The organism is Kitasatospora sp. NPDC101157, assembly GCF_044768255.1.
In the GTDB taxonomy this organism is placed as follows: Bacteria; Actinomycetota; Actinomycetes; order Streptomycetales; family Streptomycetaceae; genus Kitasatospora.
Window position 1 is genome coordinate 1 of sequence record NZ_JBIWPL010000042.1, and the last position, 43,341, is coordinate 43,341.

The window sequence follows — 43,341 nt, forward strand, 5'->3', positions numbered from 1 at the left end:
TCGGGGCGCGGGGGGGGGGGGGGGGGGGGGGGGGGCGCGGGGGGGGGGCGGGGGGGGGGGGGGGGGGGGGGGGGGGGGGGGGGGGGCCCCGGGGGGGGGGGGGGGGGGGGGGGGGGGGGGGGGGGGCGCCCCCCCCCCCCCGGGGGGGGGGGTCTGCCTGGGCTTCGGCGGTGCGTGCCTCTCGCCGTGGGGCGGGCGCGGGTGCGGGGGCGGAGGGGTGTGCCTGGGTGGGGGTCAGTGGGGGCCGGTGGGGAGGGGGTCGGGGATGCCGGGGAAGGGGGTGGTGGGGGCGGCCCAGTGGTGGGCTCGGAGGGTGCAGTCGCGGAGGGCGGTGGCGGCGGTTCGGCGGTGGGGGGTGGGGAGGTCGGCCACGAGGTCGGCGTAGACGGTGGTGAGCCGGGTTTCCAGGTGGGCGGCGAGTTTGGTGGCGGTGGGGGCGTCGGTGACGGGGAAGGGGAGGCGGTAGCCGCCGGCGGCGGGGGTGGGGGTGGTGCCGGGGGTGGTGAGGAGGCGCTGCCAGGTGTCGCGTTGGGCCTGGTGGGCGGCGTAGTAGGTGCGGGCGTCGGCGCGTTGTTGGTCGTCGGGGAGGTGGGCACCGACGACGCCGTAGCCGTAGACCGCGGCGTGTTCGGCGCTCAGGGCCTTCTGGAGGGCGGGTGCTGGGGGCCCGGGGGTGGTGGGGGTGGGCGTCGGGGCGGGTTGGTCGGGTGGGGCGCCGAGGGTGGTGGCGTGGAGGGCGTTGGCGGCGGCGACCGAGGCGAGCAGGCGGGCGAGGGGTGGCCGGGCGGTGTCGAGGTCGGCCAGGTGGGATTCGGCGGTCCGGCTTTCCAGGGCGGCCAGGGCGGCGGAGGTGGGAACGGCGGTGGGGCTGGTGCTCGGAGTGGGGGTGCCGGTGGCGGACGGTAGGCCCTGGGCGAGGGCGGCGCGGTGCTGGGCGGTTTCGGCGCGGAGGGGCTGGAGGAGGGCGGTCTGGGCGCCGGGGGCGGCGAGGAGGGCGTCGTAGACGGCCAGCAGGGTGTCGGTGGCGGCGACGGCGCGGAGCCGGATGGGGGCGTCCGGGTCGGGGGTGGGGGCTCTGGTGGCGGCGTCCGTTCCGCCGGTGCCGGTGCAGGCGGTGGTGAGGGTGATCAGTCCGAGGGCCAGGAAGGTCCGTCGGCTGGGCGGCTGCATCGGGGTCACTCCGGAGCGGGTAGGGAGGACGGCCTCCCCTTGTCCGCCCTCGGTGGCCCGATCTTCGCAGAATCCCCATGTTTGCGGGGGTCCGGTGCGGCGGGTGGGCCGGTGTGAGCTTGCTCGCAGTGGGTGGCGTCCGGCTGGTCGGGGGAGGTCCGGAATCGGTGGTTCGCGGCTTCACCGGCTAGGCTTTGGGCCGAGCTGCCGTGACCCGGAGTGCGCCCGAGGGGCGCGGAGGGCGCGGGGCGACCTCTGACAACAGCAGACGCGGCCGAGGAGTCCACCCGGATGAGCACCACCCACACCGACCGGCTGCGCGCGTTGCTGGAGCCGCTGGCCGCGCAGGCCGGACTGGACCTGGAGGACGTCAAGGTCACCAAGGCGGGCAACCGCCGGCAGGTGCAGATCGACGTCGACACCGACGGCGGCGTGGACATGGACACCATCGCCGAGTTCAGCCGGGTGGTCGGTGAGGCCCTGGACGCCTCGGACGTGATGGGCGAGGAGCCGTACCTGCTGGAGGTCGGCTCGCCGGGTGCGGAGCGTCCGCTGGTGCTGCCCCGGCACTGGCAGCGCGCCGAGGGCCGGCTGGCCAAGATCCACCTGGTCGACGGCGGGGAGATCGTCGCCCGGGTGCTGGAGGCGGACGAGGACGGTGCGCTGGTCGAGGTGCAGCCGGTGAAGGGGCGCGGCCGTCCGAAGGAGCGCCGTCTGGCGTACGCCGAGGTGGCCCGGGCGCGGGTCCAGGTGGAGTTCAACCGCAAGGACGACGAGCAGCTCCTGGACGAGGCCGCCGACTTCGACGAGGGGGACGACGGCGCCGAGTGAGCCGGCCGCCGTACGACCATCATGAACGTGACGAAAGACGAGGAGGCGTAGCCGTGGACATCGACATGAGTGCCCTGCGCACGCTGGTCAACGAGAAGAACATCCCCTTCGACCTGCTGGTCGAGTCCATCGAGTCCGCCCTCCTCACCGCGTACCACCGCACCGAGGGCTCGCGCCGCCGCGCCCGGGTGCACCTGGACCGCAAGAGCGGCCACGTGACCGTGTGGGCCACCGAGGACCCGGCGGAGCTGGACGAGGGCGTCGAGCCGAAGGAGTTCGACGACACCCCGAACGGCTTCGGCCGGATCGCGTCCAGCATCGGCATCCAGGTGATGATGCAGCGCCTGCGCGACGCCGCCGACGACCAGACCTTCGGCGAGTACGCGGGCAAGGAGGGCGACATCGTCACCGGTGTCGTCCAGCAGGGCAACGACCCGAAGAACGTGCTGGTCGACATCGGCAAGCTGGAGGCCATCCTGCCGCCGCAGGAGCAGGTCCCGGGCGAGGACTACCGGCACGGCACCCGGCTGAAGTGCTACGTCGTGGCGGTGCGCCGCGGTGTCCGCGGGCCGTCGGTGACGCTGTCGCGCACCCACCCCAGCCTGGTGAAGAAGCTGTTCGCGCTGGAGGTCCCGGAGATCGCGGACGGCAGCGTGGAGATCGCGGCGATCGCCCGCGAGGCCGGCCACCGCACCAAGATCGCGGTCTGGTCGCGCCGGGCCGGGCTGAACGCCAAGGGCGCCTGCATCGGTCCGATGGGCTCCCGGGTGCGCGCCGTGATGGGTGAGCTGCACGGCGAGAAGATCGACATCGTCGACTGGTCCGAGGACCCGCGCGAGATGGTCGCGGCCGCGCTGTCCCCCGCCCGGGTGACCAGCGTGGAGATCGTGGACGCCGCCCAGCGCTCCGCACGGGTGATCGTGCCGGACTACCAGCTGTCCCTGGCGATCGGCAAGGAGGGGCAGAACGCCCGTCTGGCCGCACGTCTCACCGGGTGGCGGATCGACATCCGGCCGGACACCGAGGGGCAGGCGGAGCCCCAGCACGAAAACGGCGGGGCCGCGGCGCAGTAGTCAGTGTTGTTCCTGGCGGTCCCCGCCGGTCCTCCGGGATCAGTGGGGCGGCGCCATGTCGCTTCGGAGGGGTAGACTTGCCTTCGTCTGGCCGGACGCATGTCCGAGCACGCCCGGAACGCACCTGCGTGGGCTGCCGCAAGCGAGCGGCCAAGCACCAGCTGTTGCGTGTCACGGCGGTCGAGGGCGTCTGCGTCCCCGATCCCCGTGGCGCACTGCCGGGCCGGGGCGCTCACCTGCACCTCGACCCGGCCTGCCTCGACCTCGCGGTCCGCCGTCGGGCGTTCCCCCGGGCCTTCCGGCTCCAGGGGGCGCTCGACACGGAGCGGCTCCGCGAGTTCATCGAGGAGCGGGTCGGCGGAGCCCCTGGGGCGGACCGCCTCCCGTGACGGCCGCCGCTCACCGCGGCGGAGAGAACCACCGCAACAAGCACAGCGCTCGGGCAGCCGCGCGCCGTGCCACCAGTCAGGTACCTCGCGATGTGGAAGTAGGTCGAGATTGCGATGAGCACTCGATGAGTACGCGATGAGTACGCGATGGGTACGCCCATGAAGTAGCGACAGTCCGGCGGACGAGACCCCCGGACTCATAGACAGGAGTGAAGTGGCTAAGGTCCGGGTTTACGAACTCGCCAAGGAGCTTGGCTTGGAGAGCAAGGCCGTCATGGCCAAGCTCACCGAGCTCGGTGAGTTCGTCCGTTCGGCGTCCTCGACGATCGAGGCGCCGGTCGTGCGCAAGCTGACTGACGCGCTTGGTGTGGCCCCCACCGGTGGTGGCGCTGCCAAGCCGGGCCCGCGGAAGACCGCGGCGCCCCAGCCCGCGGCAGGTGCCGCGGGTGCACCCAAGCCGGGTGCCCCGACCCCGGGTCCGCGCCCTGGCGCGACCCCTGGTCCCCGTCCGACCCCGGCCGCCGCGGCTCCCGCCGCTCCGGCCGCCCCCGCGGCTCCGGCCGCTCCCGCCGCGGCCCGTCCGGGTGCGCCGACCCCGGGCCCGCGCCCGGCCGCGCGTCCCGCCGCCCCGGCGGCCCCGGCCGCTCCCGCGGCCGAGTTCTCCTCGCCGGCTCCGGCCGGTGACGCCCCGCGTCCGGCTGCCCAGGCCCCGCGCCCGGCCGGCCAGGCCGGTGGCGGCGCCCGTCCGGGCCCGCGTCCGGCCGGCCCGCGTCCGGGCAACAACCCGTTCACCTCGGGCAGCGCGACCGGTATGGCCCGCCCCGGCGACCGCCGTCCCGGCGCGCCGGGTGCCCGTCCGGGTGCTCCGGGTGCGCAGGGCGACCGTCCGCGTCCCGGTGGCGACCGTCCGCGTCCGGCCGGTGCGCCGGGTGCCGGTGCCCCGCGTCCGGGCGGCGACCGTCCGCGTCCGGCCGGTGCGCCGGGTGCCGGTGCCCCGCGTCCCGGTGGCGACCGTCCGCGTCCGGCCGGTGCGCCGGGTGCCGGTGCCCCGCGTCCCGGTGGTGCCCCCCGTCCCGACGGCATGCCGCGTCCGGCCGCGCCGCGTCCCGGCGGGCCGACCCCGTCCGGCATGCCGCGTCCGAACCCGGGCATGATGCCGCAGCGTCCGGCCGGCCCGCGTCCGGGTCCGGGTGGCCGTGGTCCGGGTGGCCCCGGCGGTCGTCCGGGTGGTCCGGGTGCCGGCGGTGCCCGTCCCGGCTTCCAGGGCCGTCCGGCCGGTCCGGGCTCGCGCCCGGCCGGTGGCGGTGGCTTCGGCGGCCCGCGTCCCGGTGGCGGTGCCCCGGGTGGTGGCGGCGGCTTCGGCCCGCGTCCCGGTGGCTTCGGCGGTCGTCCCGGCGGCCCGGGTGCCCGTGGTGGCACGCAGGGCGCCTTCGGTCGTGGCCCGGGCGGTCGCCCGGCGCGCGGTCGCAAGTCGAAGCGGGCGAAGCGCCAGGAGTACGAGGCCATGCAGGCCCCGTCCGTCGGCGGTGTGATGCTGCCGCGCGGCAACGGCCAGACCGTTCGCCTGTCGAGCGGCGCCTCGCTGATGGACTTCGCGGAGAAGATCAACGCCAACCCGGCCGCGCTCGTCTCGGTGATGTTCAACCTCGGTGAGATGGTCACCGCGACCCAGTCGGTCTCCGACGCCACGCTGCAGCTGCTGGCCGACGAGATGGGCTTCCAGCTGGAGATCGTCAGCCGGGACGACGAGGACCGCGAGCTGCTGGAGTCGTTCGACATCGACTTCGGTGCCAACGAGGGCGACGAGGACCAGCTGGCCCCGCGTCCGCCGGTCGTCACCGTCATGGGTCACGTCGACCACGGTAAGACCCGACTGCTGGACGCGATCCGCAAGTCCAACGTGGTGGCCGGCGAGGCCGGTGGCATCACCCAGCACATCGGTGCCTACCAGGTCGTCACCGAGGTGAACGGCGAGCAGCGCCCGATCACCTTCCTCGACACCCCGGGTCACGAGGCGTTCTCCGCCATGCGTGCCCGTGGTGCCAAGTCCACCGACATCGCGATCCTGGTGGTCGCGGCCAACGACGGTGTCATGCCGCAGACGGTCGAGGCGCTTAACCACGCCAAGGCCGCCGGTGTGCCCATCGTGGTCGCCGTCAACAAGATCGACGTCGAGGGCGCCGACCCGACCAAGGTCCGCGGCCAGCTGACCGAGTTCGGCCTGGTGGCCGAGGAGTACGGCGGCGACACCATGTTCGTCGACATCTCCGCGCGCCAGGGTCTGCACATCGACCAGCTGCTGGAGGCCGTGGTCCTGACCGCGGACGCCTCGCTCGACCTGCGGGCCAACCCCGACCAGGACGCGCAGGGTATTGCGATCGAAGCCCACCTGGACAAGGGCCGCGGCGCCATGGCGACCGTCCTGGTCCAGCGCGGTACCCTCCGCGTCGGTGACTCGATCGTCGTGGGCGACGCCTACGGCCGCGTCCGCGCGATGCTGGACGAGAACGGCAACAACCTCAGCGAGGCCGGTCCGTCCCGTCCGGTCCTGCTGCTCGGTCTGACCTCGGTGCCCCGCGCCGGCGACAGCTTCATCGTCGTCGACGAGGACCGCACCGCCCGCCAGATCGCCGAGAAGCGCTCGGCCCGCGACCGCAACGCCGCCTTCGCGCAGCGTCGGGTCCGGGTGTCCCTGGAGGACCTGGACAAGGCCATCGCCGCCGGCTCCATCGAGCAGCTCAACCTCATCATCAAGGGTGACGTCTCCGGTTCGGTCGAGGCCCTTGAGGACGCCCTCGTCAAGCTGGACGTGGGCGAGGAGGTCGAGCTCCGGGTCCTGCACCGCGGTGTGGGTGCCATCACCGAGTCCGATGTGGACCTGGCGATGGGCTCGGACGCCATCATCATCGGCTTCAACGTGCGCGCCGAAGGCCGTGCGCGTGCGGCGGCCGAGAAGGAAGGCGTGGACGTCCGGTACTACTCGGTCATCTACCAGGCGATCGAGGAGATCGAGAACGCCCTCAAGGGCATGCTCAAGCCGGAGTACGAGGAGGTGCGCCTCGGCGCCGCGGAGATCCGCGAGGTCTTCCGCTCCTCCAAGTTCGGCAACATCGCCGGTGTCCTGGTCCGCGACGGTGTCATCCGCCGCAACGCCAAGGCCCGCCTGCTGCGCGACGGCAAGGTCGTGGCGGAGAACCTCTCGATCGAGGGTCTGCGCCGCTTCAAGGACGACGCGACCGAGGTCCGCGAGGGCTTCGAGGCCGGTGTCACCCTGGGGTCGTTCAACGACATCAAGGTCGAGGACATCATCGAGACCTACGAGATGCGCGAGAAGCCGCGCGCCTAGTCGGTGTCAGCCGGGGCCGGTCGACGGATGGTATTTCCGTCGACCGGCCCCGGTCTCGCTGTGTAGGGTCCGGAGTGTTCGGAAGTCAGCTTCCGACGGTCCCGGCGCGGGCCCGGTCCGGGCCGCGCCTTCCCCGAGGCCTTCCAGGTCGGCGAGACCTGTCACACATGTTCGTGGGAACACTCACCTTCGACCTGCTGCTGGGCGACGTCCACTCGCTCAAGGAGAAGCGTTCGATCGTGCGGCCCATCGTGGCCGAACTGCAGCGCAAGTACAGCGTGTGCGCTGCCGAGACCGGGAACCAGGACCTGCACCGCCGGGCCGAGATCGGCCTGGCGGTCGTCTCCGGCGAAGCCGGGTACGTCACCGAGGTCCTGGACAGCTGTGAGCGGTTGGTCGCCGGCCGCCCCGAGGTGCAGCTCCTCTCCGCGAGGAGGCGCTACCACAACGACGACGACGAATGAGAGCTGTGGAGCCGGCCGGCGGAAGTCGCCGTTCTCACACAGATCAGGACCGAGAGCGCCCGCAAGGCCGGGCGCGGGCCGGTACTTTGGGGCGTGGGCCCCGACGGGTGCGCAGCTCGCCCGGGTACCGGGCCCACTGCACGAGGAGGCAACGTGACCGACACCGCAAGGGCGCGCAAGCTCGCCGACCGCATCCAGGTGGTCGTCGCCCAGACCCTGGAACGGCGGATCAAGGACCCGCGACTGGGGTTCGTGACCATCACCGACACCAGGGTGACCGGCGACCTGCGCGAGGCCACCGTCTTCTACACCGTCTTCGGCGACGAGACCGAGCGCGAGGCCACCGCGGCCGCGCTGGAGAGCGCCAAGGGCGTGCTCCGCTCCGAGGTCGGCAAGCAGACCGGGGTGCGTTTCACCCCGTCGCTGACCTTCGTCGCGGACGCGCTGCCGGAGAACGCCCGGAACATCGACGACCTGCTCGACCGGGCCCGCACCTCCGACGCCGCCGTCCGCACCCAGGCCGCGGGGGCGACCTACGCCGGCGACGCGGACCCGTACCGGGTGCCGGCGTCCGAGCGTGACGACGAGGACGAGTAGTCATGGCGGGTGAGCCGGCGCAGGCCGCCTCGCGAGCCGGAACGACCACGGGGGCGTCCTCCACCAGCACGGTGGAGGGTGCCCTCGCGGCGCTCCCGGGGCCGCGCGCCGAGGAGAGCGGCTTCGAGCTGGTCTGGCAGCAGGTGGTGGCGGAGATCGGGCGGGCCCGTTCGATCGACCTGATCTGCCACATCTGCCCGGACGGCGACGCGCTGGGCTCCTCGCTGGCGGCCGCCCTGGCGCTGCGCGCGCTGGGCAAGCAGGTGCGGGTGTCCTTCGGCGACGACCCGCAGATCGTGCCGGAGTCGCTGGCCTTCCTGCCCGGTCAGGAGCTGATCGTGCCCGCCGCCGAGGTGCCGGACGTGCCCGAGCTGGTGCTCTGCTTCGACGTCGCCGCGCAGAGCCGGCTGGGCCTGCTGCACGACAAGGCCTTCGCCGCGCCCGTCCTGGTGGTGTTCGACCACCACGCCTCCAACCCGGGCTTCGGCACCCACCAGCTGATCGACCCGTCCGCGCCGGCCACCGCCGTGCTCGTGGACGAGCTGTTGCGCCGGCTCGGCGTCGAACTCGACCAGGCCCTGGCCACCTGTCTGTACACCGGGGTCGCCACCGACACCGGCTCCTTCAAGTACCGGGCCACCACGCCCGCGACCCACGAACTCGCCGGACGGCTGCTGGCCACCGGCATCCGGCACGACCTGATCTCCCGGCAGCTGTGGGACACCTCCTCCTTCGGCTACCTCAAGGTGCTCGCGGCCGCGCTGGACCGGGCCGTCTACGAGCCGGACGCGGCCGACGGGCTGGGCCTGGTGTGGACCTGGGTGCCGTACCAGGACCTGGCGCTGTTCAGCGTCACCGTCGAGGAGATCGAGGGGCTGATCGACGTCCTGCGCCGGCCGGCCGAGGCCGAGGTGGCGCTGGTGCTCAAGCAGGACCCGGACGGCACCCTGCGCGGTTCCTCCCGTTCCAAGGGCGCGGTCGACGTGGCCGCCGCCTGCGCCGAACTGGGCGGCGGCGGGCACGTGTTCGCGGCCGGGTTCAGTGCCCGGGAGGACGTCGACGCGGTGGTGGAGCGGTTCCGGGGTGCGTTGCGGCCCCTCCGTTGACCATGCTGTCCTGAGCACCTCCCGCACGTCCCAGAGAAAGAACTCGATGAAGCGCAAAGGCACCGGCCCGGACGGCCTGGTGATCGTCGACAAGCCCGAGGGCATCACCTCCCACGGCGTCGTCGCCAAGATGCGGTGGCTGGCCGGGACCAGGAAGGTCGGGCACGCCGGCACGCTGGACCCGATGGCCACCGGCGTGCTGGTGATCGGCGTCGAGCGGGCCACCCGGCTGCTCGGCCACCTGATGCTGACCGCCAAGACCTACGAGGCGACCATCCGGCTCGGCCAGACCACCGTGACCGACGACCGCGAGGGCGAGGTCACCGCCTCGACCCCGGCGCAGGGCGTCACCCGGGAGGCGATCGACGCCGGGATCGCCGCGCTCACCGGCGAGATCATGCAGGTGCCGTCCAAGGTCAGCGCGATCAAGATCGACGGCAAGCGGTCGTACGCCCGGGTGCGCGAGGGCGAGGACTTCGAGCTCGCGGCCCGGCCGACCACGATCCACTCCTTCACCGTGCACGAGCAGCGCGCGGTCGTCGCCGAGGACGGGACGCCGGTGATCGACCTCGACGTCACCGTCGAGTGCTCCTCCGGCACCTACATCCGGGCGCTGGCCCGCGACCTGGGCGCCGGGCTGGGCGTCGGCGGACACCTGACCGCGCTGCGGCGCACCAAGGTCGGGCCGTACGGGGTGGAGTCGGCGCACACCCTGGAGCAGCTGGAGGCCGCCGTGACGGCCGAGCCCGCCGCGCCGCTGGAGGTGCTGCCGATCGCGCAGGCCGCGGCGGCCGCCTTCCCACGCTGGGACCTGGACGAGGACTCCGCGCAGAAGCTGTCCCACGGCGCCCGGCTGAAGGCGCCCGGGCTCGGGGTGGACGGCCCGATCGCGGTGTTCGGGCCGGACGGGCGCTTCCTCGCGCTGGTCGAGGAGACGGGCGGGCAGGCGAAGCCGGTCGCGGTCTTCGTCGGCTGAGCCGGTCGTTCGTGTGTGAACCCCCGTCGGGAATCCCGCGGGGGTTCACCTTTGCGGGTCCTTCGCCCGAACGGGTGGCATCACCCGCCCGGGGGAGCGCACGAGGTGAACGACCGTGGTGAGCGGCGCGGGGGCGGTGGGGGCGCCGCCCCGGCGGGCAGGCTCCCGGCGTCGAGCGGGCGACGGGCCCGGGCGAGGTCGAGGGGGCGTTCATGCCGGGGTTTGCGGAGACCGATCCGGGGCGGTACCTGCTGCGGATCCGCGACCTCAACGGGCGGCTGCACGGCTTAGGGTTCCTCGCCGACCCGCAGGGCGGGGTGCTCACCGCGCACGAGGCCGTGGCCGGCCTGGACCGGGTGGTGCTGCACACTCCCGGCGGGCAGACCCGGGTGCTCGGCCCCGACGCGGTGCTGCCGCTGCCCGAGCACGGGCTCGCCCTGCTGCGCACCGACGCGCTCGGCGGGCTGCCGGTGCCGCCGCTGCCGGTCGCGGCGGTGGGCGCCGGGCACGAGGTGCTGCTGCCCGCGCTCACCGGGGAGGACGGCCGGGCGGTCGAGCTGCGCTGCGGGCTGCTGGGCGTCACCGGCGCCGCGTACGGCGGGCACCGGCTCGCCGGGGTGCTGGTGCTGGACGTCCCGCCGGTGGGCGGGGTCGTGGTGCCGGCCGGCTCGCCGGTGCTGGACGCCCGCAGCGGGGCCGTGGTGGCGCTGGCCGCGCCGGCCCTGCGGGGTGGGGCGCTGCCGGCGGCCACGGTCGGGGGTGGGGCGCTGCCGGCGGCCACGGTCGGGGGTGGGGCGTTGCCGGCGGTCACGGTCGGGGGCGGGGCGGTGGTCGCGGAGGCGCTGGCGGGGCTGCTGGCGCGCAACGCGGCGGCGGTGCCCGGCTACGGGCCCGCGCTGAACCTGGCCGGGGTGCTGCGGCTGGCCGCCTCCCAGCTGGCCGCCGCCGGGGCCGGCCCCGACCGGGTGGCCGGGCTGGCCGCCGACCGGGTGGACCGGCCGGACGGGCTCGCCACCGACGAGCCGGAGGCGACCGTCACCGTCCTGGTCGGCGCCCCCGGCAGCGGGCGCTCCACCGAACTGGCCGCGCTCGCCGTCCGCCGCTCCGGCGGCGCCCGGCCGCTGCCCACCCTGTGGCTGCGCGGCGCGGACCTGCGCGCCGAGGACCGCTCGCTCGCCGAACCGGTCGAACGGGCACTGGCCGCCGCCGCGGCAGAACTGGGCGTCCCGGCGCCCGCGCCGGAACCGGTGGCGGTCCTGTGCGCGGCGGCCGGACGGCCGCTGCTGGTGCTCCTGGACGGCCCCGAGGAGGCCCCGGCCGACCTGGCCCCGCGCTGGCTGCGCGGCGCCGGGCAGTGGCTGACCGGCTGCGGGGCCCGCCTGCTGACGGCCTGCGGCGAGGAGGTCTGGGAACGGCTGGCGGCCGAGCCGTGGGGCAGCGGCACTCCTGGCATCCCCCGTCCGGCGGAACCGGGACGGGACGGCGAACTGGCCGGCGCGCCCACCGTCCGGATGGACGGCGCGGGCCCCGGCGCACCGACCCTGGCCGGGCAGCGACTGGGCCCGCTGCCCGCCGAGGCGGCCGAGCGGGTGCGCCGCCGCTACGGGCTGCCGCCGGGCCGCCCGGCCGCCGCCGAGGACGCCCGGCACCCACTGGCGGTACGGCTGGCCGGGGAACTGTGGGCCGAGGGCCTGCACGACGGGCCGGCGCGGCGCGGCGACCTGTTCGGCGCCCATCTGGACCTGCGCTGCCTGCGGGTGGCCCAGCGCCTCGCCGAGGACGGCCGGCCGCGCCGCCCCGGCGCGCACCGCCGGGGCACCGCCCGGCCCGCCGGACCGCGCCGGCTGCGGGTGCGCCGGCTCGCGGCGGCGGTGGCCGGGCGGGTGCACGAGGCGGCCCGGCGGATGCTCGGCGAGGAGCCGGGCACGCTGGGCCGGGAGGCCTTCGAGGAACTGTTCCCGGTCGACGGCGGCTGGGCCACGGCCGTGCTCGCCGAAGGGCTGTTCGTCCCCGCCGGGCCCGGATTCCGCTTCGCCCACGGGGAGTTCGCCGACTGGCTGCAGGGCCGGCACCTGGACCTGGACGCGGCGCTGCGGATGCTGCTCGGCGAGGCCGAGGACACCCCGCCCGGGCCCGAGTGCTCCGGATCGGCCGTCCCCCGGCACCGGATCGGCCCGGTCGCCGCCGCGCTGCGCCGGGTCGCCGAGACCTGGGGCGCGCCCGCTCTCGACCCGTGGCTGCACCGGATCTGGCGCGCGCTCGACCTGCGCCCGCCGGGCAGCGAACCCGCCTGGTGGGCGGCCCGGTTGCTCACCGCCGGACTCGCCGCCAGCCCCGATCCGGTCGAACACCGGGCGCTGCTCGACCAGTTGGCCGGCCGGATCGCCGAACGGGCGGCCGGCGCGGGCGGCGGGCAGGCGTCGGAGGGGCAAGCGCCCGGCGGTACGGCGCTCGGCGGTGCGGCGCTCGGCGGTCCGGGCCGCTTCGGTCCGGAGTTCTGGACCGGCCTCGGCCTGCCCGTCGAGACCGAACTCGCCCTGCTGCGCCGTCTGGTGGCCGCCGACGGCCCCGAGCAGCGCTTCCTGGGCGCGGTCGCGCAGCGGCTGCGCGCCGACCCGGTCGCGGTGTTCCCGCTGCTCTGCGCCTGGTTCGACGACCCGGGCGGACTGTCAGGCCGCCCGGGCGTCACGGTCGCCGACCTCGCCCAGGACCTGCTGTACGCCCACCGGTGGCTGGCCCTGGACGAGTTGGCCGACGCACTGGCCGAGGCCGCGCACCCCAGGGCGGACGCCCTGCTCTCCGTGCTCGCCGCCGAGGAGCCGTCCGCGCTCTGCCGCGCGGTGGACCGCTGGAGCCACGACCGGCGGCCCGAACGGCACGTGGCGGCCGCCGTGCACGGGTTGCGGACCGCCCCGTACGCCGGCGGGGCCGGGGCCGAACTGCTGCGGTACAGCGCGCTGACCCTGCTCGCCCGCGAGGACGAACCGGGCCTGCACGGCGCCGCCCTGGCCCTGCTGGTCGCCGACCCGGTGACCCGGGCCGGGCACCTGGACGCCGCCCTCGCCCTCCACCGGTCGGGCGGCGACGCCTTCCTCACCCCGTACGCGCTGGCCCCGGCCCTGGAGAGCGACCCGGAGCCCGTCCTGGCCGCGCTCGCCGACCGGCTGGCGTCCCCCGGCGCGGCCCCCGCCGAGACCCTGCGGGTGCTCGCCGACGCCCGCGCCCCGGTCGCCGCCCGGCGGGGCGCCGAACTGGCCGCCCGGCTGCTGCGCGAGCAGCCGGAGCTGGCCGGGCCGGTCGCCGTCGACTACCTCGGCCGGCGCCTGCGGCAGCCCGTGACCGACGGGCCGACCGCCCGGCTGGAGCTGCGGGTGCTGCTGGGCGCCGCGCTGGCCGCCCGGACGGCGGCGGTCCGTCGGCCGTTCGCCGAGGTGCTGTCCGCCCCGGTGGCCGACCCGGCGGCGGACGCGCTGCGCTGCGAGCTGCTGGACGCCCTGCTCGCCACGGAGACCGACCGGGCGGTGCTCACCGCCGCCGTGGAAGGCCTCGCCGAGCACTGCGCGGCCGAGAACCCCGCCCGGGCCCGCGCCGTGCTGGCCCGGGCGACCCCCGGGCTGGCCGACGCCGACGACCTGCTGGTGCGCTGCGCCGGGCGCTCCGCGGCCTTCGCCCAGTTGCTCGCCCAGTGGCCGGGCGACGCCGCGCCGACCGCGCCCGACGGCCCCCGGCTGGCCCGGATGCGGGCCCTGGTGACCGCCGGACGGGACCCGCAGTACGCCGCCGCCGAGGCCGAGCGGAGCACCCCGGCGCGGACCCCGCGCGCACCGGTGCGCTCAACCCCCATTCCGGTGCCTGAGCCGGGGCAGGCGCATGGCACGCTATAGGGGTTCGGGTTTTGAGCGTCTGAGCGTACCGAGGGTACGCACCGTACGGAACGAGGAGCAGTCGGGTGCAGCGCTGGCGTGGCCTGGAGGAGATCCCCGCTGACTGGGGACGCAGCGTCGTCACCATCGGTTCGTTCGACGGGGTGCACCGCGGGCACCAGTTGATCATCGGACGGGCGGTCGAGCGGGCCCGCGAACTCGGCCTGCCGTCGGTCGTGGTGACCTTCGACCCGCACCCGCGCGAGGTGATCCGCCCGGGCAGCCACCCGCCGCTGCTCGCGCCGCACCCGCGCCGGGCCGAGCTGATCGCCGAACTCGGCGTGGACGCGGTGCTGGTGCTGCCCTTCACCACCGAGTTCTCCAAGGAGGCCCCGGAGACCTTCGTCCAGCAGGTGCTGGCGGACGCGCTGCGCGCCCGGGTCGTCATCGAGGGCCCCAACTTCCGCTTCGGGCACCGGGCGGCGGGGGACGTCGCGCTGCTCACCGAGCTGGGCCGGGCGGACGACTTCGAGGTCGAGGTGGTGGACCTCCAGGTGTGCGGCACCGCCGGGGACGGCGAGCCGTTCTCCTCCAGCCTGACCCGCCGCCTGGTCGAGACCGGGGACATGACCGGCGCCAACGAGGTGCTCGGCCGCCCGCACCGGGTCGAGGGCGTGGTGGTGCGCGGCGCGCAGCGCGGCCGCGAGCTGGGCTACCCGACCGCCAACGTGGAGACCGTGCCGCACAGCGCCGTCCCGGCCGACGGCGTGTACGCGGGCTGGCTGACCGCCCAGGGCGAGCGGATGCCGGCCGCGATCTCGGTCGGCACCAACCCGACCTTCGACGGCACCGCCCGCACCGTCGAGGCGTACGCCATCGACCGGGTCGGCCTGGACCTGTACGGGCTGCACGTGGCCGTGGACTTCCTGGCCTATCTGCGCGGGATGGAGAAGTTCGACTCCATCGAGGCGCTGCTCGACCGGATGGCCGACGACGTCAAGCGCGCGCGTGAGCTGACCGACGCCGGCTGACGGCCGACGCAGAACCGCCGAGGGCCCGCCGACTCCTGGCGGGCCCTTCGTCGTCCTACTGCTGGGGCGGCTGCTGCGGCGGGTAACCGTAGCCCGGCGGCGTCTGCTGGGACGGGTAGCCGTAGCCGGGCGGCGGCGGGGGCTGGGGGGCCTGCTGCTGCGGGTCGGCGTACGGCTGGGGCTGCGGCTGCGGCCAGCCGTAGCCGGGCGGGGGCGCGGGCTGGCCGGGCTGCGCCCCCCACGGTGCGCCGGGCGCCGGCTGGGGGGCCTGCTGCTGCGGGTCGGCGTACGGCTGGGGCGGGCCCTGCTGGTAGCCGGCCTGCGCCTGCTGCTGCCAGCCGGCCTGCTGGGCGGCCGCCTGCTGGGCCCGGACGATGTCCTCGCCGACCAGGGTGGCCAGTTCGAAGTACGCCTCGCGGACCTTGGGCCGCATCATGTCCAGGTTGACCTCGGCGCCGGCCGCCAGGCTCTCGTCGAAGGGCACCACGACGACGCCGCGGCAGCGGGTCTGGAAGTGCGCGACGATGTCCTCGATCTTGATCATCTTGCTGGTCTCGCGCACCCCGGAGACCACCGTGATGCTGCGCTGCACCAGGTCGGCGTAGCCGTGCGCGGAGAGCCAGTCCAGGGTGGTCGAGGCGCTGGAGGCACCGTCCACGCTGGGCGTGGAGACGATGATCAGCTGGTCGGCGAGGTCCAGCACCCCGCGCATCGCGCTGTACAGCAGGCCGGTGCCGGAGTCGGTCAGGATGATCGGGTACTGGCGGCCCAGCACCTCGATGACCTGGCGGTAGTCCGAGTCGTTGAAGGTGGTCGAGACCGCCGGGTCGACGTCGTTCGCCAGGATCTCCAGGCCCGAGTTCAGGTCCTGCGAGGTGAACTGACGGATGTCCATGTAGCTGCGCAGGTGCGGGATCGCCGTCACCAGGTCGCGGATGGTCGCGCCGGTCTGGCGCTTGACCCGGCGGCCCAGGGTCCCGGCGTCCGGGTTGGCGTCGATCGCGATCACCTTGTCCTGGCGCTCGCTGGCCAGGGTCGCGCCGAGCGCGGTGGTGGTCGTGGTCTTGCCGACCCCGCCCTTGAGGCTGATCACGGCGATCCGGTAGCAGCTCAGCACCGGGGTGCGGATGATCTCCAGCTTGCGGGCCTTCTCGGCCGCCGCGGCCTTGCCGCCGAACTGGAACCGCGGCTGCTGGCGCTGCTGCTTGGGCTGGCTGCGCAGCAGCCGGTCCGAGGACAGCTCGACGGCGGCGGTGTAGCCGAGCGGGGCGCCGTGCGCGGTCTGCTGCGGGGCGGCGGCCTGCTGGAACGCTGCGGGCTGCGGCGCGGCGGCGCCCTGCGGCGGCCAGGGCTGTGCGGGGCCCGGCGGCTGCGGCTGGGCCGGCTGCACGGGCTGACCGGGCTGACCGGGGTGACCTGGCTGGAGGTGCTGACCGGGCTGGGGCGCGGCCGGCGGCGGGTACGCGCCGGGCTGCGGCCAGCCGCCCTGCCGCGGGTCCACCGGGCCGGCCTGCTGCTGGACGGGCGGCGCGGCCTGCTGCTGGACGGGCGGCGCGGACTGCTGCTGGACCGGCGGCGCGGACTGCTGCTGGACCGGCGGTGCGGGCTGCTGCTGGACGGGCTGCGCGGGCTGGCCCGGCTGCGGCTGGGCGGCCCAGGCGGCCTGCGGGTCCCACCCGGGCTGCGGGTCCTGCGGCGCCGGCCGGCCGGGCTGCTGCTGGGCCGGCGGCTGTGCGAAGTTCTGCGGCGGAACGGACTGCGCCGGCTGCGGCGCGGGTGCCGGGTACGGCTGCGCCGGGGCCTCCGCGGCCGGCGGCCAGGTCGCAGCGGCGGGGGCCTGCGGCTGCTCCGGCGTCACGGCCGGGGCGGGGGCTGGGGTGGAGGCAGGAGCCGGGGCAGGGGCCGCCGACGGGAACGGCACGTGCTGCGCCTCGGCCTGGACGGGCGGGGCGGGCGGAACCGGTGCGGGCGCCGCGCCCGACTCGGCCGCCGGAGCCGGAGCCGGAGCCTGGGCGGGAACCTGGGCCGAGCCCTGCGCGGGCACCCCGGCCTGCGGCTGGGCCGCGGGCGCGGGCGCCTGCTCCGCCGCCGGAGCCGGAGCCGGAACAGGAGCTGCGGCCGGGACGTCCCCCGAACCCGCCGGCTCGCCCGCCGGCGCCGCCGCCGGATCCGACTGCACGTACCAGGACGGGGGAGTGTAATCGGGCGCGTCGGACCAGTCGTCGTCGTCCTCCGCCGCGTTGTCGCCGACGTAGACGCCGTCCCGATCGCTGCTCACTAGGGCTCCCTCGTGTTCGCCGCCGCTTGTTCAGCGGTGCCGTTGCCGCAACAAAGACTAGGCCGTTCGGCTGCCCCTGTTGAAGGCGGCTTCGGTTCCGGACCGGGATCGACCGGCCCGGACGCGCCCCTCAGTCCATCCGGCGCGGGCCTCCGAGCACCTGCTGTTCGGCCTGTCCGGCCACTGCCCGGACGTACTGACGCCGCATCCGGGTGGCCCACAGGGTCAGGTCGTCGCCGAGGGTGGGCAGCGCGGCCACGTCCTCCGGCGGCAGGGAGAGCACCCGGCCGGTCAGCTCCGCCTCCTGCGGGGAGATCCGCTGCACACCGACCAGGTCGGCCGCGTTGAGCACCCGGGAGGCGTTCGGCCCCAGGTAGGGCAGCAGGGTCAGGGTGGTCTGCCAGGGCGCGGCGGAGAGCCGGCTGCGCGGCGGTCGGGCGCCGAGGTCGCGCACCACCAGGACCGGCGAGGCCACCGAGGCGCCCTGCGGTCCGAGCCGCCCGACCTGGTGGATCGTCACACACGGCTGGCCGCCACCGGCGGCCTGCGCCATCGGGCCCCAGAGCTGCGCGCGGGCAGTCTCCACCGCGACCCGGGCGCCGATCGCGGCCGCCCGCAGCGCGATGACCTGCGCCGTCCAGATGCCACCGACCAGCACCAGGTCGTACGAGCTGGGGCGGAACAGGCCGAGTACCGCGGGCAGTCCCTGCGGGTCGACCCCGATCACCACGCCGTCGTCACCGACCGGGAAGGCCAGTGCGGAGAGGTCGGCGGCCTCCAGCACGTGCTTCTCCCGGCGCGGTCCGCGCAGGCCGAAGCCGGGCAGGATCCGCGGCCTGGTGCGCCGCTGCTCGGCGCCGGGCTGCGGGCCGGGGGCCGGATAGGTCTGGTACGCCATCAGGACGCTCCTCCCAGCGGCAGGGTCGCGAGCATGCCGGGGGCCTGTTCGAGGTCGAGCCGAACCAGGCCGAGGCCGGTGCTCTGCGCCCGGGCCTCCACCTGGCGGCCGACCTGGCCGACCTCGCTCTCGCTGCGCCCGGTCACCCGCAGGTGCCCGCTGACGGTCACCGAGCCGCCGGTGCCGTGCCCGGCGGTGAGGCTGAAGGTGCTGGCCAGCGCGGGGGAGCCGGTGATCAGGTTGACCAGGTCCGGTGCGCCGATCCGGCCGGGGGCGCCGCCGGGCCGGCCGAGCTGCGGCCAGCGGGAGATCCAGTACGTGCTGTGCCAGCGGTCGTCGATCCGCCAGAAGCGGTTGCCCTCCTGGGTGCGGCGGGTGGTGCCGCCGCCGCTGCCGGTGCCCTGGCGCCCGGCCACCGCGATCGGGTTGGCGCAGGTGGCGATGGCCAGGGCGGCGATCAGCTCGCGCTCGTCCAGCACGGTGGCGTTGAACCCGGCGCTGTTGAGCCGCCCGGCCAGCTGGTCGGTGACCCGCTGGAGCGCCTTGCGGGCGCCCTCCTCGCCGCCGCCGCGGGCCCGGACGGCGGTGGCCGCGCGCTCCGGGTCGAGCTTGAGGGCGACCCAGGTCAGCCGCAGTCCGGGGGTGGAGGTGCCGTCCGGCAGTTCGCGGTAGGCGCGGGCGGCCAGCGACTGCTCGGGCAGGTGCGGGGCCGGGGCGGGCTGGGTGTGCTGGACCAGCTGCACCGACTCCAGGGTGATGTCGTCCACGGTGAGCGCCGAGCAGATGACGTCCAGCGGCAGCGGCAGCGCGGTGCGCACCGGGCGCAGCGGCTGGTCCTTGGCCTGGACGAGCAGCACCGAGCTGAGGAAGGTGCCGTCGCCGACCATGCCGGTCTCCCGGCGGACGGGGCGGCCGCCGAAGTCGGCCTCGGTGGCGTGGGTGCAGGTGCGCAGCCCGGGTTCGAGCTCCAGCGCGGGCGCCAGGGCCGGGTCGGTTCCGGGTGGCGGAAGCAGCGTCTTCGCCTGCTTGCGGCGGGACTTGAGGGCGGATCGCACCCGCAGCAGCTCCGGGATGGTGCGGCCGCGCAGCGGGACGACCGCCAGCACCAGCAGGACCAGCGAGACCGCGCCGAAGCCGGCCGCGACCGGGCGGCTGATCGTCCAGCCGACCGCGACCAGGGCGGCCGCGACCTCGACCAGGACGATCTGCTGGAGCTTCAACCGGCCGCCGAGCAGCCCGGGTCGGGGGTTCACGCGCACCTGGACGGCACCGCCGGCGCCGCCCGCCGTCGGTGGGCGGACGGCCGCGGCCTCGGCGGGCGGGCCGCCGCGTCGGGCCCGTCCGGACCGGCGCGACCTCCCGCCGCCCGCGGTGCCGCGGCGTTCTGGAGCGGTCTGGCTTGGCATCCCCCGGTGGCCCTCTCTGATCCGTTGTCGCGGCCCGGCTGGCTGGTTCGCGGACCGTACCCGTACCGTACTCACCGTCTGCTGCCGCATCGTAGAGGGTTCGGGCCGGATCCCGCCCGGCGGGTGCGGACCACGGGGCCGGTCGGGCCGACGGGAGGCCGACCACGTCTGGCACACGTCTGACAGAGGGGGACGACGAGGATGGCATCGCGCCGGGACGAGCTGAACGCGTACACCTTCGCGCGCAAACGCACGGTGGGGGCGTTCCTGCTGCCCTCCGGCGGTGGCAGCGACGAGGACGCGCCGCGCCCGGTGAAGGCGGTGCTGCCGAGCGTGCTGGTCGGGGCGGTGGTGGTGGCCGGGTTCGGCCTCTGGGGGGTGTTCAAGCCCGCCGCGCCGCTGCAGTGGGACAACGGCAAGAACATCATCCAGGGCAAGCAGTCGACCACCCGCTACGTGGTGCTGACGGATCCGGACGGCAAGACCAAGCGGCTGCACCAGGTGCTCAACATGTCCTCGGCGCGGCTGGTGCTGCCGGCGGACGCCAAGGTCGTCGTGGTGGACGACGCCGTGCTGGACCGCTACCCCAACCACGGCCCGACCATCGGGATCCCGTACGCCCCCGACAAGTTGCCGAGCAAGGACCACGCCAGCCAGGCGATGAAGTGGGCGGTCTGCGACCGGCCGGGCTCGGACGACAAGCGGGAGACCGTCAACCAGGCGGTGTTCGTGGCGGCCGGCCCGGACGCGGCGGCGCTCTCCGCCAAGGACCGGATGCTCGGCCCGGACCAGCTGATGCTGGTGCAGCAGGCGGACGAGCAGCAGGTCTCGACCACCTCGGGCCAGTCCGCAGGGGGCGCCGCGCCGGTGTTCCTGGTCGACGCGCAGGGCCGCAAGCACGTGATCGGCCCGAAGTCGGACGACAAGGAGCGCAAGGCGCTGATCACCGCGGTCTTCGGGCCCAACGCGGTGCCGCAGCGGGTCAAGCGGGAGTGGCTGGACACCCTGGTGAACGCCAGCCCGATCGCCTTCCCGGACGTCAAGGGGATGACGGACACCCAGGGCGCCAACTCCGGGGTGAACCTGGGCAACGCGGCGGACCGCCGGATCGGCCGGCTGGTGCACTACCAGGACCGCAACTACGTGGTCGGCAAGGACAGCCTCTTCCTGATCACCCCGTTCCAGGCGGAGCTGATCCGGCAGAACCCGGCCTACCAGGTGCTCTACAAGTACGACCAGGACAAGCGGCCGCGCAGCGACGACATGACCCCGGACGACCAGTCGAGGTTCAACACCGACGTGAAGCTGCCCGACACCCCGGACGACTGGCCGCTGAAGTCCGGTGCGCCGGTGAACAACTGGCAGGACCGCCAGGACCCCAGGCTGGTCGTCTGCAGCACCTACGACGGCATGGCCGAGGACGGGCGCACGCCCAAGCGCAGCGTCTGGGCCGGGACGTCCTACCCGGCGGCGTACAACAACGGCGCGGGGGCGGCGTACGTGACGCCCGGCCACGGCCTGTTCTACCGGGCGGTGGACAACGCGGGCGGCGGCAACCAGCCCGGCGGCAACCAGCCGGGTGCCGGTGCGGCCGGGGCCAACTCCGGTGCGCCCGACGGCTCCGGCAGCGACTTCCTGATCACCGAGACCGGCCTGCGCTACTCCGTCCCGGCCAACAGCGACGGCGGCCACGGCCCCGGCCCGACGCCGGGTGCGAGCGGCGCCGCGAAGACGCCGGTCCCGCAGCAGAGCGCCCCGAACCCCGGTTCCGGAGGCCAGCCGACCCAGAACCCGGACGACCAACCCGGCGGTAACCAGGCACGATTGGGTTACCAGAACGTCCAGCCGCTGCCGGTACCGAAGGAGTGGTCGAACCTGGTCCCGGCCGGTCCGCCGCTGACCGCGAAGAGCGCCGCGCAGCCGCAGAACGCCTGACCGGGCGGGCCCTGCAAAGGAATTGGTCCCAGTGTCATGGTCTGGTAACTACTCAGCGCTCGATGTTGGGTGAGTTGCGTGTGCCGACTACAGTGCTGCTCGACATCACACGGGTGATGCGGCGGCAGGGCCCTGGGGCCCTCCGTACACACAATGTTTGTCTCATGGGGGATGGTGGAGCATGAGTGACGGCCAGTTCACGGTGACCGCACAGGAGATGATGGACTTCGCCGGCAAGATCGAGACGGCGATCGGCCAGATCGAGCAGGAGCGCTCGGCGCTCCAGACGACGGTCGACAACATCACCAGCGGCTGGAAGGGCCAGGCGGCCGACGCCTACAAGTCCCTGCAGACGCAGGTCAACGAGGACGTCAAGAAGCTGAAGGAATCGCTGACCGCGATCAAGCACGCGATCGAGCTGACCACCAAGCACTACGCGAGCGCCGAAGAGGAGCAGAAGGCGCTGTTCGGCCCGCAGGGCTGATCGCCGAGCTGATCACCACTCTGTTCCGACCGTCCGCCCGCCGGGGCGCCCGCGGCTGAGTGCCGGGTGCTCCGCATCCTCGTCAAGGAGACATTGTGTCCGACCACATTCTCGTCAACTTCCAGACCCTGCACCAGGCGTCGCAGGACGTGCAGAACTCGGCCAACAAGATCGAGAGCATGCTGTCCGACCTGCGCAAGGAGGTCGTCAAGATCTCCCAGGGCTGGCAGGGCCAGGCCCAGCAGGGTTACAACGCCCAGCAGGCCAAGTGGGACAGCTCCGCCCAGAACCTGAAGGACACCTGCGCCAAGATCTCCAGCTCGCTGGAGAGCGCCGCGCAGAGCTACCAGCAGACCGAGAAGAAGAACGCCGGTCTCTGGGGCTGATCGACCGTTCCCGGACGGGAACGACAGGGGCGGGTACCCGGGCTTCCGGGCACCCGCCCTTCGGCGCGTGGTGCGGCACGGGGTGGAGAACATGAGGGGTGGCAGGGTGTCCGGACGCGGGTTCCGTAGGACGGCCGCGGCGCTGGCCGCGCTCGTGGTGCTGGGCGGCCCGCTGACCGCCCCGGCGTACGCGGACGGGCCCGGGCTGGCCTCCGCCGGTGACTGCCCCAGGCCCGCGCCCGACGTGCAGACCGTGCCGTGGTCCCTCCAGCGGCTGCTGCTGGACGAGTTGTGGCAGGGCGGGAGGACCACCGGCAGCGGCGTGCGGGTCGCGGTCATCGACACCGGCGTGGACGACGGCAACCCGCAGCTGGCCGGCAAGGTGGACGCGGGCCCCAGCCTGCTGGTCGACAAGCAGAACAACAAGCCGGTCGAGGGCACCTCCAAGAACGACACCGTCGGTCACGGCACCAAGGTGGCCGGCATCATCGCGGCGGGCCGCAGCGACCGGACCGGCTTCGTCGGACTGGCCCCCGATGCCAGGATCTACGCGATCCGGCAGAACGACAGCGAGGGCAACGGCGACGTCTCCAGCCTCACCGCGGCCATCAACGACGTCGTCAAGAACAACAACGACGTCATCAAGAACAAGGGCCCGAAGACGTCCCTGATCAGGGTCATCAACATCTCCCAGGACGTGCGCGGCGCGGGCGACGCCCACTTCGGCGGCTACCAGGAGCTCAGGACCGCGATCCAGGCGGCCGAGGACGCCGACATCGTGGTGGTCGCCTCCAGCGGCAACGACGGCAAGGAGGGCGACACCTACCCGGGCGCCTTCCCGACCGTGCTGTCCGTGGGCGCCTCCGACCGCAACAACGAGCGCGCGCCGTTCTCGCAGTACGGCTCCTTCGTGAAGGTCGCCGCGCCCGGCGTCGAGATGCTCTCGACGGTGCCCGGCGGCGGCCAGTGCGTGGACAACGGCACCAGCTTCGCCGCCCCGTACGTCGCCGGGCTCGCCGCCCTGCTGGTCGGCGCCCACCCGGACTGGACGCCGGCCCAGGTGCGGGCCTGGATCGAGCAGAGCGCCCAGCGCACCGAGCGCGGCCCCAACGAGTTCATCGGCTGGGGCGTGGTGGACCCGGTCAAGGCCGTCACCAAGGCGCCCGAGAACCCGCCGTCCGAGGCCGTCCCGGACGCCCCGGTGCAGCTGGCCTCCGCCCCGATCGTGCCGGCGCCGGTCGGCCTCGGCGAGACCCAGGCCGACCGGGACGGCCGCACCGCCACGTACGTGGTCGGCGCGGGCGCGCTGCTGGTGGCCCTGCTGATCGGCGGGGGCGTGGTGCTGCGCGACCACCGCCGCAAGTCCGCCGACTGAGAAATCCCCGGAACGCCTGTAACGCCGGCGCCCGTTCACCGCATCCATCAGGTGTCAGGGGCACACGGACGCGGGGGAGCGGCGGGCGATGGGGTGGATGAGGGGTGGCCGCGAGGCCAAGGACGCCGAGTTCCTGGAACTCGTCTCCAGCCGCACCGGCCACCTCTACCGCTCGGCCTGTCTGCTCACCAGCGGCGACACCCACTACGCCGAGGACCTCGTGCAGGAGGCCCTCAGCCGGATGTACGTGCTCTGGCGGCGCAGCGCCTTCACCGGCGGCCGGAACCGGATCGAGAACCCGGCGGCCTACACCCACACGGTGATGGTGCGCACCTTCATCGCCCAGCAGCGCCGCCGTTCCAGCGGCGAGCGCCCGACCGAGACCCTGCCGGAGCGGGCGGGGCACGACGCGGACAGCAGTCTGCGGCTGACCCTGCTCGACGCGCTCGGGCGGATGTCGGCGAAGGACCGGGCCGTCCTGGTGCTGCGCTACTGGGAGGACCGCAGCGTCGAGGAGACCGCCGAGGTGCTGCGGCTGTCCTCCGGCGCGGTCCGGACCAGGACCACCCGGGCGCTGGCCCGGCTGCGCACCCTGCTCGGCGACTCGCTGGCCGAACTCGCCGCCCGCTGAAACGTCCGGCGCGGCGAGAACGCCCCCCTGTCCGCCCCCTTCTTTCTCTGGCCTTCCGCGACGCAAGGAGACGGTGATCCGCCATGTCCGAGCCGGACAAGTTCGAAGACGATCTTCTCTATGCCATCACCCGCACGGGTGAGGGCTTCCGCCCCGACCAGGCCGACCAGCCCGGGATGGTCGCGGGCGGGTACCAGCGCGGCCGTCGCCGCTGGCGCCGCCGCTCGGCCGCCGCGGTGGTGGGCGGTGCCGCCGCGCTGGCCCTGGTGGGCACCGGCACGGTGTACCTGACCGGCAAGGGTGCGGCGTCCGGCGGCACCGCCACGGTGGCCGCGGCGTCCGGCGGTGCGGCGTCCGGCTCGACGGCCTCCGGCCCGGCCGTGACCCCGGCCTCGGCCGGCACGCCCAGCGCCAAGGCGGTCACCGGCCCCGAGGTGCTGGCCGCCTTCCAGGCCCTGCTGCCCAAGGGCCAGGTCACCGACGGCACGGGCACCGGCACCGAGCCCGCCCCCGGCAAGCCGGGCGGCGGGGGCAACGCGGGTGCCACCCTGATCTTCGACGACGGCCAGGGCAAGGCTGCGATGGGCATCTCGCTGACCCGCCTGGCGCCGAACGACCCCAACCGGGCGCAGAACACCTGCCCGGACAAGAAGCTGGTGCCGTACGACGCCTGCACCGCGAGCAGCCTGCCGGGCGGCGGTTCGCTGACCGTCTTCCAGGGCTACGAGTACCCGGACAAGCACGTCTCCACCAAGTGGTGGGACGCCAAGCTGATCGGCAAGGACGGCCGGCAGATCGAGCTGTCCGAGTGGAACTCCCCGGCCGAGAAGGGCGCGCCGGACAGCCGGCCGACCCCGCCGCTGTCGCCGGACCAGCTCAGGGCGATCGTCACCGACAAGTCGTGGGACCAGGTCATCGCCGCGATCCCGGAGCCGAAGCCGGTGAAGCTGCCGGACACCGGCAAGGGGTACAGCGCGCGGGAGATCCTGGAGACCACCGCCGAGCTGCTGCCGAAGGGGCTGACCGAGACGGAGACCGCCGGCGACGGCTCCGGCTACGCCAACTTCGTGCTCGACGACGGCAAGGGCAAGTCCCTGGTGCAGCTCAACGTGCAGGACTGGAGCGGTGGGCGGGACTCGGGGGGTCTGTTCGGCGACGCCCGGACGCTGCCGGACGGCACCAAGGTGGTGGTCCGCAAGGAGGGCGGCAACCCGGGCATGTGGACCGTCGACACCCTGCACCCGGACGGTCTGCGGGTGGTGATCAGCTCGTTCAACAGCGGCACCCAGAAGACCCCGGCGACCCGCAAGACGCCGGTGCTGACCGACGACCAGATGCAGGCGATCGCGGCCGCCCCGGTGTGGAAGCTCAAGAAGTAGCGCTCACGGAGTGGCGGGGGGGCGCGGGGGGGGGGGGGGGCGGCCGCGCCCCCCCGCGGGGGGGGGGGGGCGGGGGGCGGGGGGGGGTCCCCGCGCCGGAGTCGCGGCGGGCCACCCCCCCCCTCGGGAGCTCGGGGGGCCCCCGGGGTGTGGGGGGGGGGGGGGGGGGGGGGGGGGGGGGGGGGGCCCGGGGGGGGGGGGGGGGCCGGGGCCCCCCGCGGTGGGGGGGGGGGGGGGGGGAGGGGGGGGTCAGTCCCGCTGGTCCTCGGGGAGGCTGATCACCCACCGGGTGGCCTGCCGGGGGCGCAGGTAGAACAGCCAGTAGAGGGTGGCGAGGGCGGTGATGCCGCCGGTCCACAGCAGCGGTTCGGCGTCCAGCTGGGTCATGACGTAGACCAGGACGACGATCAGCAGCACGGGGACGGCCGGCCACAGCGGCATCCGCCAGGCGGCGGCGTGCTTGTGGTGGCCTCGGCGGGAGAGCAGCGAGGCGACGGCGACCAGCAGGTACATCGCGGTGACGGCGACGCCGGTGATGTTGCTGAGCAGCTCGCCCTTGACGAAGCAGAGCGCGGCGCCGGGCAGGCCGACCGCCAGGGTGGCGATCCACGGGGAGCCGAAGCGGCCGAGGGTGCCGAAGGCCTTGTTGACCGGCTCGGGCCAGGCCTTGTCACGGGCGGAGGCGAACAGCACCCGGGAGTTCTGGATGACCATGACGATGCCGGCGTTGATGATGGCCAGCGCGATGCAGAGGCTGATGAAGGTGCCGACCGCGGAGTTGCTCCAGGCGGTGACCATGCCGGAGATGTCGCCGGAGGTCAGGCTCTGCAGGTCGGGGGCGCCCATGGTGATGGCGGCGACCGGGATCAGGATGATGGCGCTGGAGAGACCGAGGGTCCACAGCACGGTGCGGGACACGGTGCGGCGGGGGTTCTCCAGCTCCTCCGACAGGTAGACGGCCGTGGAGAAGCCCTGGGTGGCGAACAGGGCGATGCCCAGCGCGCCGATGATGGCGCCGATGCCCACCGGGCTGGCGGCGCCGCCGTCGGTGGAGACCAGGCCGTGCAGCAGGCTCGGGTGGTGGGCGTTGGTGTGGGCGAAGCCGAGCACCGAGACCACGCCGGCCGCGATGACCTCCAGGACCAGGAAGATCCCGGTGATCCAGGCGTTGGCGCGCAGGTCGAGCAGGCCGGCCAGAGTGGCGGCCAGCATCACGGCGGCGCCGGCGATCGGCTTGTCGACGTGCAGGACGGGCGCCAGGTAGTCGGCGGTGCCGAGGGCGATGACCGAGGGGACGATCATCACCACGATGAGCGACTGGATGAAGACCAGCCAGCCCGCGAGCCGCCCGGCCAGGGTGCCGACCATCGCGTACTCGCCGCCGGCGCTGGGGATGAGGGTGCCGAGCTCGGAGTAGCAGAAGGCGACCGCGATGCAGAGCACCGAGCCGATGGCGATGGCCAGGGCGGTGGCGCTGCCGATGCTGGAGAACAGCTCGGGCACGATCACGAAGAGCGTCGAGGCAGGGGTGACGCAGGACAGCGTGAGCAGCGTGCCGCCCACGACGCCGATCGAGCGCTTGAGCTGCTGGGGCGCGACCCCGTCCGCCGTGGCGGCTACGTTCTGTGGCGGGCGAAGCGTGTCGGTCATCTGGATTCCGATCGGCTCTGTGCGGTCCTGGGACGGGAGCGGTATCGCCTCCGCTGGCTGGTTGCTCGGGTCTTATCCGGTCGCTCCCGGGCCGCAATGGAACCTTGGGCGTATTGATTGCGTCAACGCCGGAACTGCTTCGGAATCCGTTGCGACGGACGGCATAAACATGCGATCCGATGATCACTTAGGGTCATGGCGCAGTTTGTCCGAGTTGTTACTTTGGCTACATCAGGCATGAATCAAAGGTGAACTCCGCATTGCGCGCCACCATTCAAAGGCTGTGGTTCGGGCGGGGGGTGACACGCCAGGTGCCTTTGGGTCGTACGGCAACTGCCGGGGTGGGTACGGGAACCGCAGCCCCGGCCCGGAAAGATCTAGGTAACGTTTCAGAACCTGGGACGCCGAAGGGGCCGGACTCCGTGGAGTCCGACCCCTTCGATCACGATCCGTAGCGAACGGTCCGCCGGTGCGGCCCGGTCACTGGGCCGGCAGCCAGCCCGTCTGGACCATCTGGCCGTTGGTCGCGCGGCGTGACACGTAGATCCCGCGGCCCGGCGGCAGCGCCTGCGGCTTGACCGTCCCCAGCAGCGCGCCCTCGTCCCGGTTGCCGGAGAGGATGACGCCCTGCCCGCCCAGCTCGCGCATCCGCTGCATCACCGGCTCGTACATCGAGCGCCCGGCGCCGCCCGCGCTGCGGGCCACGATCACCCGCAGGCCGATGTCCCGGGCGAACGGCAGGAACTCGGCCAGCGGCGCCAGCGGGTTGCCCGAGCTGGTCGCGACCAGCTCGTAGTCGTCGACGATCACGAACATGTCCTTGCCGCTGTACCAGCTGCGGTTGCGCAGCTGCTCGGCGGTCACGTCCGGGCCGGGCAGGCGGCGGGCGCAGGCCCCGCGCAGCATGTCCACGACGGCGGCCATGGACGGCTGGGCGGCCGCGTACTCCACCAGGTACTCCTGCGGCACGGTGCCCAGCAGCGCGCGCCGGTAGTCACCGACCACGATGCCCGCCTGGTCCGGGGTGTAGCGCTCGGTGATCTGCTTGATCAGCATGCGCAGCAGCGCAGACTTCCCGGACTCGGTGTCACCGAACACGATGAACAGCGGGTCGGTCTCGAAGTTGACGAACACCGGCGCCAGCTCGGCCTCGTCCACGCCGAAGGACAGGCCGCGCTCCGGGTGCTCGAAGCCCTTCGGCAGCGAGTTGCCGTCCAGGACGGCCGGCAGCATCCGCACCTGCGGGGCGCGCGGGCCGGTCCAGGCCCCGTCGACCGCGGTGACCAGCCCGGCCACGCCGTCCTGCAGGTCCTCCACCGAGGAGGAGCCGTCCAGCCGGGGCAGGCCGCCGAGGAAGTGCAGCCGCTCCGCGGTGATGCCGCGCCCGGCCAGCGACGGGACGTTCTGCGCCACCCGGCGGTCCACCTCGGACTCCATCGCGTCACCGAGCTTGAGCTCGACGCGGTTCTGCAGCAGGTCCTTCAGCGCCGGGCGCACCTCGGCGTACCGGGCGGCGGTGATCACCAGGTGGACGCCGTAGCCGAGGCCGCGCTGGGCGATGTCGCCGATCACCGGCTCCAGCACCTCGAACTCCTGCTTGAAGGTGTTCCAGCCGTCGATCATCAGGAAGACGTCGCCGAAGGCCTCGTCGGGCAGCTGCCCGGCCGCGCGGCGGGCCCGGTACGTCGCGATGGTGTCGATGCCGGTCGCCCGGAACAGCTCCTCGCGCCGGTTCATCACCCCGTGCACCTCGGAGACCATCCGGCGCACCTTGTCCACGTCCAGGCGCCCGGCCACCCCGCCGACGTGCGGCAGTCCGGTCAGTGACTGGAAGCTTCCCGCGCCGAAGTCCAGCAGGTAGAACTGCACCTCGCGCGGGGTGTGGGTGAGGCCGAAGGCGGCCGTCATGGTGCGCAGCACGGTCGACTTGCCCGAGCGGGGGCCGCCCACGATCAGGCCGTGGCCGGCCGCCCCGGAGAAGTCGACCTCCAGGATGTCGGTCTTCTGCTCGCGCGGCTTGTCCACGATGCCGATCGGGGCCCGGAGCCGGCCGCCCGGGTAGCCGGGCGCGGTCAGCCCGCGCTCCGGGACGACCTGCAGCGGCGGCAGCAGGTGGTCGATGCTCGGCGCCTCGTCCAGCGGCGGCAGCCACACCTGGTGCGCGGCCGGGCCCTGGCCGGCCATCCGCTGGACGAAGACGTCCAGCACGGTGTCCACCAGCGCGTCGTCCTGCTCCGCGACCTGCGGCGCCTCCTCCTCCACCGGCTCGGGCGGCAGGTCGACGAAGGCCGAGGTGAACAGGACCGGCTGGGCGTTGACCCGCCGCCCGCCGGTCGACCGCTGCTGGCCCGGCGCCCGGTACGGCCCCGAGACGTAGGCGGCCTTGAACCGGTCCATCACGTCCTCGCCGAACTTCAGGTAGCCCACGCCCGGCACCGGCGGCAGGTGGTAGGCGTCCGGCACGCCGATCGCCGCCCGCGACTCGGCCGCCGAGAAGGTGCGCAGACCGATCCGGTACGAGAGGTAGGTGTCCAGGCCGCGCAGCTTGCCCTCCTCCAGGCGCTGCGAGGCCAGCAGCAGGTGCACGCCCAGGGAGCGGCCGATCCGGCCGATCTGGATGAACATCTCGATGAAGTCGGGCTTGGCGGTGAGGAGTTCGGAGAACTCGTCGATGATCAGCACCAGCGAGGGCAGCGGGTCCAGGGCCGCACCGGCCGCCCGGGCCCGCTCGTACTCGTGGATGTTGGCGTAGTTGCCGGAGCGGTGCAGCAGCTCCTGGCGGCGGTGCAGCTCGCCCTCGATCGCGTCGCGCATGCGGTCGACCAGGGTGAGTTCGCCCTCCAGGTTGGTGATCACCGCGGAGGTGTGGGGCATGTCCGCCATGCCGAGGAAGGTCGCGCCGCCCTTGAAGTCGGCGAGCACGAAGTTCAGCGTCTCCGAGGAGTGGGTCATCGCCAGCGCGAGCACCAGCGTGCGCAGCAGCTCCGACTTGCCGGAACCGGTCGCGCCCACGCACAGGCCGTGCGGGCCCATGCCCTCCAGCGCGGCCTCCTTGATGTCCAGGTAGACGTGCTCGCCGTTGGCACCGACGCCGATCGGCACCCGCATCCGCTCGTGCTGGGCGCGCGGCCGCCAGCTGCGGGCCACGTCGAAGGAGCCCGGGTCGCCCGAGTTCATCATGTCGGTGAAGTCCAGGTTGGACAGCAGCGGCTCGTCGTCCCCGCCGGCCGAGGCCCGGTACGGTGCCAACTGCCGGGCCAGCGCCTCGGACTGCCACAGCGAGAGCAGGTCCGGCTTGCCGGCGTACGTCGCCCCCGAGGCCGAACGCAGCACCAGCTCCTGCGGGTTGACCGTCACCATCAGGTGCCCGCTCGGCTCGTCCACCTCGCCCGGGACGACCTCGATGACGGTCACCCCCTGCACGCCCTCGGGGCCGGCCAGCACCGAGTCGTGCGGCACCCCGGCGCCGTCCATGATGACCACCAGGTGCGGCTGGTCCGCCGCGGGCGCCGCGTCCCGGACGAAGCGCTGGCGGCCGGACAGCTCGTCCTGCAGCAGGTACTCCAGCTCGCCCAGGTCGTGGGCGCTCAGCCGGCGCGAACCCGCGCCGTCCGCCTCCTTGCGGTGCTGGTTGTGCGGCAGCCACTTGGTCCAGTCCCACTCCTCGGCCGCGCCGGGCGCCGCGGCGACCGCGATCAGCAGGTCGTCCGGCGAGTGGAGGGTGGTCAGTTGGGCGATCATCGCGCGCACGTTGCCGTACACCGAGTCCGGGTCCCCGCACACCGTGATGTGGTAGAACGCCCGCAGCGAGACCGCCAACGGCAGGTCCTGCAGGGTGCCGTGGGCCTTCAGGAAGGAGTGCATCGCGGCCGCCGACAGCGGCTCCAGCTCGTCCATCGGCGCGGTCTGCGGCGCCACCAGCGGGGTGGACAGCTGCACCGGCCCGAGGCCCACCCGGATCTGCGCGAAGTCGCCGTCCCCGGTCCGCCGCTCCCACAGCCGCCGGCCGTCCTCGACGATCGACCAGAGCTGGTCCGGTGCCGGGTTCAGGAACAGCAGTGCGCCGCGCTGGCTCTCCGCCGTGCGGCGCACCTGGCGGCGGGTCTGCTGCAGGTACTTGAGGTAGTCGCGCCGCTCGTCCGCCATCGCGGTCGAACCGCCCTTGCGGGCCCGGACGATCTGGGCCAGGACCATGCCGACCGTCGAGACGATCATCAGACCGCCCATGATCTTCATCGGGGCGGCCGCGCCCGGCGAGAAGAAGAACACCGCCGAACCGCCCATGCCGAGCATCGGCAGGATGCTCATCAGCCAGTCCTCGCCGCCCTGCCGGGGCAACTCGGGCGGACTGACCAGCTCCACCGGCTCGTCCGGCACCGTCGGCGGGTACGCCCTGGCCGGTCGCTTGACCATGATCACACCCATGCGTCATCCACCCCGCGGCGTCGATCGATCACTTCGGCATCAGCCCTCACGCGACTGCGCCCGCTCCGGTACGAGGTCACGAGACTGAGGACGCCCCACACAGCGCAGCCCCCGTACCACCGTGCGCAGGCGCCGATACTAACGGTCGGTCCTCGTACCGCCCGCCGGGCCCCGCCCCGCAGCGGAGCCGGGCACGAACCGAGCGGGTAGGGTAACGCCGCGCCAACTCGCGGCCCGGCCGGGCCGGTTCCACAGCCAGACCGCGCGCCGCGTGCGCGGCACCGTCAACCACAGGGGGAGCGCCAAAGTGCGTCGAAGGATCGAGGTGCGGCCGTGACTTCTGCCGCCGCCACGGGCTACTGCCGGGTGACCGTCGTCGCCCCCGACCGCCGGATCGACGTCGCCCTGCCCGAAGACGTCGCACTCGCCGACGTCTACCCTGAGGTGCTGCGGCTGGCCAACCAGAGCCAGCCCGACGGCACCCCCACCGGCTTCCACCTGGTCCGCCGAGACGGCACCGTGCTCGACAGCAGCCTCTCGCTGGCCGCCCAGCAGGTCCGCGACGGCGACCTGCTGGCGCTGCGCCCCTTCGCCGAGTCCCTGCCGCCGGCCGTCTACGACGACGTCGCCGACGCCATCGCCAGCGCCGTCGAGGCCGACCGCCGGTTCTGGACCGTCGACCTCATGCGCGGCTTCGGCCTGATCGGCACCGGGGTGCTGCTCACCCTGCTCGGCTTCGCGCTCTGGTTCTCCGACCTGCGCCACGACATGCACAGCCTGCCCGGTGTGCTGGCCGGCGTCACCGCCGTCGTGCTCACCGCGCTCGCCGGGGTCCGCGCCCGGGTCTACGGGGACGCCCCCGCCGCCGTCGCGCTCGGCCTCGGAGCCCTGCCGCATGCCATGATCGCCGGCAGCGGCGTCATCGCCGTCGCCCACCGGTGGGACGGCCCCGGCCGGCTGCAGTTCCTGACCGGCTGCGTCACCGTCCTGGTGATCGCCGTGCTGCTCGCCGGACTACTGCCGGAGAAGGACGCGGTGTTCGTCGCCGCCGCCTTCGTCGCCACCGCCGGCGCGCTCGCCACCTTCGCCGCCGTGCTGATGCCGGACACCGCGGCCGGGAACATCGCCGCCGTCACCGGAGTCGCCGCCGTCGCCGCGGTCGGCTTCCTGCCCAGCCTCTCCGCCCGCTTCGCCCGGCTGCCGGTCGGCTTCAGTGCCCCCGGCCAGACCCGCACCCGCAGCCGCGACTACGACGAGGAGGCCGAGCGCGCCGAGGCCGTCCAGTACGAGCGGATCGCCCACCAGGCCCGCCGCGGCCACGAGGTGCTGGTCGGCCTGGTCGGCGGCTGCGCCGCGGTCGTGGTCGGCGCCTGCGCCGTCCTCTCCTTCACCGACCGGACCTTCCCCGAACTGCTCGCGCTCGCCCTGGGCATCGCCACCATGCTGCGCGCCCGGCTGTTCCGCTACACCGCGCAGGTCCTCAGCCTCACCGTCGCCGGCCTGCTCGGCCTGTGCCTGCTGATCGTCGGCCTGTCGCTGCACACCCCGCAGTTCATCCTGCGCACCGCCGGCTCCGGCACCGACCTGGACCTGCGCACCATCTGGCTGGCCGCCTCCATCGCCTTCGGCGCCGCGCTGCTCACCGCGATCGCCCTGGTGGTGCCCCGGCTCGGTGTCTCCCCGTTCTGGGGGCGCATCCTGGACCTGGTCGACAGCCTCACCCTGATCTCGCTGGTCCCGCTGGCGCTCGCCGTGCTGAACATCTACCGGCTGGTCCGCGGCGCCACCGGCTGACCCCCGGGCGCCGGCCCCCCACCCGCCGACCGGCCGGGAGGTCGGCACTGGTACGCTTGGCCTCCGAGCGCAGCCGTGTGTCCGCCCCCAGGGGCAGCCGACCGCCGGCCGCACTCGCGACACCGAGTTCTCGCAGAGTCCTGTGCTGTCGACCAGGACCGCTCGGTAGACCTTGAAGGAGTTGCAGTGGCTCTCGCCTCTGACGTCAAGAAGCAGATCATCGCCGAGTTCGGCCAGAAGGAGGGCGACACCGGCTCCCCCGAGGTCCAGGTCGCCATGCTCTCCCGTCGCATCTCGGACCTGACCGAGCACCTCAAGTTCCACAAGCACGACCACCACTCGCGTCGTGGCCTGCTGATCCTGGTCGGCCAGCGCCGCCGCCTCCTGCAGTACCTGGCCAAGAAGGACATCGAGCGCTTCCGTACGCTCGTCGACCGCCTGGGCATCCGCCGCGGTGCCGCCGGCGGCGCCCGCTAAGACCGCCGCTCGGGGCGGCTCCCCACACCGGGGAGCCGCCCCTCGCGCGTATGCCGCGGCGGTTCGGCCGCGGCACCCTGGCATAACAACTCGCGCGCACCTCCCCAGGTGGCCGAGGATTGCACCGTAGGGTTGTGGGCATGCCGGGTGATGGCGCAGCAGCGCGCCACCCGGGCAGCAAGCCCGAACCCCCCGCGGGACGAAGGCTTCAAACGGAAGCCGCCCGCATCCGAGAGAGCGTCCAGACGCGGACCGCCCTTCCCGGCCCGGCAGCCGTGAGGCGCCGGTCCTCGGTAGTGGCCCCCGGAACCCCCGCAGCAGAGCGGGGCACCCCGGAGGCTTCGATCGAAGACCGGCCCGACTGCAGCCCTCCCTGACGGGAGGGCCCGGGGCCAACACCAGGCAGTGCGCGGGGACGCTCTCCCGGAGACGTACGAAAGAGGAGATCTTCCAGGTGGAAGAGAACGTGTTCTACGCCGAGGCCGTGATCGACAACGGTTCCTTCGGCACCCGTACCATCCGCTTCGAGACCGGCCGTCTGGCCCGTCAGGCCGCCGGCTCCGCCGTGGCCTACCTGGACGACGACACCATGGTGCTGTCGGCCACCAGCGCGTCCAAGCAGCCGAAGGAGCACTTCGACTTCTTCCCGCTGACCGTGGACGTCGAGGAGCGGATGTACGCCGCCGGCCGCATCCCCGGCTCGTTCTTCCGTCGTGAGGGCCGGCCCTCCGAGGACGCGATCCTCACCTGCCGCCTGATCGACCGCCCGCTGCGCCCGTCCTTCGTCAAGGGCCTGCGCAACGAGGTCCAGGTCGTCTGCACCGTCATGGCGCTCAACCCCGACCACCTGTACGACGTGGTCGCCATCAACGCCGCCTCCGCCTCCACCCAGCTGGCGGGCCTGCCGTTCTCCGGCCCGATCGGCGGCGTGCGCGTCGCCCTGATCAAGGGCCAGTGGGTCGCTTTCCCGACCCACAGCGAGCTGGAGTCGGCCGTCTTCGACATGGTCGTCGCCGGTCGCGTCCTGCCGGACGGCGACGTCGCGATCATGATGGTCGAGGCCGAGGCCACCGACAAGACCATCAAGCTGATCGAGGGCGGCGCCGAGGCCCCGACCGAGGAGGTCGTCGCCTCCGGCCTTGAGGCCGCCAAGCCGTTCATCAAGGTGCTGTGCGCCGCGCAGTCGCAGCTGGCCTCCCAGGCCGCCAAGCCGACCGCCGAGTTCCCGGTCTTCCTGGACTACCAGGACGACGTCCTCGCCGCGCTGACCGCCGCCGTCAAGGACGAGCTCGCCCAGGCCCTGACCATCCCGGGCAAGCAGGAGCGCAACAACGAGCTGGACCGCGTCAAGGCCGTCGCGGCCGAGAAGCTGCTCCCCGAGTTCGAGGGCCGCGAGAAGGAGATCAGCGCCGCCTACAACGCGCTGACCAAGAAGATCGTCCGCGAGCGCGTCATCAAGGACAAGGTCCGCATCGACGGCCGCGGCGTCACCGACATCCGCACCCTGGCCGCCGAGGTCGAGGCCATCCCGCGCGTCCACGGCTCGGCGCTGTTCGAGCGCGGCGAGACCCAGATCCTGGGTGTCACCACGCTGAACATGCTCCGGATGGAGCAGCAGCTCGACACGCTCTCCCCGGAGACGCGTCGCCGCTACATGCACAACTACAACTTCCCGCCGTACTCGGTCGGCGAGACCGGCCGCGTGGGCTCGCCCAAGCGCCGCGAGATCGGCCACGGTGCCCTGGCCGAGCGCGCCATCCTGCCGGTCCTGCCGACCCGCGAGGAGTTCCCGTACGCCATCCGCCAGGTCTCCGAGGCGCTCGGCTCCAACGGCTCCACCTCGATGGGCTCGGTCTGCGCCTCGACCATGTCGCTGCTGAACGCCGGTGTGCCGCTGAAGGCCGCCGTCGCCGGCATCGCCATGGGCCTGATCTCCCAGGAGATCGACGGTGAGACCCACTACGTCGCGCTGACCGACATCCTGGGTGCCGAGGACGCGTACGGCGACATGGACTTCAAGGTCGCCGGTACCCGCAACTTCATCACCGCGCTGCAGCTGGACACCAAGCTCAACGGCATCCCGGCCTCCGTGCTGGCCGCCGCGCTGAAGCAGGCCCGCGACGCCCGCCTGCACATCCTCGACGTGATGAACGAGGCCATCGACTCGCCCGACGAGATGTCCCCGAACGCGCCGCGCATCATCACCATCAAGATCCCGGTGGACAAGATCGGCGAGGTCATCGGCCCCAAGGGCAAGATGATCAACCAGATCCAGGAGGACACCGGCGCCGAGATCACGATCGAGGACGACGGCACCATCTACATCGGTGCCGCCGACGGCCCGGCCGCCGAGGCCGCCCGCACCACGATCAACCAGATCGCCAACCCGACCATGCCGGAGGTCGGCGAGCGCTACCTGGGCACCGTGGTCAAGACCACGACGTTCGGCGCGTTCGTCTCGCTCATGCCGGGCAAGGACGGCCTGCTGCACATCTCGCAGATCCGCAAGCTGGCCGGTGGCAAGCGCGTGGAGAACGTCGAGGACGTCCTCGGCGTCGGTGCCAAGGTGCAGGTCGAGATCGCCGAGATCGACCCGCGCGGCAAGCTCTCCCTGATCCCGGTCATCGAGGGCGAGGAAGCCGGCGAGGCCGCTTCCGAGTGAAGCGCCGCTAGCTGACCCCTTGCGGCCCGTACGCCTCCCGGCGTGCGGGCCGCACCCCGTTGTCCACGCTTTCGTCCGTACGTGCCGACGCACGTGCGTTTCCTCTGGAGGTACCCACCGTGGCCCAGGCCCCGGCGGTAAAGCAGCGTCCCGGCAGCACCCGGACCCTGCTCAAGGGCGTCGACGGCGCCGGCACGGTGCGCCGCTCCGTCCTGCCCGGCGGCCTGCGGGTCGTCACCGAGACCCTGCCGACGGTGCGCTCCGCGACCTTCGGCATCTGGGTCGGCGTCGGCTCGCGGGACGAGACCCCGCAGCTCAACGGCGCGACCCACTACCTGGAGCACCTGCTCTTCAAGGGCACCGAGCGGCGCAGCGCGCTGGACATCTCGGCGGCCCTGGACGCGGTCGGCGGCGAGATGAACGCCTTCACCGCCAAGGAGAACACCTGCTACTACGCCCGGGTCCTGGACACCGACCTGCCGCTGGCCATCGACGTGGTCTGCGACATGCTCACCGGCTCGCTGATCCGCCCCGAGGACGTCGACGCCGAACGCGGCGTCATCCTCGAAGAGATGGCGATGGCCGAGGACGACCCGGGCGACGTGGTCCACGACCTGTTCGCCAAGGTGATCTTCGGCAGCGGTCCGCTCGGCCGCCCGATCCTCGGCACCCAGGAGACCATCAAGGCGCTCACCCGGGACCAGATCGCTGGCTTCTACCACCGCCGCTACCGCCCGGAGAACCTGGTCGTCGCCGCGGCCGGCAACCTCGACCACCGCAAGGTGGTCAAGCAGGTCGAACGGGCCTTCGCCACGGTGCTGGCCCGCTCCACCGCGGCGCCCGCCGAGGCCCGCCGCGGCGTCAAGGCGCTGCGCACGGCCGGCAAGGTGGAGGTGCTCAACCGCTCCACCGAGCAGGCCCACCTGGTGCTGGGCGTGCCCGGCGTGCCCCGGCACGACGAGCGCCGCTGGGCGATGGGCGTGCTCAACGCGGCCCTGGGCGGCGGGATGAGCTCCCGGCTGTTCCAGGAGGTCCGGGAGAAGCGCGGCCTGGCGTACTCGGTCTACTCGTACTCCTCCTCCTACGCGGACAGCGGCCTGTTCGGCATCTACGCCGGCTGCCAGCCCAAGCGGGTCGAGGAGGTGCTGCGGATCTGCCGCGAGGAGCTGGCCAAGGTGGTCGCCGAGGGCATCACCGAGGAGGAGCTGCACCGCGCGATCGGGCAGATCTCCGGCTCCACCGTGCTCGGCATGGAGGACACCGGCTCGCTGATGAACCGGATCGGCAAGGCCGAACTCAGCTACGGGCACCACCTGTCGGTGGACGACATGCTGGAGCGGATCGCGGCGGTGACCCTGGAGGACGTCCACGAGGTGGCCCGTGATGTGCTGGGCGCGTACCGGCCGTCGCTGGCGCTGATCGGTCCGGTCAACGACAAGCGGGCCGCCAAGCTCGCCGATCTGCTGGTGTGAGACCCGAGACTGCTGGTGAGAGGACTTTCGCTATGACGCTGCGTGTCGCCGTGATCGGCGCCAGGGGACGGATCGGCTCCGAGGCGGTCAAGGCCGTCGAGGCCGCGCCGGACCTGGAGCTGGTCGCCGCCCTCGGGCGCGGCTCCAAGCTGGAGGAGCTGACCGAGGCCGGGGCCCAGGTCGCCGTCGAACTGACCCACCCGGACTCGGTGATGGGCAACCTCGACTACTGCGTCCACAACGGCATCCACGTGGTCACCGGCACCACCGGCTGGACGGACGAGCGGCTGGGCGAGCTGGAGGGCTGGCTCGTCCCGGCCGAGGCCACCGGCCGGCCGCCGCTGCCCGTCGGCGTGCTGATCGCCCCGAACTTCTCCATCGGCGCGATCCTCGGCATGAAGTTCTCGCAGATCGCGGCGAAGTACTTCGAGTCGGTCGAGGTGGTCGAACTCCACCACGACCGCAAGGCGGACGCCCCCAGCGGCACCGCCACCCGCACCGCCCAGCTGATCGCCGCCGCCCGCGCCGAGGCCGGGCGGCCGGAGCAGCAGGACCCGACCACCCACAGCCTGCCCGGCGCCCGCGGTGCCGACGTGGACGGGGTCCCGGTGCACGCCGTACGGCTGCGCGGCCTGCTCGCCCACCAGCAGGTGATGTTCGGCGACACCGGCGAGACGCTCACCATCCGGCACGACTCGCTGCACCACAGCAGCTTCATGCCGGGCATCCTGCTGGGCGTGCGCAAGGTCGTCGAGACCCCGGGGCTGACCTTCGGCCTCGAACACTTCCTGGACCTGTGAGCCCCTCATGACCTCCCGTACCGGTTTCTTCGTCCTGTCCGGCGTGCTGCTGCTGGTCGCCCTGCTCTGCGTGGGGGAGGGCGTCCAGCTGATCGCCACCGGCAAGCCGCTCGGCATCGGCATCGGCCTGTGCGCCTTCGTGATCCCGCTGATCGGCGTCTGGTTCCTGCGCCAGACCGTCCGCTTCGGCCGGGCCAGCGAGCAGCTCGCCCGGGAGCTGGAGGCCGAGGGCGGCCTGCCGGTGGACGAGCTGAAGCGCACCACCGGCGGGCGGATCGACCGGGCCTCGGCCGACGCGGTGTTCGCCCGCCGGCAGACCGAGGCGGAGGCCGCGCCGGGCGACTGGCGGGTCTGGTTCCGCCTCGCGGTGGCCTACGCCGACGCCGGCGACACCCCGCGCGCCCGCAAGACCATGCAGCACGCCATCAAGCTGCACAGCACCGAACCCGCAAGGAGTAACGCGTGAGCGACGAACCGACGGCCCCCAGCTTCCGCAGCGACGTGACGGTGGAGCTGGTCCGCAGCGCCGCCGCGGACTCGGACGTCATCTGGTCGGCCCGGGTGTCGACCGCGGGGGAGCAGTCCCTGGAGGCGCTCCAGCAGGACCCGGAGAAGTCCCGGGGCCTGATCAACTTCCTGATGCGCGACCGGCACGGCACCCCGTTCGAGCACAACTCGATGACCTTCTTCATCAGCGCGCCGATCTTCGTGTTCCGCGAGTTCCACCGGCACCGCAGCGGCTGGTCGTACAACGAGGAGTCCGGCCGCTACCGCGAGCTGGAGCCGGTCTTCTACGTCCCGTCCGAGGAGCGCAAGCTGGTCCAGCAGGGCCGCCCGGGCAAGTACGAGTTCCACGAGGGCACGCCCGAGCAGCACCGGACCACCACCGGGGCGATGGAGGCCGCGTACCGGGAGTCCTACGCCCGCTACCAGGAGATGCTGGCGGCCGGCGTGGCCCGCGAGGTGGCCCGCGCGGTGCTGCCGGTCGGCCTGTTCTCCTCGATGTACGCGACCTGCAACGCGCGTTCGCTGATGCACTTCCTCTCGCTGCGCACCCGGCGGGAGAACTCGGCGGTGCCGTCCTTCCCGCAGCGCGAGATCGAGATGGTCGCCGAGCAGATGGAGGAGCAGTGGGCGCAGCTCATGCCGCTCACCCATGCGGCCTTCGAGAAGCACGGCCGAGTCGCCCCCTGACCTGGGACGACAGGCATATGGGCAGAGTGTCGGGCATGTCTGGATTGCGGCTTTTCTAGCCGCTCCCTACATTCGTGACCACGGATTCCGGTGCTGCCTGAACCCCCGAGCGGGCAGCACCGGAGTCCCACCTCCCCACCCCCGCCTGCTCTACCTGTCCGAACCATGGACCGGCATGGGTACCGTCCCACCGCCTACGAGTAGTTTTGGACGCATGGCTCCGACCTCCACCCCCCAGACGCCGTTCGGCCGGGTGCTGACCGCGATGGTCACCCCGTTCACCGCCGACGGCGCACTCGACCTCGACGGCGCCCAGCGCCTCGCCACGCACCTCGTCGACTCCGGGAACGACGGCCTCGTCGTCAACGGCACCACCGGTGAGTCCCCGACCACCAGCGACGCCGAGAAGGCCCAGCTCGTCCGTGCCGTGGTGGAGGCGGTCGGGGATCGTGCCCACGTGGTGGCCGGGGTCGGCACCAACGACACCCACCACAGCGTCGAGCTGGCCCGGCAGGCGGAGGCCGCCGGGGCGCACGGGCTGCTGGTCGTCACGCCGTACTACAGCAAGCCCCCGCAGGAGGGCCTGTACCGGCACTTCACCCAGGTCGCCGACGCGACCGGCCTGCCGGTCATGGCGTACGACATCCCGGGCCGCAGCGGGGTCGCGCTGAGCCACGAGACCCTGGTCCGCCTGGGAGAGCACCCGCGGATCGTCGCCAACAAGGACGCCAAGGGCGACCTGGGCGCCGCGGCCTGGGCGATCGCCCGCTCCGACCTCGCCTGGTACTCCGGCGACGACATCCTCAACCTGCCGCTGCTGTCGGTCGGGGCCGTCGGCGTGGTCAGCGTCGTCGGGCACGTGGTGTCCGGTGAGTTGAAGGCGATGATCGAGGCCTACCTGGGCGGCGATGTGGCCAAGGCCACCGCGATCCACCAGGGCCTCCTGCCGGTGTTCACCGGTATGTTCCGCACCCAGGGCGTGATCCTCAGCAAGGCCGCGCTGGACCTCCAGGGCCTGCCGGCCGGGCCGCTGCGGCTGCCGCTGGTCGGCGCGACGCCCGAGGAGATCGACCGATTGAAGCAGGATCTCGCCGCCGGCGGGGTACACCTGTAGCAGACACAGACGTGCGCGCCCCGGCTCGCCGGACCCGCCCGGGTCCGCCGCTGGACCGGACCGAAGGCGCGAGAGCACCGACCCAGTAGGAAAACGACACTGAGTACGCACGCCATATGTCTCCGGGGGAGGACCCCGGGCATATGGCGTGCGTCGTGAAGGAGAGTCTTTTGAGCCACCCGCATCCCGAGCTCGGCGCGCCCCCTGCCCTGAAGGAGGGCGCCCTCCGCATCACTCCGCTCGGCGGCCTCGGCGAGATCGGCCGCAACATGACGGTCTTCGAGTACGGGGACCGCATCCTGATCGTCGACTGCGGCGTCCTCTTCCCCGAGGACGAGCAGCCCGGTGTGGACCTGATCCTCCCGGACTTCAGCTACATCCGGGACCGCCTCGACAAGGTCGACGGCATCGTCCTCACCCACGGGCACGAGGACCACATCGGGGCCGTCCCCTTCCTCCTCCGGGAGAACCCGGACATCCCGCTGATCGGCTCCAAGCTGACCCTCGCCCTGATCGAGGCCAAGCTCGCCGAGCACCGCATCCGGCCGTACGTGCTGGAGGTGAAGGAGGGCCAGCGCGAGCGCATCGGCCCCTTCGACTGCGAGTTCATCGCGGTCAACCACTCCATCCCGGACGCCCTGGCCGTGGCCGTCCGCACCCCCGCCGGCATGGTCGTGGCCACCGGTGACTTCAAGATGGACCAGCTGCCGCTGGACGGCCGCCTGACCGACCTGCCGACCTTCGCCAAGCTGGCCGAGGAGGGCATGGACCTGCTGCTGGTGGACTCCACCAACGCCGAGGTCCCCGGCTTCATCCCGCACGAGCGGGACATCTCGGCGGCCCTGCGGAACGTCTTCGCCAACGCCGACCGGCGCATCATCGTCGCCTCCTTCGCCAGCCACGTGCACCGCATCCAGCAGGTGCTGGACGCCGCCCACGAGTACGGCCGCAAGGTCGCCTTCGTCGGCCGCTCGATGGTGCGCAACATGGGCATCGCCCGCGACCTCGGCTACCTGAAGGTCCCCGGCAACCTGATCGTGGACGTCAAGCAGCTGGACGACCTCCCGGAGAAGGAGGTCGTGCTGATCTGCACCGGCTCGCAGGGCGAGCCGATGGCGGCGCTGTCCCGGATGGCCAACCGCGACCACCAGATCCGCATCGTCGAGGGCGACACCGTCGTCCTGGCGTCCTCGCTCATCCCGGGCAACGAGAACGCCGTCTACCGCGTGATCAACGGCCTGACCCGCTGGGGCGCCAAGGTCGTGCACAAGGGCAACGCCAAGGTGCACGTCTCCGGCCACGCCTCGGCCGGTGAGCTGCTGTACTTCTTCAACATCTGCAAGCCGCGCAACCTGATGCCGGTCCACGGCGAGTGGCGCCACCTGCGGGCCGCCGCCGAGCTCGGCATCGCGACCGGCGTGCCGCGCAACCGCGTGGTCATCGCCGAGGACGGCGTCTGCGTCGACCTGGAGAAGGGCGTCGCCCGGATCGTCGGCAAGGTGCGGGCCGGCTACGTCTACGTGGACGGCGCCTCGGTCGGTGACATCACCGAGGCCTCGCTCAAGGACCGCAGGATCCTCGGCGAGGAGGGCTTCATCTCGGTCTTCGTCGCGGTCGACTCGACCAACGGCAAGATCGTCGGCGGCCCGTCCATCCAGGCCCGCGGCTCCGGTATCGACGACAACGCCTTCGCGCCGGTCGTCGCCAAGCTCCAGGAGGCCCTGGACCGCTCGGCGAGCGACGGCGTGCTGGAGCCCCGTCAGGTGCAGCAGCTGGTCCGCCGGACCATCGGCAAGTGGGTCGCGGACAACTACCGTCGGCGGCCGATGATCCTGCCGGTCGTCGTCGAGGTCTGATCTACCCCGCTGGTTTGACGTGGGGCGACCCGGTGCGTAATGTTCTCCGGGTTGCCCCACGGGACGAGCCCCAAGGAAGTCCTCGAATGCGAATGCGAATTCGAGAACGACCGGGAAAACGGACCGAGAAACTCTGATAGAGTTCGGGAGCGCCGAAAGGCGAAAGCCAAATCGGGTGAATGAGACTCCGGAAAACGGAGCGGAAAACATCTGATAAGCTGGAAACACGAAAGAACGAAGCGCCCGGAGGGCCCGCTGGAAGGCGGTCCGAAGGAAGCG

Annotated in this window: 31 protein-coding genes; 25 read left to right on the forward strand and 6 right to left on the reverse strand. The window is 73.2% G+C overall.

Annotated features, from left to right (window positions below; all coding sequences use genetic code 11):
- Window positions 1–234: 234 nt before the first annotated feature.
- The gene (locus ACIRVF_RS40745) at window positions 235–1,170 is read right to left on the reverse strand and encodes a ferritin-like domain-containing protein (RefSeq protein WP_402829777.1); all 936 of its coding nucleotides are present in this window, start codon (window positions 1,168–1,170) and stop codon (window positions 235–237) included.
- Between the two features lie 291 nt (window positions 1,171–1,461).
- Between ACIRVF_RS40745 and rimP the strand changes: the two genes are divergently transcribed.
- From rimP to ACIRVF_RS40795, 10 genes are all read left to right on the forward strand, one after another.
- Window positions 1,462–2,001, forward strand: a complete 540-nt coding sequence (gene rimP, locus ACIRVF_RS40750) for a ribosome maturation factor RimP (RefSeq protein ID WP_402829732.1) — start codon at window positions 1,462–1,464, stop codon at window positions 1,999–2,001.
- 53 nt (window positions 2,002–2,054) lie between these two features.
- Window positions 2,055–3,074: a transcription termination factor NusA gene (gene nusA, locus ACIRVF_RS40755; protein WP_402829733.1), complete on the forward strand. Its 1,020-nt coding sequence runs from the start codon at window positions 2,055–2,057 to the stop codon at window positions 3,072–3,074.
- A gap of 128 nt (window positions 3,075–3,202) precedes the next feature.
- The gene (locus tag ACIRVF_RS40760) at window positions 3,203–3,463 is read left to right on the forward strand and encodes a YlxR family protein (protein ID WP_402829736.1); all 261 of its coding nucleotides are present in this window, start codon (window positions 3,203–3,205) and stop codon (window positions 3,461–3,463) included.
- Window positions 3,464–3,677: 214 nt separating this feature from the next.
- Window positions 3,678–6,809, forward strand: a complete 3,132-nt coding sequence (gene infB, locus ACIRVF_RS40765; RefSeq protein WP_402829738.1) for a translation initiation factor IF-2 — start codon at window positions 3,678–3,680, stop codon at window positions 6,807–6,809.
- 167 nt (window positions 6,810–6,976) lie between these two features.
- Window positions 6,977–7,273 (forward strand): DUF503 domain-containing protein, encoded by a 297-nt coding sequence (locus ACIRVF_RS40770; RefSeq protein ID WP_030289887.1) that lies wholly within the window; start codon window positions 6,977–6,979, stop codon window positions 7,271–7,273.
- A 153-nt stretch (window positions 7,274–7,426) separates the two neighbouring features.
- A complete protein-coding gene (rbfA, locus tag ACIRVF_RS40775; RefSeq protein ID WP_380420808.1) occupies window positions 7,427–7,870 on the forward strand; it encodes a 30S ribosome-binding factor RbfA in 444 nt (147 codons plus the stop codon).
- Window positions 7,871–7,872: 2 nt separating this feature from the next.
- Window positions 7,873–8,976, forward strand: a complete 1,104-nt coding sequence (locus ACIRVF_RS40780) for a bifunctional oligoribonuclease/PAP phosphatase NrnA (protein WP_402829741.1) — start codon at window positions 7,873–7,875, stop codon at window positions 8,974–8,976.
- 46 nt (window positions 8,977–9,022) lie between these two features.
- Complete coding sequence (gene truB, locus ACIRVF_RS40785) at window positions 9,023–9,952, forward strand: tRNA pseudouridine(55) synthase TruB (RefSeq protein WP_402829743.1); 930 nt, start codon at window positions 9,023–9,025, stop codon at window positions 9,950–9,952.
- Window positions 9,953–10,164: 212 nt separating this feature from the next.
- Window positions 10,165–13,836: a serine protease gene (locus ACIRVF_RS40790; RefSeq protein WP_402829745.1), complete on the forward strand. Its 3,672-nt coding sequence runs from the start codon at window positions 10,165–10,167 to the stop codon at window positions 13,834–13,836.
- A gap of 65 nt (window positions 13,837–13,901) precedes the next feature.
- Window positions 13,902–14,846, forward strand: a complete 945-nt coding sequence (locus ACIRVF_RS40795) for a bifunctional riboflavin kinase/FAD synthetase (protein WP_402829748.1) — start codon at window positions 13,902–13,904, stop codon at window positions 14,844–14,846.
- A gap of 55 nt (window positions 14,847–14,901) precedes the next feature.
- On the opposite strand, the gene ACIRVF_RS40800 is transcribed toward ACIRVF_RS40795, so the two are convergent.
- The 3 genes from ACIRVF_RS40800 to eccE form a co-directional block, all read right to left on the reverse strand.
- On the reverse strand, window positions 14,902–17,124 hold the full coding sequence (locus tag ACIRVF_RS40800) for a MinD/ParA family protein (protein ID WP_402829750.1): 2,223 nt from the start codon (window positions 17,122–17,124) through the stop codon (window positions 14,902–14,904).
- 130 nt (window positions 17,125–17,254) lie between these two features.
- Window positions 17,255–18,022, reverse strand: a complete 768-nt coding sequence (locus ACIRVF_RS40805) for a hypothetical protein (protein WP_402829751.1) — start codon at window positions 18,020–18,022, stop codon at window positions 17,255–17,257.
- The gene (gene eccE / locus ACIRVF_RS40810; RefSeq protein ID WP_402829752.1) at window positions 18,022–19,275 is read right to left on the reverse strand and encodes a type VII secretion protein EccE; all 1,254 of its coding nucleotides are present in this window, start codon (window positions 19,273–19,275) and stop codon (window positions 18,022–18,024) included. The genes ACIRVF_RS40805 and eccE overlap by 1 nt, the downstream gene beginning before the upstream one ends.
- A gap of 354 nt (window positions 19,276–19,629) precedes the next feature.
- On the opposite strand from eccE, the gene ACIRVF_RS40815 reads away from it, so the two are divergent.
- The 6 genes from ACIRVF_RS40815 to ACIRVF_RS40840 all read left to right on the forward strand — a co-directional run bounded on the left by ACIRVF_RS40815 (window position 19,630) and on the right by ACIRVF_RS40840 (window position 25,618).
- Window positions 19,630–21,363, forward strand: a complete 1,734-nt coding sequence (locus tag ACIRVF_RS40815; protein ID WP_402829754.1) for a type VII secretion protein EccB — start codon at window positions 19,630–19,632, stop codon at window positions 21,361–21,363.
- Window positions 21,364–21,544: 181 nt separating this feature from the next.
- Window positions 21,545–21,847: a WXG100 family type VII secretion target gene (locus ACIRVF_RS40820; protein WP_402829755.1), complete on the forward strand. Its 303-nt coding sequence runs from the start codon at window positions 21,545–21,547 to the stop codon at window positions 21,845–21,847.
- Between the two features lie 95 nt (window positions 21,848–21,942).
- Window positions 21,943–22,233 carry a WXG100 family type VII secretion target gene (locus tag ACIRVF_RS40825; protein WP_402829757.1) on the forward strand — a complete coding sequence of 97 codons (291 nt, stop codon included), beginning with the start codon at window positions 21,943–21,945 and terminating at the stop codon, window positions 22,231–22,233.
- A 106-nt stretch (window positions 22,234–22,339) separates the two neighbouring features.
- Complete coding sequence (locus ACIRVF_RS40830) at window positions 22,340–23,608, forward strand: S8 family serine peptidase (RefSeq protein ID WP_402829759.1); 1,269 nt, start codon at window positions 22,340–22,342, stop codon at window positions 23,606–23,608.
- Between the two features lie 97 nt (window positions 23,609–23,705).
- The gene (locus tag ACIRVF_RS40835; protein ID WP_402829779.1) at window positions 23,706–24,239 is read left to right on the forward strand and encodes a SigE family RNA polymerase sigma factor; all 534 of its coding nucleotides are present in this window, start codon (window positions 23,706–23,708) and stop codon (window positions 24,237–24,239) included.
- Between the two features lie 83 nt (window positions 24,240–24,322).
- Window positions 24,323–25,618, forward strand: coding sequence for a hypothetical protein (locus ACIRVF_RS40840; protein WP_402829761.1), 1,296 nt, complete (start codon window positions 24,323–24,325; stop codon window positions 25,616–25,618).
- A gap of 249 nt (window positions 25,619–25,867) precedes the next feature.
- Here the strand turns inward: ACIRVF_RS40840 and ACIRVF_RS40845 are convergent, their stop codons facing one another.
- Both ACIRVF_RS40845 and eccCa read right to left on the reverse strand, forming a co-directional pair.
- Window positions 25,868–27,268, reverse strand: a complete 1,401-nt coding sequence (locus ACIRVF_RS40845) for an APC family permease (protein ID WP_402829763.1) — start codon at window positions 27,266–27,268, stop codon at window positions 25,868–25,870.
- A gap of 480 nt (window positions 27,269–27,748) precedes the next feature.
- Entirely contained in the window at window positions 27,749–31,693 is a 3,945-nt protein-coding gene (gene eccCa / locus ACIRVF_RS40850; protein WP_402829764.1) for a type VII secretion protein EccCa, read from the reverse strand.
- A gap of 333 nt (window positions 31,694–32,026) precedes the next feature.
- On the opposite strand from eccCa, the gene eccD reads away from it, so the two are divergent.
- The 9 genes from eccD (at window position 32,027) to ACIRVF_RS40895 (ending at window position 43,062) form a co-directional block, all read left to right on the forward strand.
- The gene (eccD, locus tag ACIRVF_RS40855; RefSeq protein ID WP_402829766.1) at window positions 32,027–33,487 is read left to right on the forward strand and encodes a type VII secretion integral membrane protein EccD; all 1,461 of its coding nucleotides are present in this window, start codon (window positions 32,027–32,029) and stop codon (window positions 33,485–33,487) included.
- Between the two features lie 186 nt (window positions 33,488–33,673).
- Entirely contained in the window at window positions 33,674–33,964 is a 291-nt protein-coding gene (gene rpsO, locus ACIRVF_RS40860) for a 30S ribosomal protein S15 (protein ID WP_030289909.1), read from the forward strand.
- A 454-nt stretch (window positions 33,965–34,418) separates the two neighbouring features.
- The gene (locus tag ACIRVF_RS40865) at window positions 34,419–36,626 is read left to right on the forward strand and encodes a polyribonucleotide nucleotidyltransferase (protein ID WP_402829768.1); all 2,208 of its coding nucleotides are present in this window, start codon (window positions 34,419–34,421) and stop codon (window positions 36,624–36,626) included.
- Between the two features lie 119 nt (window positions 36,627–36,745).
- Window positions 36,746–38,098, forward strand: coding sequence for a M16 family metallopeptidase (locus ACIRVF_RS40870; protein ID WP_402829770.1), 1,353 nt, complete (start codon window positions 36,746–36,748; stop codon window positions 38,096–38,098).
- Window positions 38,099–38,130: 32 nt separating this feature from the next.
- The gene (dapB, locus tag ACIRVF_RS40875; RefSeq protein ID WP_402829772.1) at window positions 38,131–38,898 is read left to right on the forward strand and encodes a 4-hydroxy-tetrahydrodipicolinate reductase; all 768 of its coding nucleotides are present in this window, start codon (window positions 38,131–38,133) and stop codon (window positions 38,896–38,898) included.
- Window positions 38,899–38,905: 7 nt separating this feature from the next.
- On the forward strand, window positions 38,906–39,364 hold the full coding sequence (locus ACIRVF_RS40880) for a hypothetical protein (protein ID WP_396539121.1): 459 nt from the start codon (window positions 38,906–38,908) through the stop codon (window positions 39,362–39,364).
- The gene (gene thyX / locus ACIRVF_RS40885) at window positions 39,361–40,092 is read left to right on the forward strand and encodes an FAD-dependent thymidylate synthase (RefSeq protein WP_402829773.1); all 732 of its coding nucleotides are present in this window, start codon (window positions 39,361–39,363) and stop codon (window positions 40,090–40,092) included. The genes ACIRVF_RS40880 and thyX overlap by 4 nt, the downstream gene beginning before the upstream one ends.
- A gap of 214 nt (window positions 40,093–40,306) precedes the next feature.
- Window positions 40,307–41,206: a 4-hydroxy-tetrahydrodipicolinate synthase gene (gene dapA / locus ACIRVF_RS40890; RefSeq protein ID WP_402829774.1), complete on the forward strand. Its 900-nt coding sequence runs from the start codon at window positions 40,307–40,309 to the stop codon at window positions 41,204–41,206.
- Between the two features lie 170 nt (window positions 41,207–41,376).
- The gene (locus ACIRVF_RS40895; protein WP_402829776.1) at window positions 41,377–43,062 is read left to right on the forward strand and encodes a ribonuclease J; all 1,686 of its coding nucleotides are present in this window, start codon (window positions 41,377–41,379) and stop codon (window positions 43,060–43,062) included.
- The last annotated feature ends 279 nt before the right edge of the window (window positions 43,063–43,341 follow it).

Coding starts and splice junctions, on each gene's coding strand:
- ACIRVF_RS40745 (WP_402829777.1), bottom strand. CDS start 1,170: ATGCAGCCGCCCAGCCGACGGACCTTCCTGGCCCTCGGACTGATCACC.
- rimP (WP_402829732.1), top strand. CDS start 1,462: ATGAGCACCACCCACACCGACCGGCTGCGCGCGTTGCTGGAGCCGCTG.
- ACIRVF_RS40770 (WP_030289887.1), top strand. CDS start 6,977: ATGTTCGTGGGAACACTCACCTTCGACCTGCTGCTGGGCGACGTCCAC.
- ACIRVF_RS40780 (WP_402829741.1), top strand. CDS start 7,873: ATGGCGGGTGAGCCGGCGCAGGCCGCCTCGCGAGCCGGAACGACCACG.
- truB (WP_402829743.1), top strand. CDS start 9,023: ATGAAGCGCAAAGGCACCGGCCCGGACGGCCTGGTGATCGTCGACAAG.
- ACIRVF_RS40790 (WP_402829745.1), top strand. CDS start 10,165: ATGCCGGGGTTTGCGGAGACCGATCCGGGGCGGTACCTGCTGCGGATC.
- ACIRVF_RS40805 (WP_402829751.1), bottom strand. CDS start 18,022: ATGGCGTACCAGACCTATCCGGCCCCCGGCCCGCAGCCCGGCGCCGAG.
- ACIRVF_RS40815 (WP_402829754.1), top strand. CDS start 19,630: ATGGCATCGCGCCGGGACGAGCTGAACGCGTACACCTTCGCGCGCAAA.
- ACIRVF_RS40820 (WP_402829755.1), top strand. CDS start 21,545: ATGAGTGACGGCCAGTTCACGGTGACCGCACAGGAGATGATGGACTTC.
- ACIRVF_RS40835 (WP_402829779.1), top strand. CDS start 23,706: ATGAGGGGTGGCCGCGAGGCCAAGGACGCCGAGTTCCTGGAACTCGTC.
- ACIRVF_RS40840 (WP_402829761.1), top strand. CDS start 24,323: ATGTCCGAGCCGGACAAGTTCGAAGACGATCTTCTCTATGCCATCACC.
- ACIRVF_RS40845 (WP_402829763.1), bottom strand. CDS start 27,268: ATGACCGACACGCTTCGCCCGCCACAGAACGTAGCCGCCACGGCGGAC.
- eccCa (WP_402829764.1), bottom strand. CDS start 31,693: ATGGGTGTGATCATGGTCAAGCGACCGGCCAGGGCGTACCCGCCGACG.
- dapB (WP_402829772.1), top strand. CDS start 38,131: ATGACGCTGCGTGTCGCCGTGATCGGCGCCAGGGGACGGATCGGCTCC.
- ACIRVF_RS40880 (WP_396539121.1), top strand. CDS start 38,906: ATGACCTCCCGTACCGGTTTCTTCGTCCTGTCCGGCGTGCTGCTGCTG.
- dapA (WP_402829774.1), top strand. CDS start 40,307: ATGGCTCCGACCTCCACCCCCCAGACGCCGTTCGGCCGGGTGCTGACC.